This window comes from Thermofilum sp., assembly GCA_038741495.1.
Taxonomy (GTDB): domain Archaea; phylum Thermoproteota; class Thermoprotei; order Thermofilales; family Thermofilaceae; genus Thermofilum.
In genome coordinates, this window is the sequence record JAVYKX010000002.1 from 110,085 (window position 1) to 165,096 (window position 55,012).

Annotated in this window: 62 protein-coding genes, 4 tRNA genes, 1 rRNA gene and 1 pseudogene (2 of these 68 only partly in view); 20 read left to right on the forward strand and 48 right to left on the reverse strand. The window is 54.4% G+C overall.

Translation table 11 applies throughout. The features are described 5' to 3' along the window. The 8 genes and pseudogenes from QXU72_05260 to QXU72_05295 form a co-directional block, all read right to left on the reverse strand. Nucleotides 1-75 carry the 5' portion of a Gfo/Idh/MocA family oxidoreductase gene (locus QXU72_05260; GenBank protein ID MEM0494663.1) on the reverse strand. Its footprint begins 957 nt before the window's first position, so only the first 75 of its 1,032 coding nucleotides appear in the window; it begins with the start codon at nt 73-75; the stop codon falls past the left edge of the window. Nucleotides 76-111: 36 nt separating this feature from the next. Further along, a 5S ribosomal RNA gene (gene rrf, locus QXU72_05265) occupies nt 112-228 on the reverse strand. 211 nt (nt 229-439) lie between these two features. Continuing rightward, nucleotides 440-1,432: pseudogene (locus tag QXU72_05270) on the reverse strand (NAD(P)/FAD-dependent oxidoreductase). A gap of 71 nt (nt 1,433-1,503) precedes the next feature. Then, a complete protein-coding gene (locus QXU72_05275; GenBank protein ID MEM0494664.1) occupies nt 1,504-2,559 on the reverse strand; it encodes a DUF87 domain-containing protein in 1,056 nt (351 codons plus the stop codon). Then, nucleotides 2,559-3,632, reverse strand: coding sequence for a hypothetical protein (locus QXU72_05280; GenBank protein ID MEM0494665.1), 1,074 nt, complete (start codon nt 3,630-3,632; stop codon nt 2,559-2,561). Before QXU72_05280 ends, QXU72_05275 begins: the two co-directional genes overlap by 1 nt. Beyond that, the gene (locus QXU72_05285; protein ID MEM0494666.1) at nt 3,599-6,097 is read right to left on the reverse strand and encodes a hypothetical protein; all 2,499 of its coding nucleotides are present in this window, start codon (nt 6,095-6,097) and stop codon (nt 3,599-3,601) included. Before QXU72_05285 ends, QXU72_05280 begins: the two co-directional genes overlap by 34 nt. Then, a complete protein-coding gene (locus QXU72_05290; GenBank protein ID MEM0494667.1) occupies nt 6,094-6,879 on the reverse strand; it encodes a hypothetical protein in 786 nt (261 codons plus the stop codon). Before QXU72_05290 ends, QXU72_05285 begins: the two co-directional genes overlap by 4 nt. Continuing rightward, nucleotides 6,879-7,400 carry a hypothetical protein gene (locus QXU72_05295; protein ID MEM0494668.1) on the reverse strand — a complete coding sequence of 174 codons (522 nt, stop codon included), beginning with the start codon at nt 7,398-7,400 and terminating at the stop codon, nt 6,879-6,881. The genes QXU72_05290 and QXU72_05295 overlap by 1 nt, the downstream gene beginning before the upstream one ends. Nucleotides 7,401-7,509: 109 nt before the next feature. On the opposite strand from QXU72_05295, the gene QXU72_05300 reads away from it, so the two are divergent. Beyond that, nucleotides 7,510-8,196, forward strand: a complete 687-nt coding sequence (locus tag QXU72_05300) for an AAA family ATPase (GenBank protein ID MEM0494669.1) — start codon at nt 7,510-7,512, stop codon at nt 8,194-8,196. Nucleotide 8,197: 1 nt separating this feature from the next. Then, nucleotides 8,198-9,547, forward strand: coding sequence for a helicase C-terminal domain-containing protein (locus QXU72_05305; protein ID MEM0494670.1), 1,350 nt, complete (start codon nt 8,198-8,200; stop codon nt 9,545-9,547). A 96-nt stretch (nt 9,548-9,643) separates the two neighbouring features. Here the strand turns inward: QXU72_05305 and map are convergent, their stop codons facing one another. After that, complete coding sequence (map, locus tag QXU72_05310) at nt 9,644-10,561, reverse strand: type II methionyl aminopeptidase (GenBank protein MEM0494671.1); 918 nt, start codon at nt 10,559-10,561, stop codon at nt 9,644-9,646. A 41-nt stretch (nt 10,562-10,602) separates the two neighbouring features. Between map and QXU72_05315 the strand changes: the two genes are divergently transcribed. Beyond that, nucleotides 10,603-11,262: an endonuclease V gene (locus QXU72_05315; GenBank protein ID MEM0494672.1), complete on the forward strand. Its 660-nt coding sequence runs from the start codon at nt 10,603-10,605 to the stop codon at nt 11,260-11,262. Here QXU72_05315 and QXU72_05320 read toward each other — a convergent pair. The 4 genes from QXU72_05320 to QXU72_05335 form a co-directional block, all read right to left on the reverse strand. Continuing rightward, nucleotides 11,259-11,939: a DUF357 domain-containing protein gene (locus QXU72_05320; protein ID MEM0494673.1), complete on the reverse strand. Its 681-nt coding sequence runs from the start codon at nt 11,937-11,939 to the stop codon at nt 11,259-11,261. The genes QXU72_05315 and QXU72_05320 overlap by 4 nt on opposite strands. Beyond that, nucleotides 11,891-12,733, reverse strand: coding sequence for a diphthine synthase (gene dph5, locus QXU72_05325; GenBank protein MEM0494674.1), 843 nt, complete (start codon nt 12,731-12,733; stop codon nt 11,891-11,893). Before dph5 ends, QXU72_05320 begins: the two co-directional genes overlap by 49 nt. A gap of 31 nt (nt 12,734-12,764) precedes the next feature. After that, on the reverse strand, nt 12,765-13,727 hold the full coding sequence (locus QXU72_05330; GenBank protein ID MEM0494675.1) for a transcription initiation factor IIB: 963 nt from the start codon (nt 13,725-13,727) through the stop codon (nt 12,765-12,767). A gap of 80 nt (nt 13,728-13,807) precedes the next feature. Then, nucleotides 13,808-14,221 carry a PIN domain-containing protein gene (locus QXU72_05335; GenBank protein ID MEM0494676.1) on the reverse strand — a complete coding sequence of 138 codons (414 nt, stop codon included), beginning with the start codon at nt 14,219-14,221 and terminating at the stop codon, nt 13,808-13,810. A 165-nt stretch (nt 14,222-14,386) separates the two neighbouring features. Between QXU72_05335 and QXU72_05340 the strand changes: the two genes are divergently transcribed. From QXU72_05340 to QXU72_05355, 4 genes are all read left to right on the forward strand, one after another. After that, nucleotides 14,387-15,745 carry a cyclic 2,3-diphosphoglycerate synthase gene (locus QXU72_05340; GenBank protein MEM0494677.1) on the forward strand — a complete coding sequence of 453 codons (1,359 nt, stop codon included), beginning with the start codon at nt 14,387-14,389 and terminating at the stop codon, nt 15,743-15,745. A 62-nt stretch (nt 15,746-15,807) separates the two neighbouring features. Next, complete coding sequence (locus QXU72_05345; GenBank protein MEM0494678.1) at nt 15,808-16,878, forward strand: DUF373 family protein; 1,071 nt, start codon at nt 15,808-15,810, stop codon at nt 16,876-16,878. Nucleotides 16,879-17,036: 158 nt separating this feature from the next. Continuing rightward, a complete protein-coding gene (locus QXU72_05350; GenBank protein ID MEM0494679.1) occupies nt 17,037-17,969 on the forward strand; it encodes a hypothetical protein in 933 nt (310 codons plus the stop codon). Continuing rightward, nucleotides 17,966-18,958 (forward strand): MBL fold metallo-hydrolase, encoded by a 993-nt coding sequence (locus tag QXU72_05355; GenBank protein ID MEM0494680.1) that lies wholly within the window; start codon nt 17,966-17,968, stop codon nt 18,956-18,958. Before QXU72_05350 ends, QXU72_05355 begins: the two co-directional genes overlap by 4 nt. On the opposite strand, the gene QXU72_05360 is transcribed toward QXU72_05355, so the two are convergent. The 4 genes from QXU72_05360 to QXU72_05375 form a co-directional block, all read right to left on the reverse strand. Next, nucleotides 18,919-19,371, reverse strand: coding sequence for an RNA-binding domain-containing protein (locus tag QXU72_05360; protein MEM0494681.1), 453 nt, complete (start codon nt 19,369-19,371; stop codon nt 18,919-18,921). The genes QXU72_05355 and QXU72_05360 overlap by 40 nt on opposite strands. Further along, nucleotides 19,358-19,969, reverse strand: a complete 612-nt coding sequence (locus QXU72_05365) for an AAA family ATPase (protein ID MEM0494682.1) — start codon at nt 19,967-19,969, stop codon at nt 19,358-19,360. Before QXU72_05365 ends, QXU72_05360 begins: the two co-directional genes overlap by 14 nt. Nucleotides 19,970-20,065: 96 nt before the next feature. Continuing rightward, a complete protein-coding gene (gene thsB / locus QXU72_05370) occupies nt 20,066-21,727 on the reverse strand; it encodes a thermosome subunit beta (GenBank protein ID MEM0494683.1) in 1,662 nt (553 codons plus the stop codon). 50 nt (nt 21,728-21,777) lie between these two features. Continuing rightward, on the reverse strand, nt 21,778-23,577 hold the full coding sequence (locus QXU72_05375) for an ATP-dependent DNA helicase (GenBank protein ID MEM0494684.1): 1,800 nt from the start codon (nt 23,575-23,577) through the stop codon (nt 21,778-21,780). 130 nt (nt 23,578-23,707) lie between these two features. On the opposite strand from QXU72_05375, the gene QXU72_05380 reads away from it, so the two are divergent. Beyond that, nucleotides 23,708-23,795: transfer RNA gene (locus QXU72_05380), tRNA-Leu, on the forward strand. 74 nt (nt 23,796-23,869) lie between these two features. On the opposite strand, the gene QXU72_05385 is transcribed toward QXU72_05380, so the two are convergent. The 3 genes from QXU72_05385 to QXU72_05395 form a co-directional block, all read right to left on the reverse strand. Next, nucleotides 23,870-23,995, reverse strand: a tRNA-Pro gene (locus QXU72_05385). 106 nt (nt 23,996-24,101) lie between these two features. Continuing rightward, nucleotides 24,102-24,722 carry a 6-phospho-3-hexuloisomerase gene (gene hxlB / locus QXU72_05390; GenBank protein MEM0494685.1) on the reverse strand — a complete coding sequence of 207 codons (621 nt, stop codon included), beginning with the start codon at nt 24,720-24,722 and terminating at the stop codon, nt 24,102-24,104. Between the two features lie 104 nt (nt 24,723-24,826). Further along, nucleotides 24,827-24,937, reverse strand: a tRNA-Arg gene (locus tag QXU72_05395). A gap of 61 nt (nt 24,938-24,998) precedes the next feature. On the opposite strand from QXU72_05395, the gene QXU72_05400 reads away from it, so the two are divergent. From QXU72_05400 to QXU72_05415, 4 genes are all read left to right on the forward strand, one after another. Further along, a complete protein-coding gene (locus QXU72_05400) occupies nt 24,999-25,562 on the forward strand; it encodes a hypothetical protein (GenBank protein ID MEM0494686.1) in 564 nt (187 codons plus the stop codon). Nucleotides 25,563-25,589: 27 nt separating this feature from the next. Beyond that, entirely contained in the window at nt 25,590-25,916 is a 327-nt protein-coding gene (locus QXU72_05405; GenBank protein ID MEM0494687.1) for a KEOPS complex subunit Pcc1, read from the forward strand. Nucleotides 25,917-26,341: 425 nt separating this feature from the next. Next, entirely contained in the window at nt 26,342-27,394 is a 1,053-nt protein-coding gene (locus QXU72_05410; GenBank protein ID MEM0494688.1) for an ATPase domain-containing protein, read from the forward strand. A 38-nt stretch (nt 27,395-27,432) separates the two neighbouring features. Continuing rightward, the gene (locus tag QXU72_05415) at nt 27,433-28,281 is read left to right on the forward strand and encodes an NAD(+)/NADH kinase (protein ID MEM0494689.1); all 849 of its coding nucleotides are present in this window, start codon (nt 27,433-27,435) and stop codon (nt 28,279-28,281) included. Between the two features lie 13 nt (nt 28,282-28,294). Here the strand turns inward: QXU72_05415 and QXU72_05420 are convergent, their stop codons facing one another. From QXU72_05420 to prf1, 4 genes are read right to left on the reverse strand one after another with little or no spacing between them, the layout of a single operon-like run. Then, nucleotides 28,295-28,891, reverse strand: coding sequence for a DUF2067 family protein (locus tag QXU72_05420; GenBank protein ID MEM0494690.1), 597 nt, complete (start codon nt 28,889-28,891; stop codon nt 28,295-28,297). Nucleotides 28,892-28,906: 15 nt separating this feature from the next. Continuing rightward, entirely contained in the window at nt 28,907-29,467 is a 561-nt protein-coding gene (locus tag QXU72_05425) for an exosome complex RNA-binding protein Csl4 (GenBank protein MEM0494691.1), read from the reverse strand. 42 nt (nt 29,468-29,509) lie between these two features. Then, complete coding sequence (locus tag QXU72_05430) at nt 29,510-30,151, reverse strand: METTL5 family protein (protein MEM0494692.1); 642 nt, start codon at nt 30,149-30,151, stop codon at nt 29,510-29,512. Next, complete coding sequence (gene prf1 / locus QXU72_05435; protein MEM0494693.1) at nt 30,152-31,393, reverse strand: peptide chain release factor aRF-1; 1,242 nt, start codon at nt 31,391-31,393, stop codon at nt 30,152-30,154. It lies immediately after the preceding gene. A 60-nt stretch (nt 31,394-31,453) separates the two neighbouring features. On the opposite strand from prf1, the gene pyrH reads away from it, so the two are divergent. Next, nucleotides 31,454-32,137 (forward strand): UMP kinase, encoded by a 684-nt coding sequence (gene pyrH, locus QXU72_05440; GenBank protein MEM0494694.1) that lies wholly within the window; start codon nt 31,454-31,456, stop codon nt 32,135-32,137. Between the two features lie 18 nt (nt 32,138-32,155). Here the strand turns inward: pyrH and infB are convergent, their stop codons facing one another. From infB to QXU72_05455, 3 genes are read right to left on the reverse strand one after another with little or no spacing between them, the layout of a single operon-like run. Then, nucleotides 32,156-33,955, reverse strand: a complete 1,800-nt coding sequence (gene infB / locus QXU72_05445; protein ID MEM0494695.1) for a translation initiation factor IF-2 — start codon at nt 33,953-33,955, stop codon at nt 32,156-32,158. A 53-nt stretch (nt 33,956-34,008) separates the two neighbouring features. Then, a complete protein-coding gene (locus tag QXU72_05450; GenBank protein ID MEM0494696.1) occupies nt 34,009-34,185 on the reverse strand; it encodes a 50S ribosomal protein L24e in 177 nt (58 codons plus the stop codon). A gap of 7 nt (nt 34,186-34,192) precedes the next feature. Next, nucleotides 34,193-34,858, reverse strand: a complete 666-nt coding sequence (locus tag QXU72_05455) for a hypothetical protein (GenBank protein ID MEM0494697.1) — start codon at nt 34,856-34,858, stop codon at nt 34,193-34,195. Nucleotides 34,859-34,917: 59 nt separating this feature from the next. Between QXU72_05455 and QXU72_05460 the strand changes: the two genes are divergently transcribed. Next, nucleotides 34,918-35,244, forward strand: coding sequence for a hypothetical protein (locus QXU72_05460; GenBank protein ID MEM0494698.1), 327 nt, complete (start codon nt 34,918-34,920; stop codon nt 35,242-35,244). 5 nt (nt 35,245-35,249) lie between these two features. Here the strand turns inward: QXU72_05460 and QXU72_05465 are convergent, their stop codons facing one another. The 5 genes from QXU72_05465 to QXU72_05485 all read right to left on the reverse strand — a co-directional run bounded on the left by QXU72_05465 (nt 35,250) and on the right by QXU72_05485 (nt 38,210). After that, complete coding sequence (locus QXU72_05465) at nt 35,250-36,569, reverse strand: UbiD family decarboxylase (protein ID MEM0494699.1); 1,320 nt, start codon at nt 36,567-36,569, stop codon at nt 35,250-35,252. Further along, on the reverse strand, nt 36,566-37,033 hold the full coding sequence (locus QXU72_05470) for a transcription elongation factor Spt5 (GenBank protein ID MEM0494700.1): 468 nt from the start codon (nt 37,031-37,033) through the stop codon (nt 36,566-36,568). The genes QXU72_05465 and QXU72_05470 overlap by 4 nt, the downstream gene beginning before the upstream one ends. Nucleotides 37,034-37,046: 13 nt before the next feature. Continuing rightward, complete coding sequence (locus QXU72_05475; protein MEM0494701.1) at nt 37,047-37,325, reverse strand: preprotein translocase subunit SecE; 279 nt, start codon at nt 37,323-37,325, stop codon at nt 37,047-37,049. A 74-nt stretch (nt 37,326-37,399) separates the two neighbouring features. Beyond that, the gene (locus QXU72_05480; protein ID MEM0494702.1) at nt 37,400-37,612 is read right to left on the reverse strand and encodes a hypothetical protein; all 213 of its coding nucleotides are present in this window, start codon (nt 37,610-37,612) and stop codon (nt 37,400-37,402) included. 196 nt (nt 37,613-37,808) lie between these two features. Beyond that, complete coding sequence (locus tag QXU72_05485) at nt 37,809-38,210, reverse strand: hypothetical protein (GenBank protein MEM0494703.1); 402 nt, start codon at nt 38,208-38,210, stop codon at nt 37,809-37,811. Between the two features lie 75 nt (nt 38,211-38,285). Here QXU72_05485 and QXU72_05490 point away from each other — a divergent pair, with 75 nt between their 5' ends. Beyond that, nucleotides 38,286-39,743 (forward strand): zinc ribbon domain-containing protein, encoded by a 1,458-nt coding sequence (locus QXU72_05490; protein ID MEM0494704.1) that lies wholly within the window; start codon nt 38,286-38,288, stop codon nt 39,741-39,743. A gap of 290 nt (nt 39,744-40,033) precedes the next feature. On the opposite strand, the gene argF is transcribed toward QXU72_05490, so the two are convergent. Genes argF through QXU72_05515 form a run of 5 tightly spaced genes read right to left on the reverse strand, consistent with a single transcriptional unit; the run spans nt 40,034 to nt 42,815 of the window. Beyond that, nucleotides 40,034-40,996 carry an ornithine carbamoyltransferase gene (argF, locus tag QXU72_05495; protein ID MEM0494705.1) on the reverse strand — a complete coding sequence of 321 codons (963 nt, stop codon included), beginning with the start codon at nt 40,994-40,996 and terminating at the stop codon, nt 40,034-40,036. Between the two features lie 47 nt (nt 40,997-41,043). Continuing rightward, complete coding sequence (gene ftsY / locus QXU72_05500; protein ID MEM0494706.1) at nt 41,044-41,961, reverse strand: signal recognition particle-docking protein FtsY; 918 nt, start codon at nt 41,959-41,961, stop codon at nt 41,044-41,046. A gap of 2 nt (nt 41,962-41,963) precedes the next feature. Beyond that, nucleotides 41,964-42,368, reverse strand: coding sequence for a prefoldin subunit alpha (gene pfdA / locus QXU72_05505; GenBank protein MEM0494707.1), 405 nt, complete (start codon nt 42,366-42,368; stop codon nt 41,964-41,966). A gap of 10 nt (nt 42,369-42,378) precedes the next feature. Next, complete coding sequence (gene rpl18a, locus QXU72_05510; GenBank protein MEM0494708.1) at nt 42,379-42,639, reverse strand: 50S ribosomal protein L18Ae; 261 nt, start codon at nt 42,637-42,639, stop codon at nt 42,379-42,381. Nucleotides 42,640-42,677: 38 nt separating this feature from the next. After that, the gene (locus tag QXU72_05515; protein ID MEM0494709.1) at nt 42,678-42,815 is read right to left on the reverse strand and encodes a hypothetical protein; all 138 of its coding nucleotides are present in this window, start codon (nt 42,813-42,815) and stop codon (nt 42,678-42,680) included. Nucleotides 42,816-43,021: 206 nt separating this feature from the next. Here QXU72_05515 and QXU72_05520 point away from each other — a divergent pair. The 3 genes from QXU72_05520 to QXU72_05530 all read left to right on the forward strand — a co-directional run bounded on the left by QXU72_05520 (nt 43,022) and on the right by QXU72_05530 (nt 44,101). Next, nucleotides 43,022-43,113: transfer RNA gene (locus QXU72_05520), tRNA-Ala, on the forward strand. 213 nt (nt 43,114-43,326) lie between these two features. Continuing rightward, entirely contained in the window at nt 43,327-43,584 is a 258-nt protein-coding gene (locus QXU72_05525) for a hypothetical protein (GenBank protein MEM0494710.1), read from the forward strand. Continuing rightward, nucleotides 43,574-44,101, forward strand: coding sequence for a CDP-2,3-bis-(O-geranylgeranyl)-sn-glycerol synthase (locus QXU72_05530; GenBank protein ID MEM0494711.1), 528 nt, complete (start codon nt 43,574-43,576; stop codon nt 44,099-44,101). The genes QXU72_05525 and QXU72_05530 overlap by 11 nt, the downstream gene beginning before the upstream one ends. A 62-nt stretch (nt 44,102-44,163) precedes the next feature. Here the strand turns inward: QXU72_05530 and QXU72_05535 are convergent, their stop codons facing one another. From QXU72_05535 to QXU72_05550, 4 genes are read right to left on the reverse strand one after another with little or no spacing between them, the layout of a single operon-like run. Next, nucleotides 44,164-45,165: an MBL fold metallo-hydrolase gene (locus QXU72_05535; protein MEM0494712.1), complete on the reverse strand. Its 1,002-nt coding sequence runs from the start codon at nt 45,163-45,165 to the stop codon at nt 44,164-44,166. Between the two features lie 26 nt (nt 45,166-45,191). Beyond that, nucleotides 45,192-46,223, reverse strand: coding sequence for a flap endonuclease-1 (fen, locus tag QXU72_05540; GenBank protein ID MEM0494713.1), 1,032 nt, complete (start codon nt 46,221-46,223; stop codon nt 45,192-45,194). A gap of 9 nt (nt 46,224-46,232) precedes the next feature. After that, entirely contained in the window at nt 46,233-46,553 is a 321-nt protein-coding gene (locus tag QXU72_05545) for a translation initiation factor aIF-1A (GenBank protein ID MEM0494714.1), read from the reverse strand. A 42-nt stretch (nt 46,554-46,595) separates the two neighbouring features. Beyond that, nucleotides 46,596-46,964, reverse strand: coding sequence for a 30S ribosomal protein S6e (locus QXU72_05550; protein MEM0494715.1), 369 nt, complete (start codon nt 46,962-46,964; stop codon nt 46,596-46,598). Between the two features lie 112 nt (nt 46,965-47,076). On the opposite strand from QXU72_05550, the gene QXU72_05555 reads away from it, so the two are divergent. Further along, entirely contained in the window at nt 47,077-47,277 is a 201-nt protein-coding gene (locus tag QXU72_05555) for a ribbon-helix-helix domain-containing protein (GenBank protein ID MEM0494716.1), read from the forward strand. On the opposite strand, the gene QXU72_05560 is transcribed toward QXU72_05555, so the two are convergent. The 3 genes from QXU72_05560 to QXU72_05570 form a co-directional block, all read right to left on the reverse strand. Beyond that, nucleotides 47,264-48,355, reverse strand: coding sequence for an NMD3-related protein (locus tag QXU72_05560; GenBank protein ID MEM0494717.1), 1,092 nt, complete (start codon nt 48,353-48,355; stop codon nt 47,264-47,266). The two genes, QXU72_05555 and QXU72_05560, sit on opposite strands and share 14 nt — an antisense overlap. Before the next feature lie 13 nt (nt 48,356-48,368). Continuing rightward, nucleotides 48,369-48,683, reverse strand: coding sequence for a DUF424 family protein (locus tag QXU72_05565; protein ID MEM0494718.1), 315 nt, complete (start codon nt 48,681-48,683; stop codon nt 48,369-48,371). A gap of 122 nt (nt 48,684-48,805) precedes the next feature. Continuing rightward, entirely contained in the window at nt 48,806-49,633 is an 828-nt protein-coding gene (locus QXU72_05570) for an ATPase domain-containing protein (protein ID MEM0494719.1), read from the reverse strand. A 59-nt stretch (nt 49,634-49,692) separates the two neighbouring features. Here QXU72_05570 and QXU72_05575 point away from each other — a divergent pair, with 59 nt between their 5' ends. Further along, nucleotides 49,693-51,234 (forward strand): radical SAM protein, encoded by a 1,542-nt coding sequence (locus QXU72_05575; protein MEM0494720.1) that lies wholly within the window; start codon nt 49,693-49,695, stop codon nt 51,232-51,234. A gap of 158 nt (nt 51,235-51,392) precedes the next feature. Here the strand turns inward: QXU72_05575 and QXU72_05580 are convergent, their stop codons facing one another. The 4 genes in view from QXU72_05580 to QXU72_05595 are tightly spaced (at most 15 nt apart) and all read right to left on the reverse strand, a layout consistent with a single transcriptional unit that may run on beyond the window. Beyond that, nucleotides 51,393-52,469, reverse strand: a complete 1,077-nt coding sequence (locus tag QXU72_05580; protein MEM0494721.1) for a bifunctional phosphoglucose/phosphomannose isomerase — start codon at nt 52,467-52,469, stop codon at nt 51,393-51,395. 2 nt (nt 52,470-52,471) lie between these two features. After that, entirely contained in the window at nt 52,472-53,758 is a 1,287-nt protein-coding gene (gene hisS / locus QXU72_05585) for a histidine--tRNA ligase (protein MEM0494722.1), read from the reverse strand. Nucleotides 53,759-53,768: 10 nt separating this feature from the next. Next, on the reverse strand, nt 53,769-54,773 hold the full coding sequence (locus tag QXU72_05590; protein ID MEM0494723.1) for a radical SAM protein: 1,005 nt from the start codon (nt 54,771-54,773) through the stop codon (nt 53,769-53,771). 15 nt (nt 54,774-54,788) lie between these two features. Continuing rightward, on the reverse strand, nt 54,789-55,012 hold the 3' end of the coding sequence (locus QXU72_05595) for a carboxypeptidase-like regulatory domain-containing protein (protein ID MEM0494724.1). 1,891 nt of this gene lie beyond the right edge of the window; 224 of the gene's 2,115 nt are visible here — the last part of the coding sequence; its start codon lies beyond the right edge, outside the window — the gene reads right to left on this strand; its stop codon occupies nt 54,789-54,791.

Here is a 55,012-nt window from a genome sequence, read left to right on the forward strand (position 1 = left end):
TCGAAGCTCCGAGAGCACTCGAACGTGGTTAACGCCCCACCGTCCCGCACCTACGACTGCTACGCTTACACTCATCTGGGATCAGTACGCTACCAAACACCTGATAGAAAATGGTTCCGGCACCGTCCTTTCCCGGGGCCGCAGACCCCAGTACTCGGAGCGGCGCGCTCCCCTTAGCTTCCGCGATCTGACGAGTGCGGGCGTGGCAGGAGCGCTATGGCCGGAACCGGAAAATGTGAAAAGCATCTCTTTTAAAAACTTTACTTGCGGGTCAGCTAGATAGCAGCGCCTGCGCGAGCTTGATGCTGAAGATCGGGTGCTTCAAGAACTTCACAGCTATTCTTGCCACATCCTCTCCGTTCGCCAGCTTCACAACGTCCTCGGGGGTGAGCAGCTCGGCCAGCTGGTTTAACTCATCATCGCTGAGTCTCTCTATTACGTGGAGCACTTTCAGGCTGTCCCGTATTCTTCTCCCCCAGTGCTCGTCGTAGCGTCTTCTGTACTCTTGCAAGCTCCTCTCCGAGAGATCCCCCTCTTCGAGAGCCTTAGCCGCCACTTCTGCAGCGGTTCTACCACCCGCAATGGAGGCGTGAATGCCGCCCCCAGTAACAGGTATGACCTGCCCTGCTGCTTCACCGATGAGCATCACATGGTCGGCAACTACTCGCCTGAGCATGCCGCCGATAGTGACTGCTGCACCCCGAAACTCAAGTATCTTGGACTTGCTGAAAAACTCTGGGTGATTTTTCACGAATTTGTCGAGGTAAGCTTTAGGTGATACGCCTTGCGCGCCGATCCCCACATTAGCTAGGGTGCCGTCCTTTGGGAATACCCACACGTAACCCTTAGGAGCGACTTCGTTTCCGAGATAGAAGTAGGCTAAGTCGGGGTCCGGCATCGCGACGTGAGTCATGACGTACTGCACGGTGGGTATAATCCTCCTCTCACCGGGATTCTCGAGGCCAAATCTCTTCGATATGAACGACATGTAGCCGTCTGCTCCCACCAAGAGGCGTGCCTCGGCCTCTAGCGTTCTCGCGTGAACCTTCACAACTCCTTCAGTGACTTTCGCGTCGCGCACCTGCTCCTTCATGTAGATCTCTGCACCAGCATCTGCCGCGTACTCGCCTAGAACCTTGAGGAAATTCTTCTTATCGATAATGTAGCCCATACCCAGGGCCTGCGAGATCTCTACACCCTTACCATTAGGTGCAACAACTAGAGCACCGCGAATCTTTCTGGAAATGAACCTGCTGGCGTCGCCCTGACGTATGTCGGCCGTCTCCAGGACCCTGGCGCTAATGCCCTCGCCGCAAGGTTTCACGGCAAGCTGCTCGTTCTTCTCAAGAACTGCCACTCTATAACCCTTCGCGGCGAGAAACCTCGCGAACGTGAGCCCAGCTGGACCCGCGCCGACTACTACAGCGTCATATCTCATTGGGGATCGCGGCTAGAGCGGAAAACTGGAATAATTAAGATTTTGCTGAAGCCCGCGCTTTTCCGCTATTCTTGTGCGAGTGCCTCCCTTCTGGGTTTGAGCATAACCTTCCTTGGGCGAGGATCGCCTTGTCTAACAAGCAGCGCGGCACCGTGAACCTTGTAGAGTATGTGGTCCCGCTCGTCTGGAGTTAGCGAGAACAGCAGGGAGATGTCATTCACGTAGCTCTCAGTCCCGCTTAGTGCGATGACGAAGCCTGCGAGCTGGTAGAGGAGGGGGTCCAGCTCCCGCGGTAGCTGGGTGACGGCTATAACACCGTACCCGAACTTCCGAACCTCTTTGTAAAGATCGAGAAGATAGGGTGCAAGGAAATGGGCTTCCTCAAGAATTACCATCAGTTCGAGGCGGTGCCTCTCTCCCAGAGTTCTGCGGTAACCCTGAAGGAGAAGAAGGAGGATGAGGCTCGCCAGCTCTTTAAACTCCCGGCTGAAGAGCTTTGGGAATGTGAAGTACATGCTTTTCTCCGCTAGGCTATCTATAGTCGCTCCCCCCTCGCCGTGAAGCTTCTCCAGATCTTCCCGAAGCCTCTTCACCTCCGGTAAGTGGTCATACCTCGCGAGCTCGTCCAGGGAGAGGTTCTCGAAGCAGCGGCGCAGCAGCTCCCTGAAGTGGAAGCGTGCGCCCCGCAAGCCGTAGACGTGCTCTAAGTAGCTCGCCAGCTCACCGGCAAGCTCACTCACCTGCCACCCCGGTGCGTGGAAAACGTTCACCTTGTCTTCGCCTAGGTCGATCCCGATGGTGAAAAGCCTTCTGTAGCTCCGCTCGCCGTGAGGGTCGATAACCCAGGCCGGTATGCCCTGCTCTATTGCCTCGAGAACTAGGTGTCGTGCAAGCGTGCTCTTACCGCTGCCGGTCGTGCCTACTATTATTCCGTGCATGCTGGGCAGCGCCGCCGGGTTGATGTAGACTTCCCTGCCTATGTCGTCCAGCCCGAGGAAGAAGCCCCGCACTTCTTCCCGGGGTGGGAGGATTGAGAGAGGGGAGGCAAAGACGGCGAGGTCCCCGCTCAGGGCCAGGGGTCTCGGAGTTAGCGCGCGGTGAAGGAGCCGGAAGAGGCTCATCACTGAAGCACCTCGAGCCCGACTGGGAGATTCGAAAGCTTGATCCCTATCCTCGCCAAAAGCCTCTTGAAGCGCTCGTCCGCTATGACGATGCCTGAGACTCTGTAGAGGGCTTCACGCCTCTCCCAGCGTCTTCGAGTGGCCGCGAAAAATTTGCTGCTTTTGTGAATCAGCGATAGTTTTTCGAGAGCGGTACCTATCTCGTAGCTGCGGTATGCCTCAGCGTCGATCGCTTGTTCCTCCTCGATACTTGCGGGCTCCACTCGAATAGCGATGTACGAGTCGCGGGGGAGCAGTGAGTACAGGGTCCTACTCCTCGATAAGATGTCCCTCGTGGTGGGGAAGGTGTAAAAGCTGTTCACGCACTCGATGGTGGATATGCTTTGAGGTCTTACGGATGTGTACCCCTGCGCCGACCAGCCCTTGACGATCGCTAAGCACGCTGCGAGGGATAGCGGGACGAGGCTGTAGAGCTGGAGAGCCAAGGGTAGCGTAGCTGCTACTAGAACGAGAGCCCTCGAAGGTATTGATTTCCGAGAAGGCTTTAGGACGTCGGGTCTCAGGATCCTGAGAAGCTGAACCCCCTCCAGCGGGACCCAGGAACAACCTACGATCGAAAGAGCCTCCCCCAGGGACCTTAGAGCCTCGCAGAGGTTGGATCGCGCCTCATCGATGCTGGAGCGTGACCGCAGAACCACGTAGAACCTCCTCCTGTGCACCACCACGATGTAGTCTACGGAGGGGGCCGCGAAGCCGCCGTGAAAGAGGGTTGTTGAAAGGTTGAAAAACTCCTTTTCGGAAAGGTCATAGCAGCCGTGGCGGCAGTCAACCACTTCTACTCCAACGTAGGTACAGTTTCCGCCTCTATCGGCGCTGGTGCAGTAGCTTTTAAAGCAGTAGAGCTCCGTCAACGGCCATCCTCCGCAGTAGAGAGATAGGAAGAACGCGTACACCTCGGGAATCAAGGCTAAGAGAGCCAGAGATACCAGCAGTGGGGACAGGCTCGGCGCTGCCCCCCTCAGGAGCAGTGCTGCCACGATCAGTAGAAGGGCCGCAAGGCTTCGAGCCTGCACCGCAATCCCCTCCTCAATCTGTACATGTAGAGTTGAGACCGGCCCTGCCAGCTGCTGGCAAATCTGTAGTTAGACCAGAGGAATAGCCCGGCCACGTGCTGCGCCCACAGCTCTCCCTCTGCGGCGAGCTCTCTGAGCACCTTAAGGCGCAGCTCCAGTCCTAGGTCCAGGTGCATCCATGGTGACGGCGCGACTCCCGTGAGTTCTGCTGCAACCCGCCGGGCGGAAGGGTGCGCATCCAGGAGGAAGGCCAATGCTATGCTCAGGGTCCTAGGTTCCGCGGCGGTCCGGAAGGTTATTCGGTAGAGTTCCCAACCCTTGGTGCTCGTAATCTCCGGTATCCTCTCAGCTATCTTGCGGCTCAGCTCCTCTATCTCTCGAGCGTACCTCTTGGTCACGGCCTCAGCGTAGCCTCTGATGCCCAGCGCGTACTGCTCCACCTCCCAGACGGTCAGCGAGTAGGGCAGTAGGACCTTGTACCCTCTCAGCCTGTAGTAACTTTCCCTGGCCAGCTGTTTCGCCAAGAAGAGGCCCTCGGCGAGGGGGATCGTGGTGCGTTCCGAGATCTCGAGGTGATGTTTAAACGATGGGTATGTCGACAGCGAGTACAGCACGTCCACTAGCTTGCGCCTCGTTTGGCTCGCGAAGCTGGTCCCGGGGCCTGATCGAACGTATGAGAGAGCTGCAAGCGCTGCGGGGACAGGCTTCTGCTGCAGTGTTTTCACAACTCTGCGCGCCAGATGCGCAGCATCGGGGGCTTCTAACTGTAGTCCAGCTGCGCTGCTGAAGACGGGTGCAGCGAGGTGCTTGAAGAGCCTGAGGCTGCCTGCCGGAAACTTCCACGCGTGCGCGTAAAGCTCGCGCACCACTTCGGGAAGTATGCTTGCGGATAAGGCTAGAGCTGCGAGAAGACCACCGCCCCATGCGAGAACGAGGAGGAAGGTGTTCCACACGAGTGAACCGAGCCGGACGGCGTCGCCGACAAGCGCTGGCAACCGCTCCGCGAGAGTATAATGTTCCTGCCAGAATGGGTTGAAGGGGAGGGCGTGCGTCAAATTCCAGCAGCAGCGCCCCTCTATTTCTATACGTATTTCTCGCGGGGCCGCCCCGGTGCAGTTGACCTGCGCGAAGCTTATGAGGAGGCCGTAGTCGTGAAACTTAGGCACCGAGATCTTCGCCGGCGCTAGAAGCTCTCTCACACTGTCAGGTAGAGCGCGGAAAACTTTCTCCCACCACCACTCGTAATACTCGCTGTTTTTGCGGAGAACACCGAAGTCGATAACCGTCCCGGGGGGTAGAACCGCAGCGTTAGTGAGAGTCACTCGCCAGCACGTGCCGTTTCTCGCGATAATAGTACCGTTCGCTGCGCTTAAGCGGTAAGGACCAGCCCTGGCGGCGACAACGAGAGGCTTAGGAGGATCCACTGCTAGCAGTACGCTGCAGTTGCCCATGCTGCCGCGAAGGGGAGAGTCCTCTCTCCTAGCTTCGTAGATACCGCCGAGGCCGCCATTGCAGTAGATCAAGTTCACCGGCAAGTTGACGAGAAGAGCTGTCGAGTTCCCGGGCTTGACGCTGAGCTTGGCGGGCCACAGCGGACAGCTGCAGCTAGCGTAGGGCACAGGCTCGTAGCAGCAGCCGGGAACAGTAAAGTTCGTGAAGTAGGCGGCGACCCACAGCGCTGTGTAGTTCCCTTCCGGGAGGATCAGCTCGGTCAGATGGCTGACTCGAGCCATGTAGACTCTTCCATCGCTATCTCTGAGAGCGATCAGCACGGTGTCCGCAAGGGGCATCTGTCCTTGATCGTAGACTTCCACTACGACCTTGCCCCCTCTCTCAACGTTTGTGACCTCGGGGAGGGGCTTAAGCTGAGGAGTGAGAAGGGCGAGCGAGTAGGGTAGCACAGCTGTGAGAATGAAGAGGAAAACGACCAGAGGAGTTGTGAGCCGCCGCAGGCGGGGCACCAGTATTGAAGCAAGCAAGACGTCGAAGTAGGGGCGCAGCCACTCCGAGAGCTTGAGTAGAGCAGCAAGGTGACTTGCGCCCCGTCCCAGGATCCCGGCCGCCGTCGCCAACTGAGAGAGAGGTCCGAGGAGGCCATCGAGCTCGTAAGCGTACTGGGTGAGCGTTGAATCGAGGTCGAAAGCGCCCGAGTAACCTAGGTAAAGAGTTAGGACGAGGTACAGGAACGCGGCCCCTGCGGTTATCTGGAACAGTTTCTTGTGAAGAGCGAAGAAGAAATGCTCGACTTCGCTTATGTTTCTCAACGCGGCGCTAATCACCTCGAAGGGTGCTATCATGCTCGAGAAAGTCGCCATCAGGGAGAAGACTCCCGCGTGGAGCAGGAAGTCGGCAGCTTCTCTAGCGAAGTGCTCCCGCAGCCCTCTTCTCCTGATTACTACCAGCAGTGCAAGCTCGGCGGACAGAGCTACGAGAGCAGCGCCCAGGAGCTTGTAGCCCAGGCTCATAGCCGGGTCAGACTGATGTATATAGAGCCGAAGAAGCTGGCCAGACCCACACCTGCCACGCTCCCCATCGCCAGCGCCACTCCAGCCTTTGTAGCCGCGGAGCCCAGAGAGACCGCAGCATCGCCAGCTATCTCCGCGACTTTAACCCAGTCCATCGGGCTCGCAGCACTCGGCACCCTCACGTTCTGGAGCGCGTCGTGAGTAAGCAGCGCAGCGTACGAAAGCGATATCACCGCCGACAGGTAGGCAGCGAGCAGCGCGGCGCCAGCCTTTCTAAGCGCAGGCACAGGTGTTAGCGACGCCCCCAAGCTTAGGATAAGCGTCGCCACTCTCGAGAGGGCGTCGGCGGCGAAGCTGAGGTGCATGAAGAAAATGGCGGTTATGCTGAGCTCTGTAACCGACCAGCCCGTCGCCGCGCCGAGCACGCTGCTTAGAGGAGTCGTGAGGGGCGCCGCGGCTAAAATCGCCCGTTCAGTGCTCACGAAGAGCACCACGTCGACCGCAGCCCGACTCGCATTCCAGAAGGTCGAGGCGGCTTGCCGCAAGGTGCTCTCCGCGGAGAGAGGGTCGCTGAGCCTAACCTCCAGGCCGAGGCTCGAGGAGATTTCCTCAGCCGCGCGCAGCATCAGCAAGACCACAAGGAGGTATACGGCGACGTGCATACCCTTCTCGAACTCTAAAAGAGCCTCGCGCCTTTGCCCCAGAATCCAGCGGATCACCCCCAGGGCGAAGTAAGTGGTGAGAGCTGCCGCGAGGATCGCCCAGGAGAATATGCTTTCCATCAGCCGGACCCCCTCAGCACCTCTAGCATCAGCTGCCAGCCTCGCGTGAGCAGAGCGTTAGCGATATCCGCGATCGTCGCCACCTCTGGGACCCCCAGCTCCTTCAGCACGTTTAGCAGGAAGAACGTGAGAGGGAAAACGGCCAGTGTCTCCACCGCGCGCAGGAGCTTTGAAACTGCAAGCGATCTCCCGAAGCTACCCCCCGTTATCCAGCTGATAAGAGCGTCTACAAGCAGTATCACGAAGCCGAGGATACCTGCCCCGAAGACGAGCGCCACGAGCAGCGAGATGATTTCCTCGAAAGGCCGAAAAACCTTGTTGAGAACGTTTGTCGAGGGCTGGGCGAGCGCGGCCGCCGACGCTGCTAAGAAGAGGAGCGCGATCAGAGAGTACGCTTTAACTGCACAGCTGAAGTCTTCGCGCAGAGCAGCCCGCACCTTTTCCGCACACTCCTTGACTCTCTTCGCTCTCCGAAGCTTGAACCGGTACGCGAGTTTGCAGGCTAGTAGCCTCAGCATCATGCTTCTCAGCAGCGTATGTTGGGAAAAGATATGAAGCGGCTCAGCGGAAAAACATCTGCGCTGCCGCGTTATCAACTACTGTTCTCTCTAGTGAAGGGGCTTGAAAGTAGTGTGCTTGGTCAGCGGTAGCAAGGGGGGTACGGGTAAGAGTGTTCTATCGGCTGCGCTGTCTTATACGCTGGCGCAGCGCTTTGGCCCAACGCTTCTCGTAGACCTTGGCGGCGGCGACAGCAGCTTGATTGCGCTCGGAGCTGTCCCCGCTCAGCCTAGCTTGGACGACGTCCTTAAAGGGAAAGCTGATCCACAGAGCCTTTTCCGCGAAAGCAACCTTACCTCCGGGCTCCTCGTAGCGCCGAGCCGCAGCCCGCTGACCGACGGTTTTCACCCCGAGAAGCTCGAGGAGGTTCTGCGGGTGGCGAAGACGAAGGCGGATTACGTGGTCCTGGATTTCCCCGCTTACACGCACGGACCTCTCGACTACCTGCTGGAGCGAGCCGACGACATCCTCATGGTCGCGACACCTACCCGCTTGGCGCTTGAGCGCCTGAGAAGCTGGATGGAAACTAGAGCTGCAAGCCTCGACACCGCGAAGCTGACGGGGATCCTCAACATGTACGTCACCACGATGGGAAGCTGGAAGAGAGCCCTGCTGAGCATGGTTGAGAAAGCAGAAGTCGTTTACTTCGACGTGGCGCTATGGTTCACGCACACGCGCAACATCGCCGAAGCTATGATCTGCTGCGAGAAACCCACCCGGGAGAAAGTGACGGAACTCGCAGCGAAGCTGAGCAGCTAGTATGCGCAATATCGCCGAGCTCTTCCCCGTCAAGCCTCGACCAGGGCAGGTCGAGGCCGCGGAAACTCTCGCAGGTCTCCTAGAAAGCGGCGGCGCAGTGGTCTTCACAGCACCGCCAGGCTTCGGGAAGACGCTCACCGTGCTGGTAGCTCTGAAGGCAGGGTTTCTCCCCGCTGCGTGGCGAGTGAGAGCTTTAGCTCTCGCCCGCCATATCGCCGAGGAGGCGGCGCTGCTCGACTTGCGCTCAGAGGTCCTCCCAGGTAGGGAGAAAGTCTGCCCTTATGCTTTAGAGCTTGGAAGTGACGTACACGAGTGGTGCAGGGTGAGGAGGGATCAGTGCGGCTACTTTACAGCGCGTTCTTGCCCGTACTTCTTCCACCCATCCGCGGACGTCTACGTCTTCAACTACTTCCGGCGCGCTCCACCCCGCATCATCGACGTATGGGATGAGGCTCACAACCTTCTGGTTCCGCGCGAAGTTTGCGTAAACACAGAAGTTTTTATCGAAGCTGCTGGGGAGCTGAGGTCCTCGGGAAGCAACGAGCTCGCGAAGTGGTTGAGAAGTTTTCTCCCCTTCCTCGAGAGAGGAGAAGGAGAGGTACCTGTAGACGACAACCAAGTCTCGTCGCTCCACGTAGCTTACTTGAGGCTTCTCGAGAGAGGGGGGAGGAGGACGGCGCTGGGAAGGCTCTACCGGGTTCTGAGGGCTCAGAGCGTTTACGTGGAGGGAGGATACCTGTGCGGAGCCAGCGTCGCGATCCCGCGGAGGCGGCCCGCTCTCTTCATCTCGGCTACCCTACCCTACCCCGACCTCCTGGGAGGGAAGGTCGTCGAGGTACCTTGGTCGAGAAAGTACAGGGCAATCATAACAGAAGGGCTGACAACTCGTTTCGACGAGTTCGGCGAGAAGGAAGTGAAGGAATACGGGAAGCTGCTGTGGGATCTGAGGAAGAAGTACGAGAAGGTGCTGGTCTTCGCTACGGAGAGGGTTGCAAAGAGTCTTTCGAAGTTCACCGACCTCTATGAGCCTCCGGAAATCCCCGAGTGGAAGGGGGTTCTCCTGCTCCACACGAGGGGGAAGTTCGCCGAAGGCGTCGATATCAGGGCGGACGTTGTGGTCATGGCGGGGGCCCCCTTTCCCCCGCCGTGGGTTACTAGCAGGCTTCGGCGAACCCTCTCGAAAATGGGGTTTAGTGGAGCTGATAGAATCGCCGAGGCATCGATGCTCTCCACCACCCTTCAGTGCGTCGGCCGCGCTACCAGGAGGCCCGAGGACGACCCACTGGTGATCCTTGCTGATGAACGTTACAAGAGGTATGAAGAGGAGTTAAGTAAGTATTTTATTTTTTAGATTTTAGATTTTACAGAGCGATAGTAATTTATTTATCAAATTTATTCTTACTGTATTTTTATCTAGTTAAAACTGCTGGTAAAATTTGTTGTAAAGTTAATTTTTAGGGTTATTTTCTATCTCGAGTACTCCAGCGAGAGGTACACAGCTGTTTTCGAGGACTAGAGCTGTATCTTCGAACTGGGAGACGAAGCCGCCCGAGGCTTCGACTAAACGTGGGTAGTGGTGGATTCTACGAGCTTTTACCAGCTTTTCGAGGTCCTTGAGGGTGATGCCCAGCTTCGGGAGCCATCTCTCGGAGAAGGGTAAGCCTCTGAATTCTCTCCATAGTACTTCTAGGTATTCGCTAGCCGTGGCATCCTCTTTCATCTTCTTCACAGAGACTACGCGGTAGATGTGGCTGGCTCCTTGGTTCACCACGTAGCCTCTCCCCGTGGTGGCGAAAGGCTCTACCGCGTACACTTCACCAGCAAGGACTCTAGTTCTTAGGTACTCGGCGTCAGGAACGTTGGGTAGTGTTTTGCCAGCGTGGAGTACGTACCTATCTACCATGTGCCCAGTAAGGTTCTTCACGGGCTTGAAACCCCTTTCTTCAATTGTCTCTGCGACCGCTTTTGCAACACTGTTAACCGGGGTGTTGTGCTTCATTACTGTAAGAGCGGCCCTGAGTGCTTCCCGAGCAGCCTCTGCCAAGAGGGTCCACCGTTTGTCTAAAGGCACTGTTACTGCAGCGTCTACTATGTACCCGTTTACGTGCACACCGATATCCACCTTCACCAGTGCGCCCGGCGGTATTCGGGAAGAGTCATCGATACCCGGTGAGTAGTGCGCCGCAACGTTGTTAATCGATATGTTAACCGGGAAGGCTGGGCGAGCCCCCCTAGAGATTATGAGACCCTCCACCCTCTCGGCTAGATCGAGAAGTAGAGCATTTTCTTCAACGAGGTTTACTGCAAGCTCTAGCGCCTCTCGGGCTATCCTTCCCGCTACCGCGTACTCGTGAGCAGAGCTCACAGGCGCACTTGCGGGGGAGCAGTTATTTAACTCTGCACACTGTGCACGTTGTGCACTTACCGGAAGGTTTCTCGATTGAGAGGGCTCGGCGCGCTCAGCAGCTGATTGCTCAACGCGTAGTAGAGTCAGATCAAATCGACTACCCCATCAGGTACGCAGCGGGGGTTGATGTCTCCTTCAAGGGGCAAATCGCAGTTGGTGCTGCAGCAGTCGTAGAGTACCCGAGCTTAAGCCTAGTCGAGGAGAAAGCCGCGCTCATGCGCACCACGGTTCCATACGTGCCCACGCTGCTCGCTTTCAGAGAGATGGGGCCTGCGCTTATGGCTCTGAAGAAACTTTCGCATGATTACCAGGTACTCTTTGTCGATGGTAATGGGCGTTTGCACCCCTACAGGGCGGGCTTCGCTTGCCAGCTGGGTTTAGCCGTAGGTAAACCCACTATAGGTGTTGCGAAGAGCTTGCTAATCGGTGAGGCGCGGTGGCTAGACGACGTAGCAGAAGTCTCGGTGGGCGGAGAGGTTCTCGGCTACGCGGTTAAACTCGGGTCGCGGCCGATTTACGTGAGCGTAGGTCATAAAATATCTCTAGCGACCGCTTTAAGGCTGGCTCGAGCGTTTACGCGTCCCGGAGCAAGGCTACCCGAGCCTCTTCTACAGGCTCATAAGATAAGTGTTAAAATGAGAAAATCTATAATGTGTTAAGTGTTAGATAATATACCCTTAATGATCTTTTCCTTTAACAACGTTGAAGAGTAACCTTCAAGCTTGCTACCAATTTTTACCGAGGTCTTTAGGCCCAGCCTCGCAGCAGCGCTTTCGATAACCTCCTTCAACCAAGCCTGGTCGTACCCAAGGAGAATTATGTCCGGCTTGACTCGCAGAAGCACTTGATGGTAGTTAGGTGGGTACTCGCCGAGGAATGCTTCGTGGACGGGCTTTAAGCTTCTTACCAGCTTCAACCTTTCCTCCTCCGATAGGACTGGGTAGCGACCCTTACTCTGTTTAACAGTTTCATCTCTAGCTACGACGACGTAAACTTCGCCCAGGCTCGCTGCCTCAGCGAGAAACTCCACATGGCCTGGATGCAGAATATCGAACACCCCTCCTACCAGCACCTTCGTTCTCCTGACCTGACTCGGCCAGCTGAAGCTAACCTTTCCCTCAAGCCGCAGAGCGTCCAGAAGACCCTCTGCGTAGGAAATGCACGCCAGTGCAGTCAAGCAGTCGTTTCTTGAGAGATACCACTCGGCATCAGATGCATAACGCGATGCTAGATCGACGATTTCTGCAGCGTTGCCGGTAACCCCTACCAGCTCAGATAAGACCTGCTTCACGGCTCGAAGGTACTTTCTAACCTTTTCTTCACATGTTTGTTCCAATTGATCATCACCTCGACCGGAGCTCCGTGAACGCTGCTTAGGAACTCTATTTCTGAATCGTGTAATACTCCAGGAATAACAACGGAGTGTGGAGGAGGACCAAAATCTTCTCCAGCTAACTCCCGCAGCTCTCCAACCTTCACCACTTCATCGGGAGCCGTAGCCCTGGCGACACCTATTGCGAGTGTATCCTCTGAGATAACATGCTCGTGAAAAACTTCTTCAAGCTCGAGCAGTAGAGCGGCAGCTGTAGCAACATCCATGTACACACCCTCCTGCCTCCGGATCTCGAGGAGAAGGAGTGTGTGCAATCCTCTCCTGAGGTTATCCCTTATCACAGCATAGGTAGTGTAAGGGTAGATCTTCCTTCCTCTTTCAGGAAACACCAGCGTGACCGGTCTGCCGAACCTGTAAACGTGCAACCCTGTTGAGCAGATAACCCCGTCGAAAACCGAAGGGGCGGGTAGAATTTTCACAGGTATACCAGCCTTTCGAGCTTCAACTACGAGAGAGGTGTGCGTAGTTGCTATGAGGGGGTGCCCGAATGTTAAGAGTAGAACGGTGCTTTTCCGTGCTTGCTCGAGCAGTTCCCTGCCGGACTGCTCTTCCAAATCCTGGCGAGCGACCTCCTCTACATGCTTTCCGAAAAGCTCCTCTAGAGCCTCAAGACTGAACCCCGGCGCCAGGCTGGTGTACTGCTCGAGGTATATCCGGTCAGCTCCTCTAGCGATCTCGATGACTCCCAGAGGTAGGTCTCTCAAGCCGTAGAGCCCTATACCGGCTATTACGAGCATTACCGAATACCGTGTTTACTGTAGCTTGGTATCACTTCTTAACAGGGAGTTTGAGACCCAGCTTCTTAACAAGCTCCTTGTAGCGGTTTCTCACTGTTACTTCAGTCACCTTCGCCGCCCTAGCGACCTCTTTTTGAGTTCTCATCTCGCCATTCTGGAGAGCTGCTATGTAAATTGCTGCAGCCGCAAGGCCTGCCGGGTCCTTCCCCGCAGTTAAGCCGGCAGCGCGAGCTTTATCTAAGATCTCTATCGCTGCTTTTATCGTCTGGCCAGAGAGCCTGAGGTAAGAGCCGATTCTCGGAACGAAGTCGGCAGCATTGGGCAGCGGGACCTTTATGGATGCCTCGCGCAAGAGCAGTCTGTAGCACCTGGCTACGTCCTTCCTCCCAGCTCTAGTGTAAACAGCGATTTCGTCTAATGTTCTCGGCAGCTTAAGCTCCCGGCATGCTGCGTAAACCGCAGCGGCCATAACGGACTCTATCGAGCGTCCTCTAACAAGATTGCTCTCCAGAGCTCTCTTGTATATTTCGAGAGCCCGGTCAAGGACAGTCTTGGGAAGGCCTAGTTGCGCGCTCAACCTCTCCAGCTCGATAACCGCTTGAGCAAGGTTTCTCTCCATAGAGCTCTGGGCCCGAGCCCTGACCTGCCACTTCCTTAAACGCAGCATTTCAAGCTTCCTTCGAAGGCTGATCTCGCGGCCGGCAGCGTCCCGGCCACCCCAATCGATATCGGTGACTAGGCTCTCAACCCCAAAGCTAGAGATGGGTGCGCCTACGCGGCTCCGCCGTTCCCTCTCTTCTGGCGTGAAAGCGCGCCACTCCGCTCCTAGGTCTATTTCTCTTTCACTCATCACGTAGCCGCACTCCGCGCAGATTACCTCTCCCCGGCTCGGATCGTACACAAGCTTTGTGCTGCCGCAATGCGGGCACTTCAGCTCAGCAGCCGCCTCCTCGGGAGGCTCCTCTTGCTTATCCTCCCTTAAGTATCTAAACACTTCTACCACCCCGAAACCTATTTAAACGCTACCCTAAGGCTACGTGAAGTTACCTTATAAACATTTCGCTTTTAGGGAAGTTAACGCAGCCTTAAAGAAGCTTTCGCCACGAGGTAAACCTTCACTCCCAACTCTCTAGCTCTCTTGCGCATTTTGCGGTCAGCCGTTACGAGTATCTTTCCTTCCGCGCGCGCAGCTTCGATAACGATATCGTCGACCGGCCCCTCTGAAAAACCAGGGTCAACGATAGAGATCATCTTCCCCCACTTCTCAAGCATTTGATTAATTACCGCGAGCGCTACTGCAGCTTTTACAGCTCGGGAGCCTTTACCCTTTTCTGCCAAGAACTTTATCTCTTGGAGAACCGGTGCTGGGATTATGATCCTGCAGACAGGAACTTGGGCCTGAAGCGTTAGATCGACAATATCTACCTTCCTATCCACTGCGAATAGTATGCTGCTCGTGTCGAGAACAGCCTCGTAACACTTCGGCATTGTTCAATCAAACCGTGAAAATCACGTCGAGGAGTATCTTTCAAGTTTTTGCCGAAGCAGAAGCACGCGCACCTCACGATGTCCTAGCGATAAGATAGGAATGGTATACATGTTATCAATGGTGAAAGTTTATTTTCTAAACTAATATGCAGTGCATCGAGCCGGATGAGTGAGCCGGGAAGATCTCCCAAGAGGCGTGTCATCATACTGGGCGCTGGGGGGAGGGATTTTCACAATTTTAATGTTCTTTTTCGCAGCAACCCTGAGTACGAGGTTGTAGCTTTTGCGGCCACTCAGATCCCCAACATAGATAACCGGCTATATCCCCCGGAGCTTGCGGGCCCCCTGTACCCCAATGGTATACCGATTATCTCGCTGAGCAAAATGGAGGAGATTATCAAAAAGAATCTCGTAGATGAGGTTTTACTATCGTACAGCGATATAACGTGCGAGGAGCTTGCAGAGATTGTGAACAAAGTAGTCTCGATGGGGGCGGACTTCGTCGTGCCCTCGCCGAGGAGAACTATGCTCAAGTCCAGTAAGCCTGTGATCGCGATTACTGCTTCGCGGACGGGGGCCGGGAAGAGCACCGTCTCGCGTTACGTGGCACGGATCCTTAGAGAGCTAGGAGTGCGCTACGTGATCGTCAGGCATCCTATGCCTTACGGAGATCTCAGCAAGTCCGTGGTTCAAAGGTTTGCCAGCTACGAAGATGTGGATAAGTACAACTGTACGATTGAGGAGAGAGAAGAGTACGAGCCGCATATAGCTGAGGGTAGCGTAGTTTACGCTGGTGTTGATTACGAGAGAGTACTACGGGAAGCTGAGAGAGAAGGCGATGTGATCATTTGGGATGGAGGTAACAACGATGTACCGTTCTTCTGGCCTGACCTTCACATCACTGTCGTGGATCCTACTAGACCTAAGGACGTTTTAACCTCTTTCCCTGGTGCCGTGAACGTAACGTCAGCAGATGTCATAGTGATCAACAAGGTTAATCTTGCTCCTCGCGAGCATGTAAAGCACGTTCTCCAGACAGTCAGGTCCGTGAACCCCCGAGCAGAGGTGATAGAGGCTGAGTCAGTACTGCGAGTAGACAAGCCCGAACTGGTGCGTGGTAAGAGAGTCGTTGTCGTAGAGGATGCTCCCACCGTTACACACGGCTCGCTAAGCCATGCAGCAGGCTATCAGGCAGCAATCGAGTATGGCGCAAGCGAGATAGTTGATCCAAGAGCTTACGCTGTTGGTAGCTTGAAAGAGGTTTACGATAAGTACCCATGGCTTGGGCGCGTTGTTCCGGCACTCGGCTACGGGGAGACGCAAATGAGAGATCTCGAGGAAACGCTGAACCGTGTTGATGCCCACACGATAATTCTCGGTACTCCCGCGGACATATCCCGCGTACTGAAGCTCAACAAACCTGTAGTGAAGGTATTCTTCGAGCTGAGGGAGACGGAGGGCAAGAGGCTCCGCAAGATAATCGAAGAATTCGCTAAGCGCGCCCTAGCGGTTTACAGCAAGTGAGCCCGAACCCCAGTTAGGTATAAGTTACCGCTTTTTGGGAAAGATCGGCGGAGTGTCGGGGTGTGCCTCAAGAGGGTAAACTGCTAGTACTCTGCGTCGACAGGGATAACGATATAGGCACGACGCTAGGTGTGCAAACCCCCATACTAGGAGAGGAGGCTTTGACGAGAGTAGCTATAGAGTTCGCGCTCCGAAGGCCTGAAGACTCGGATGCGAATGCCATCTTCGCGGCTCTTCAAACGCTTCGCGACTTACGGAGAATGGGTTACGCTGACCGCTGCGAAGTTGCTCTACTTGCCGGCACAGAGGAGGAGGGTGTTCAGGCCGACATGAAAATCCTGCAAGAGCTAGACGAAGTTCTGCGTAATGGAGAGTTCACGGGCGCGATACTCGTGTCGGATGGCCCCACGGACGAGGTCGTGGCCCCTCTGATACAGTCGAGAATTCCTCTCATCTCGATACGTAGGGTGGTCGTCCAGCAGTCAAGGGGGGTAGAAGAGACTTTTGTTCTTCTGGTGAATTACGTGAAGAAACTCTTCCTAGAGGAGAAGTACAGGAAGTACTCAATGGGGCTTACAGGGGCATTTCTAGCAATCTACACGATTCTCTCGGCTGTGCTACCCCAGTTTGCTTGGACTCTCGTTCTCGCTTCTCTCGGAGGCTTTATGTTCGTAAAGGGGTACGGGATTGATAAGAGGGTTGCCCAGATCTACCAATCAGGGTCTGTGAGATTTATCGCATTCGTGCTCGCGCTGCTAATCTCTGTACTCGGCTTTCTCCAAGGTTTTGCGAGAGTTCTACAGCTTCAGAGAATGGACGCAGGAGCTATAGCAGCTTTTGCGCTAGCACCCGTAGGAGGTCAGCTGATAGCAGTGGATTTATTCGTAATCGGTGCGACGCTGTTCCTCGTCGGAGGGATGCTGGAAGAGCTGATTGCGGGGAGAGTTTTGAGAATCTCGCAAGCGCTGTTCGTAACCGCTGTGCTTCTGTCCAGGCAAATAGTTGTCGAGATGGCTAAGTATCTTGCTGGAGGGGGTAGCATTCAGGGTGTTCTCACCTGGTCATTCGTAGAGTTGGCAGTGGTCGTTATCGCGGTATCAGTAATGTACATGGAAGCTGAGCGCTCTAAGTAGAGAGCATCATGGAGCGGTACTATCTTCTGCTAAGCCAGTGTGCAGGAAATTGTGGGACGGCCGAGGCTCTACATGTTTTGGGTAAAGTTTGTGGATTTCGAGTGGAAGTCGCCGGGCAGGGCGTAATTAGCATCGTAAGCAAGAACTCTGAGAATATAGTGAGATGTTCATCCAAACTCGTGTGCGCACGATGCATCGTAAAGGAGGTTTATCGTGCTAGTCTGAGTGAGGGATGGGACATAGCTCTGGGGGCCGCCGCGGAGGTTCTGAGCAGAGAGTTAGCTATGCGCGCATCTAAGGAACGGGTCGGAGTGGACGTGGAGGTGAGCGATGTCGCGCTTAGGCTTAGTGCCGCTGAGAGAGCACTAGTGGCGGAGAAGCTGATCAGCATGCTGCGTGCTCGGGATAACCGACTAGTAACGCTGAGAAGCACACCCGACTTTCACATATGGGTTGGTATTCTAAGCGACTACCTGTCTTTTGGAGTAATCCTGCAAAAGTTCAGAGGAGATCGGTATAGAAGTAGAGAGCCTCACAGGAGAGTCTACAGAAGACCTTTTGCCCTGGTTCCTCAAGTAGCGCGCCTCATTCTTAATTTCTCGCTTAATCCCTTGCACGGCCCCTTCCTCGATGCATTCTGCGGAACGGGTGCAACGCTGATCGAAGCAGCGCTCGAGGGGTTCTACGGGGTTGGGGTCGACCTCGACTACGAGAACATTAGAGGCGCGCGCCGCAATTCTCTACAGCACGGTGTTTACCACCTTATCGATCTAATCATTAGTGATGCCGCGCACCTCCCCTTTAGGAGAGATGTGTTTGCGCTAGCAGCCTTTGACCCTCCTTACGGTCGGGCTGCATCGTGTAAGGGAAAGCAGCCCCACCTGCTGCTCACAGAAGCACTGGAGCGGGTACTGGCTTCTCTAAAGCCGGGGGCTCGCGCGGCTTTCCTCTCTCCCGGGAGCGAGGAGTACTCAGCCGTCGCCGAGTCCGCTGAAAGGGTATGCTCGATCTACGTTCACTCCTCTCTCGTGAGAGTCCTGTGGGTGATAGAGAAGAGCTTTGCGAAAAACCAGCAGGCTGAACTTCTATGAGCTGTGATAAAGTAACGATTTTCTTTTGGGGCACGGGATCTACGAGGCCCGCTAAGGACAGGGACCCCTCCTGCATACTTGTGAGAGCTTGCGCCGAGGTCTACATTCTGGACTGCGGTGAAGGCTGTCAGAGAGCTTTTGAGGAATTTGGAGTAGGGTACAACGAGCGGCTAACGATTATAGTTTCGCACCTCCACGGGGATCACGTTCTTGGTTTGCTACCTCTCCTGCAAACACTAAGCTTAGCTGGCAGAAGTAAGCCGGTTCGTGTGGTCGGGCCTCTCGGGCTTTGGAGAATTTTATCGAGGCGAGATTTCGCGGTTAATTTTCCTCTTCACGTTACCGAGCTGGCTACGGAAAGCGGCGAGTTGAGCCTTACAGGTAGTACTCAGAGTGCTAACCTGGTTTACACGAGAGCACTCCACGTGCCCTTATCGTACTCTTTCGTGATCCGTTTCCCTCAAAGGATACACCTCTCTGCCGAAAGGCTTGAGAGGGAAGGCGTCCCCCCAAAATTACGAAGTATTTTAATTAAGAAAGGGATTGTCCATTATGGAGATAAAATTTTTAAACTTGATAATTTTATAGAAAGCATTGATCCCGGTCTCGTTATCGCGTATAGTGGAGACACTTTGCCTAACGCGCTTTTCGCGGCAAAGTGCAGGAAAGCAGACGTGCTTATCCACGAAGCAACGCTAGCTGGCGAGGCTTCGGGTTTGGGCGAAGCACTCCACTCGACAGCTAGCGAGGCAGCGGAAATAGCCCTCAAGGCGCGCGTGAAGCTGTTGGTTATAACTCACTTTAGCCCCCGCTACAGAGATTTGGAGGAACTCGCGCGTGAAGCTAAGAGAATCTTTCCGCGTGTGATTGTGGCGAGAAAGGGGTTATCGTTGACCGTGTGGTTTCATACACCAAGGGTAATTCAAGTCTCGAGCCAGCTTTCTTTCCATCAACAGGGATCAGTCTCTTCGGCTACGGGCACGCCTTGAGCCGTTCGCGGCGCTAGCCAGTTCATGAATTTCTCAGGGTTGCACCCCTCGAGATGTACTGTCACGGTGATCGCTCCGAGAGGGCTTTCGCCGAACTCATATGCACAGAAGCTGACCTTTCCTGTGTATGCTGCCTGCTTGTTAAGATAGAACCTTACCACCCCACCGCTGTATCCTTTCTCCAAGTATGTTCTGGCAGCGTCCAGCGTGCGTTGTGTTCTCAGTAAGGAGCGCAGCTTTTCGAGCGGTTTAAAAGAGTCGCTTGTGCACTCGAGGATGAAGCTATCTTCTTCAGGAGCTTTAACTTCACGGCATTTCATGAGATCCATATGAAGGACATTCGCTATCGCCTTGAGAACGCGTTCTTTGTCCTCTGTCAGGAAGACTGGGACGCGGATTTCAACCACGGGCATCGGAGCTGTACACACCGATTACCTTTTCAAGTATACTTTTCGCTTCCACGAATAGATCCTCAGGCCGCTTCTCGTGGTTAACTAGAATGATGTCGGCGAGCGCTATTACCGAGCCAAGCCCGAGAGCTAGCTCTCTTTCATCACGAGTTTTAAACTCCTCCCACGATTTGGGATCGTCTTTCCTTCCCCGCGCGAGTAAGCGCTGATACCTGACGTTGGGAGGCGAGTGCACCGCGATGGTAAGACACCTTCTCGAGTGTCTTCTGAAGTATTCAACCTCCTCTGGCGACCTTACTCCTTCGACCAGAACGGGGCCTCCGTGCTCCTCGCTGCATGCTATGTGAAGCGCAGCTCTAGCTACGATGTCGCGACCGTGAAGCTCTCTGATCTTCTGTGAAATATAACCTAGAACTTCATCAGAGGGAGGTTTCGAGTTTTCTGCTGCGATCTCGCGTATAATATCTCCCATTCTCACGATCCTTAACCCGAGAGTCCTTGCGGCCTCGGAGACTATACTTTTTCCTGCACCGGGCATTCCAGCTACGAGAATGACTGTATCCAGCTCACACTCTTCGAACTTCTCAGGGAACCAGTTCATCGGAAGGGAATCAATAATAGGAGGGAAATAAAGGTCATCATTCTATTCTTAATAGTTTTGGAAAGAAAAAGCTTGTGTAGGGGCCGCTAAGCCGCTTTAGTCGAACTCAGATGATTTTTCTTCCTCCTCTTTCTTTTCCTCTTTCTTTTCCTCTTTCTTCTCCTCTAGTCGCGAAGCTGCTACTATGTCGTCTATGCGGAGTATCATCGTTGCGGCTTCGGTAGCGATCTTTAGTGCGTGCTCTTTAACGATGGCTGGCTCGAACACTCCAAGGGACAGCATGTCGGCTACGCCGCCCTCGAACACGTCGACGCCGTAGGTCCACTTCGCTGGATCCTCGTGAGCAGCCCTGAGGTCAGCCATGATATCTATGGGGTCGAGGCCCGCGTTCTCGGCCAGGGTTCTTGGTATCCCTTCTACTGCGTTGGCGAACGCCTCTACAGCGAGCTGCTCTCTGCCACCGATTTCGGTTGCGAATTTCCTCAGTTCCTTGGCAACTTCAGCCTCGATTGCACCACCACCTGGCACTATGTACGGTCTTCTCAGAACATCCGCCACGGCATAGAGTGCATCCTTGAGGGAGCGCTCAGCCTCGTCCACAGCTCGCTCGAAACCGCCTCTGACGAGGATGGTGACGCTCTTGGGGTTGGGGCACCCTTCTACGAAGACCATTTTCTCGTCTGCAACCTTCCTCTCCTCTACTAGCTTCGCGAAGCCAAGCGCCTCCGGCGAAATATCCTCCACTCTCGTCAAAATCTTCGCACCAGTCGCCCTCGCCAACTTCTCCATATCACTCTTCTTCACCCTCCTCACAGCCAAAATCCCAGCCTTCGCCAAGTAGTACTGAGCCACATCATCAATACCCTTCTGGCAGAACACCACAGTAGCACCAGCCTCCTTAATCCTCTCAACCATATCTCTCAGTATCTTCTCTTCCTCCTCCAGGAACTTCTGCATCTGCTCAGGTGTAGAGATCCTGATCTCGGCGTCGATCTCCGTTTTCTCGATCTCCAGCGGGGCGTCAAGCAGAGCAATCTTCGCGTTCTCAACACGCTTAGGCATCGCGGGGTGCACAACCTCTTTATCGACGATAATACCGTAGATGAGCTGCGTGTCGAGGAACGAGCCACCTTTCTTCTTAATTATCTGGATGTTATCAATGTCGACCTTAATCTCTCCGTCGACCTTTTCAGCCACCTGCTTAACCGCCTTCACGGCGATGTCTGCAAAGTAGTCTCTCAGAGCAGCTACGGTCTTGCTGCGCATTGCAGTCATCGCGACCTTCTTCAATGCCTCGTAGTCGTCGAGGTCAACCTTTACGGCCTTGGCCTTGATGCTTTCTAGTGCCTTTTCTAGTGCCTTCTTATAACCGCTGGCGATCACCGTTGGGTGGATGTTCTTGTCGAGGAGCTTCTCCGCCTCCTTCAGAAGCTCTCCGGTGAGCACTACAGCGGTAGTGGTTCCATCTCCTACCTCTTTATCCTGGGCCTTTGCGACCTCTACCATGAGCTTTGCGATGGGGTGCTGGACATCCATCTCGTCCAGGATCGTCGCACCGTCGTTGGAGATAGTGATGTCGCCGAGCGTATCGATGAGCATTTTATCCATTCCTTTGGGGCCGAGCGTGGTCTTGATGGTTTCAGCTATAGCTCTAGCAACCATCAAGTTCAGCTGCAAAGCCTCCCGTCCCGTTTGCCGAGATGTTCCTTCCTTCAAAATCAGTACCGGGACTCCACCTATCTGTCCAACAGCTGCCATATTGCCTCCCTTCGCAGAAGCAAAAATATCGCTTCTATATAAACTTTTTTCTAGCGGCTCCCGTAGACCTGGAGAATGTCCTTTATGTCAACGCGATGGATGGTGATCCCCAGGCGTTTCAAGTACTCTTCACCTTCACCCTGCAGCCTTTCATCTAAAACGAAAACTTGCGGGTAATCGCTCTCGGAGCGTAGACCTCTACCTATGGCTTGAACTACTCGAGCGACTGCTGGGAAATAGAACGTGTAGCTCCACGCTCTGTATTCGTCTCTAAGCCTGTCGCGCATTCTCTCCATTATCTTCTTATTCTCAATGGAGGGGTCAGGGAGTGGAAGCCCTGCTATTATTACCGTGTCCACTAGGTTTCTTCCCAGAACTTTCAACTCGACACCTTCACTGAACTTACCCCAAGCCACCACCATGAGGAGGAACTTTCCGAGGCCGGCCACCTTACCTATAAGGTCGTCGAGACTGGTCTCAGGGCGCTCACGGATTTTAGGTGCTGCTTTTACGAACGGGTAAACATTAGTTAGGAAGGTATAAGATGGGAAGACCACCAGGGCTCTCGCAGCTCTCTCCGAGAAGTATATTCTATCGATAAGCTCTCCGTATGTTCTATAAGTTTCTTGGCTACGCTCAGCGTACCTGGAGGAGATGCCACTAACCACCACGGCCCTAACCCTAGCCCCCCAAGGGGCTGTATACTCAAATCTCTCGAGGCGGTTTTCCTCTAATCCAAGCGCAGCCACCAGGTAATCGTTGGGCGGCAACGTTGCAGACATGAGAACTGCTGCGCGAACTTTAGAGAAGACTCGCCGTGCAACTTTGCTCGCGTTAATATTAACCAATACTAGCTGTCTCTCTCCAGTCTTGGAAGAAGCATAGACCAAGCTATCTCTATCAGCCTTCTCTACTGCATGGAGGAATTCGGCCACGCGCCACAGGCTCGATGGGGCTCCGCTCAATGTCTCGTAAGCTCGAGCGAGTTTCATGACAGTTGTTGAAAAGCTCTCTCCTCCACCAAGCTCCTCAACGGCGACCTCAACTTCATCGCCGCGCTGGCTATATTTTCTGAGAATTCTGAGCAGGCTGTCGAGAACCCGCGCGGTTGAAAGTATATCAGGCGAAGCCTGTTTCATCGACGAGAGCTCTTTTCGAGCGAGGCGGATCGCAGTTTCACTAAGAATCTTTCTGGAAAAGTCCACAATCTGTCTCGGAAGATTATGCGCCTCATCAACAACTAAAAGGGAATCCCCCAACTCTATTCCGCTTCTCTTAAGAAAAATATCGAAGAGTTTTTCATCAAACAGGTAGGAGTAGGATGCGACAATAATGCGAGCGTGGTCTAGAGCTCTCCACGCTAAAGTGAAAGGGCATACCCCTTTCGCCAACCCTATACTTTTGAGAGCCTCGGTGTCCACGATTCCCGGAAATCTGATGGTTTCCACCACCTTACGGGCGAAAGGACAGATTCCGCTTTTCACTTTAATCTGGCAGTACCTAAGAAACTCTCTGTAATCCAGAGAGTAGTTCTTCGTGAAGATGCACAGATCTTTCTTGTTCACAAGCGTGGCCGTCGGCACGGGTATTCCTAGCTCTTCGAAGCGCCTAACTTCTCGTAGAGGAGCCTGAAACTGGGTCCGCGTCCTCGCTAAGTAGATTACCTTCGGTACTCCGGCCTCAAGCACACCCATTAAGACGGCGAGAGTCTTCCCAGAACCCGGAGGATACTGGAGTGCCAGTATCCTGGAGCTCAGATAAGCTTCTCCTACTTTCGAGGCTATGGCAGACTGGCCGCGCTTAGGCTTCCCGTAAGGGTTGATCAGCCTCAACACTAGACTTTGCTCCACAGCTCTGCAGATGTAACCGCGGCGAGAGTTTTAGGCTTTGCTATAAAACCGCGAGGGCACCCCGAGCAGGTAGCTTACGCGTAGAAGGAGCGAAGAAGGTTTTAATGGGGATAGCATATAATTCTCCAGAGCGGGGGTGCCCGAGCCAGGTTAAAGGGGGCGGACTCAAGATCCGCTGGCGCTGGCCTTCCCGGGTTCGAATCCCGGCCCCCGCACCAACATCTCTCTTCACCAAAAAGCTTCCCTAAGATTTAGGCTTAGGTTGGAGTGGGTATAGTTGCTGCCTTGCAGGTGGTGGGGCCGCCGGGATTTGAACCCGGGATTCGGCGGACGCGTTAGCGACGCGCCCTCCACCTGGGCCCAAGCCAGGCTTTAGGAACCGCTACAGGGCCATCCTACCAGGCTGGACAACGGCCCCTGAGCGTTCCTGGGGGGATCGGCTTTAACCCTTTCTGTCAAGAACTTTGCCGAGTCCCTAATAATCGCTCTATTCTTTCGGGGCTGGGGCGTGATTATAGAAAATCTTAGACAAATTCTATGTTCGCATGTCTGTTTTTTAGATCCTCCTCCTCTAATCCGAGAATATTCATCAAGGCGAGTATGACGCCGTCGAAGAACAGCATTGCTGTGTCCTCGAAGAGTGTGCCTAGAGGTGCTAGCGGCTCGTATATTCCGAGTACTTGCCGAGCGAAATAGTCGCTCTCAGCGGCAATTTTCGTCCGTCCCGGTATCTTTACCACGTGGTCGCTTATCTTGGCTAGCGGTGATTCCTCAAAAGAGGTTATAGCTACAACAGTAGCTTTGACGGTTTTCGCCGCTGAAGCCACCGAGAGAACAACCTGTGTACTTCCTGACCCTGATACGGCTATCAGCACATCACCCTCGCCTATGGAAGGTGTTATTGTTTCACCAACCACGTAAACGTTAAACCCGAGGTGCATGAGGCGCATCGCGAAAGCTTTCGCGACAAGGCCGCTCCTCCCAGCCCCCACAACCAGTATCTTCCTCTTATTAGCCAGCGCGGCTGTGAGAACCTTAAGGAACCTGTTTACAGGCTCAGGGTCTATCTCCTCAGCGGCACGGTGGATATAATTCGCTATACTCATCATAGACTTCTTGACGTCCTCTGCCATCCAAGCTTTCACCACTATCTTCCTTGTTGTGGCGAAAAAAACTTACTGTCGAGATCCCTGCGAGTCTTCTGCAGAGCTTCGCTCGAGGTTTCCTACTTTATTTTCGCAAAGCTAACTGGCGGGCCCGCCGGGATTCGAACCCGGGACCTGCGGCTTCCCTCCTCATCCTTAGAACTGCGGCGCCTGAAAGGCGTGGCCGCCGCGCTTCCTGACTGCGCTACGGGCCCCTCCACTCCCCTAATACCCAAAGTATAAAGCTTTACTCTCAACCGCGAGGTGAGGAGCGAATTGTACGAAATCGTAATCTCGACTACGAGGCATGTGACCCCGCCTGTTAGAAGGCTAGCCAGAGAGCTGAGCTACGCCTTGTGGTCAGCTAAACGGGTGAACCGCGGTGGTAGTAGTTTCAGCGAACTTATCTTGCGGGCTCGCTCGCTGGGAGCCAGAAGGCTCATCATAGTGGGAAGGGGATTGCACGGGAACCCGGGGAGGATAGTTTTCTTCGATATTGGAGGCACGCAGACTAGGCCTCTGCTCCTTCTAAGGCTCCGAGGCGTAGCTTTCCCTGAGAAGCTTAGGAGCATTAGGAGGCCTTCAGCCCGAATTCTGGTAGTCTCCGTAGGCCGATGCTCCGAAGAGTCGGAGGGCATCGCGGAGGATATAGCCTACGCCGTTAACTCTTCGTACCTTGGCTGCCTAGACGAAAAGGATCTAAAAACGTTCAGGGAAGCGAGGGTCTTAGTGGTGGAGCACGTACTCGAGGAACATCTCGCCTACGTTTTGAAGTTTATTGATAATTCTCAAGAAATAGGATTAAAAATTCTGGTTAAATCGACAAAAGTTTATTATTGAGTGTTCGTGAAGATCGTGGTGCGGGTAATGGACACTGCGCATAAAGGATGTAAAGTTCGCGTAGAGGTAATTATCTCGAGCAGCGATTCTTCCTTTCTGGATTCTCTCTACGCTGCTTTTCTCCCGGAGTCGGGCGCTACTCCTAGGTACAGAGCAGAGATCTCTATCGCCAGAGCTCCCGAAGCTTTTCTCGTGAATCTGCTCAGCGAGGATATCTCATCGTTGAGGGCATCTCTTAACACAATCTTAAGGGCGCTGGGCGCCATTTTTTCGGTCTCGGAGAGGTATTTGCCAGCTCAGCAGGCCGCGGCGCAGGCTGAAGAAAACCGCGCCCCTCACCGCGCTGCGCAGTAGCCTCCGCGCGCCAACATCCAAACCCCACTCGCCGATAAACTACGCGCCTGGCTCCGCGAGCATCCGAGTGTCTTAGCGCCGAGTTTCGAGCGCCAGAGCCCCCCCTTCCCGGGACTCTGCCGGCGACGGCGCTGTGCCCGGGGGCTCCGCGCGCGGGATCGAGGGTCCACCCCCGCTACCAACCGGGAGGCCCCCCTCCGGGGATGCGCCCCGGCGACGGGGCGCTGAAAAGAGAGGGTTAGGCCACCGCCGGAGAGGCGGACAGCCGACCCCATGACCCGCCCCGGCCATCCCAAGCGGAAGCCGCGGGGCGGGCCCCAGAGGCCCGCAACGGCCGAAGGGGGAGATGAACACCGGCGCGGGACAGCACTGAGGGCACCTTTTTATACGACAAGTTTCTAAGTTATAGAAACAGAGGTCAGTGTATGATTCGGCGTACATCGTGCAGAGAATGCCCACTCTACATACCCTCAAGGGCTTACTGTTTGAAGCTTAAAACCACGGTCGAGGATCCCTTAAGTCCTCCGTGTAGAATCGCGCTGCCCGAGCCGTCTGCGACCCAGGGAGCGGCTGCGCCCGTCGCCGAGAGAGTGGCGGAGGGAGCTACAGAGATGCAGGTTAAGGCTTATCCAGAGGCCGGTCTCCCAGAGGTGGCGCTCACAGGTATCGTTGACCAGGTGAGCGCCCAGCCCACGCGAGGTCAGCAGTTTCTGCTTACTCAGAGGCTAGACCACTACGCGCCAACAGGTATTCCGGGGCTTGACGAGATACTTGGAGGTGGTTTCCTACGCGGAAAAACCTACCTCGTAGCGGGTGAGGCGGGATGCGGCAAAACTATTTTCTCCATACAGTTTCTGATTCACGGAGCGCTTATTGGCGAGCCTGGCCTGTACATTGCGATAGATGAGCCTACTAGCCAGCTGCTAAAGGGGTTAAGGCTGTTTGGCTGGGACATTGGCGACTTGATATCCTCTAGGCGCCTCATGTTCTTAGATATGAGAACCCATTTTAGCAAAATTTACCTAAGAGACGAGAGGAAGCACATCGAGCCTAGGTATATCATAGAGCAGGTTCTCAACGCTGCGAAGAAGATAGGTGCGAGGAGGCTCGTCATCGACCCTATAGCACCGCTCGTTTATGGCGGCAAGGAAGAGGACATCCTCTATGCTAGAGAGTTTCTCCGCGAGATGGTGTTCGCGATCGAGAAGACTGGTGAGCTGACGACGGTGATGACCAGTGAGATACCTACTGGTAGCTCTAAGCTGAGTAGGTTCGGCGTAGAAGAGTTTCTAGCTTCAGGAATAATAGTTCTGGGTATAGAGGAGATATATGGAAGCGTCGAGAGGATAATGTACATAAGGAAAGCTAGGTGGGCGCCCGTCAAGCCAAGCAAGTACATTTTCGACATTGTCAGCGGTAGGGGCATCGTTATCAGAGAGCCTCTGAGCGAGTACATAAGGAGAATAGCGAGGCGCTGAGGGAAAAAGCAGCGCGTACTAGCTCTCACGGTGACTTTATGAACCTTAGAAAAGTTGTAATAAGGTTTCGTGAAAAAGGAGGATCCGCAGCTGAGTGGGGCTATAAAGCTGCGAAGAAACTGGAATCCAAGGGAATAGCCGCTGTTGTGGAGTCGTCAGCAGTAGGTAGGGGGCAGAGCGCCGCCTGCGACGCCGATCTAGTGGTAGTCGTGGGGGGTGACGGAACGCTCTTAAGGCTGATCGACCTCTGCGGAGGATCACCCCCACCAGTGCTGGGATTCGCTGCCGAGAGCCTTGGATACCTGCTCCCGCATAGCGTTGAAACCCTAGAGGTAGTCCTGGAGAAAGCGATGGCTGGTGAATGTGAGGTACGGAGGGTAAGGCTCGGCGAGTACTCTTCCCAAGCGATCACCGGGTATTTTCTCAATGAGGTAGGTCTATGGGCACCTAGAGGTAAGTTGATAGAGTTTACTATGCGTGTAGGAGGATTCTTCTACAAAGCACGTAGTGATGGCGTGATTGTCTCAACCTCGGCAGGAAGCACTGCTCACGCATTATCCTACGGAGCTTCAATCATAGTTAACTTCGATGAGCCTATTCTGGAAGCTGTGTTTCCGGGAGCTCTATCTCCTCTCGTAAAGCCCTTGATTGCATATAATAAGAGCATGGAGATTCTTCTCTCTCAAAACTCTGAGACAGCTCACCTCATCGTAGATGGACGCTACGTTGCTGACCTACCCCCTGGCTCTGAGGTTAAAGTCAGCCCCTCTCAGAAGAACCTAGAGCTAGTGACTGTTGAAAGCTACGCCGTTGATCTAGCTCGTAAGCTGTACTTGAGGTTGATCGATATGGGTCGTTGGCAGGGAAGCTTGAACGTGTCCAGGTGACATAATTCATGTTTTAGTAAAAATCCCTTAGTTTATTCATAATATCTTCAGGACTGAATCTTAAGACAAGTTCACCGTTTTTACTCTCAATGAAACCAAGCTTCTGTAATAGATCGATTGCATCACTGATGGATGTGTTCATGTAGGTGGCGACCACCGCTACGAGCCTTCTCAAAGGTGCCGCTAACCTCTGTCTTGCAGCTTCTTCATACCGCTCAGAAATTTTTTCTGCAAGTTCAGCTAAGTGTTGAAATTTAGCGTTCGTCACTAGGTGGTTCCCCTCTAGCCTGGCCTCATACCCCTCGAGCCTTAAAGCATCTACTAGTGTTTGAATAGGAATCGCGACTTTAAGGTTAGATGCCGAGAGCACGGTACTTATTTCAAAGCGCTTAGGTCTGTAATCTGCACCGCTATGCAGTTCAAAGTAGATAAGCTTTATTTCCCTAACAGTTTTTCGATAATTTTCCGAAAAAGGTACAAACACTTTAACTTTATTTCCTTTAATCTCCCCCAGTATAGCACCTCTTCCCACTTTTTTGCTTAAAACTTCTATAAACTTCAAAGCTTCGGCAGAACTACCGAAGTTGAACGTCAAGACAACGCCTTTCACTGAAGTTTTCACCTTTCAAGTGACAATGTACTTGGAGCTCACCTTCCGCTTTGCTCTTGTTTTACAGTTAGGGCAGATCAAAGCTGGCCCTCTCTTAACTAAAGTTGAGGAACACTTGGGGCATTTCGCTAAAATAACGCCAAACTCACGTCCTTTAGTGGAAAGAGAGTAGGGAGGGCCTCCTCTCTCCACAACTACTGCTCTGACAATATCTCCGTACCCGAAAACCTCCTTGTAGAGCTTAACTCGCCACCCGCTGATTCTCGATGCTAAGATAATCCCCGTGGATTGTGCTGGCACAAACACATTTTTAGATTCATTGAAGAAAATATTTACGATCACTACTGTATCCTTAAAACCTACTACTGAAGCGTGAACTATGTCACCTTTATCCATTAAATACTTTATCTTCTTTACGGGTTTAACTTTTAGTACTCGAGCATTCCAATCCCTTAAAAGGTAACCTAAGATCTTGGACCGCACTAAACCGCTCTCACTATGGACATAAGTGTTCTCTCCTGCTGAGAATTCTTCCTCGTAGCCCAGGTTCTCACCAGGTGTAACTACCTCAGCCATTTCCGCGCGCAAAGCACTACCGCATACTCATCATTATAAATCCTAAGCTTCTGCCCTCGGCCTCGCCCACACTCTAATCGCGCTGACTTCGAAACAATGCCTCCTTTTCTTGTGGAAAAAGAACATCGGAGGTATGCATATGACTTCCTGAAAGAGCACCTCGCATGAAGACCCCATTTCAGTCACTTTCTTTCGCACAAAATTCTCTGTAGATCGCTTGTGGAGAGAGTAAACGACGCTAGCTAGCGTGCAAGCGGTTCTCAAGAAGAGTATGTCGAAGCCCCTCCGGTGAACCCCAAAAGGTGGGTTCTGAACCGCAGTATCGAAGGGGCGCCCCTTCCGGAAAGGTGGGCTGGAAACATCTGCTGCCAAGAAGTCGATAACCGAGTCTACTTGAAGGTCCACCGCAGCCTTTTTCGCTAGCTGAATCGGTAGCTCATCGATATCGACCATTACCACGTAGCCAGCACCCAAGAGGGCTGCACCGATACCTAGTCTGCCCGTCCCGCAGCCGAGGTCAATGACCTTCTTCCCGGAGAGGTCCCCGTAGTGGAACTCCGCGATCCAGAGAAGAGTGGAAGCAGTAGTTGTAGGGGTTGTATACTGCTCCAGCTCTACTCTCGGCTTCGGGTGGGGAGGAATAGCGTTCAAGCAGCGCTCTAGCTGTTTCCGCTTAATGTTCATCTACGCGCTCCGTTGAAGCCGATACCTAAGAATCGCACCTATACCTCCAAAAGTTCTGAGAAGCTCTTTACCCTCGCTCGAGTTGGTTGATACGAGGATTATTTCCGTACCGTGCTTCTCCGCAAGTTCAGCGAGATCCTCTACTAGGAGTTTTTCTTCTACTACCTGCACCTGACCACCGCATCTAGGGCATTGGAGATTGTAGCGCCCGTTCGCCGCAGGGTCCACTGTGGCCTCAAACTCGTAGCCGCACTGGGCGCAAGCAGCCTTGACCCTCACTTTCGAAACCCCCTCTGAGACAAGGAGTTTCTGAACAGCACCAGCACTTAGAGCGCCGCGCACTTCCTCCTCCCCGTACACCGCCAGCCCGGTATCTCTGGAAAGATGATAGAGAAACTCGTTGACCGCCTGCTTTTCTCGCAGGAGCTGCGAGTCCTTGAGTATTTCTCGTGCTCTCTCCAATAGCTCGTATATGCCAGCTTCCCCTCCGTAGCCGGTATCCAGGACGGCTAAAACCTTAGACTTAAGCTCGTAGTGTAGATAATCTCCCTCAGCGAACTCTTGCTTGGAGGGCCCGGGACCCCCTATGATAATTCCTCTTAACTCGTCCTTGATGGGGAGGAAGATCTTGTTCGCGTGCTCACCTATCCTTTTGTAGAACTCATGAACCATCTGCTCTATTATGCGTTCAAACCTCCGCGCCGACTGCCCTCCAGCTCTGTGTTTTCCCGGTATTCCAGAAGTTAGCTCATCTACGACCTCCAGGAATTTCCCGCGGAGGATTCCGATAGCCGCCTCCCCTCGCTCTACTACGATCAACCCGTAGGCGTCTCTGACTCTTATCATCTCCTCTAGTATTTCCGTGTGGAACCTTGAATCGCATCTGTAAAGCCAGACTTTCAGCTTCTGAGGTGGTTCGATCAAGTGGATCTCTAGCTTCTCCCTACCAGGCACGTCACCAGCCACGTAGCCTGCAAAAATCATTAAACCGTTAGGCGGAGTTTCACGAAAAAGTTTCAATCTATTGATTATAGCCGTCAAAGCATCGAGAACGTGATGCCGCGTAGTTCTGTCTTTGATGTTTGACGCGGTAGCATATTCCTGGTTGAGCGTGTCAAGAACCTCGGCTATAGGCCGCCCCGCTGGGATACAGACTGTTACGAGCTCCGTACCCCTACCCTCTTTTCTTTTTAGTTCTTCGACGAGTTTCTCCAGCTTTAACCGCTCGAGCTCCTCTTTCACGCGATATCCCGAGCCCCAAGCCGGAACATCACATTTATTTTTTGACCCTATAAGGGGCACGTGCCTCAGGCGGTTGTAAAGGTGGGAGGCAGCTTACTCTTCGATGAGAAAGGAGAGCTGCGCGCCGAGTATCTGCGTTCCCTAATTGTCACCCTTAAACTTGCGTCTCAGAATAGTAGGCTAGTTGTAGTCGTCGGCGGGGGTCAGGTTGCCCGCAAGTACATAGAGGCAGGAAGAGGTCTGGGCGCCAGTGAGGGAGCGCTCGACGAGGTAGGAATCTTTGCTTCACGGCTTAATGCCTCACTACTTTTTGCAGCTTTTTACAAAACATTCCCCATAATTCCTACATCTCTGAGGGAGATCCGGGCACTAACACTTTCGGACTTACCGGTGGTTTTCACGGGAGGTCTTCAGCCGGGGCAGTCCACAACGACCACTGCAGCCCTGATCGCGGAGGCTCTCTCCTGGGATCTCGTAATTGCGACAGATGTGAGTGGTATTTTCGATAAAGACCCTAAGAAGTACCCCGACGCAAAGCTCCTGAAACAGGTTATGGCCAGCGACCTATTGAGTAAATTCTCCAGCAACCAGGTTGCCGGCGGCTATAAGCTTCTGGACCCGCTCACGCTCCACATAATTATCAGGAGCAAGCGGACTGTTCGGGTCATCGCTGGTGAACCATCTGAAAACATTGCTCGCGCGCTGAGTGGGGAGAATATAGGAAGCGTGATCCTACCAGGGTAGAGGTTCCGGCGGGCAGAGCTAAGGAAACTCTATTTCTCTACTGAGCCCCATTTTAAACTTCAGAAGCTTCTTTAGAAAATTAACCTCATTAGAGGTTAGCAGGCTTGAGTATTTATCAAGAAGAGTATTGATCTCATTTACTGAGAGATCAGAGTACAGGTACTCGCCCTCTTCGACCTGTCTACCTACGATAGCTTTACTCCTTATGGATACCGCAACTTCGGAGCCTTCTTCAGCGTACTCCAAGACTTTATCATGTTGCCTAATCTGCATAACTTCACCTATCTCGCGCCCGTCTCTCGTGACTAGCCTGGTTCCGCCCTTGAGCCTTCCTGCAATGACTCTAACCCCAACGATTATAGGATCTCTTCTACGGAAGACGTAGCCGGGTAGAATCTGGATCACAGCGGGTTGCGTCATCTTCTTCAACAGCTCCCGTTTCTCAGCTTCCTTAAGCTCCTCACACCACTTCAGATAATCCTCGACCAGCCGGTATATAATTCTCTCCTGGAATATCGGAATACCTAGCTTGCCGGCTTCCTCCTTAGCCTCGGGAAGCACTTTGACGTTAAAAGCTAGCACTGCAGCTCTAGCCGGGTCCTTGTCCTTTACCATGCTTGCCTCGATTATATCCCTCTTTGCAACGGCGCCTATATCTGCTAACCGTACCGGTACGTTCATCTTCTTAATGTATCCGACAAGAGCTTCAAGCGTGCCCAAAGTGTCCGCCTTTACGACGACTCCTACAGCATCGTACCTGAACCTTACGGATAGAATCTCCTCCTGAACTTCTCTGGCCACGCTTTCGATAGACGCTGCGTCAGTCACTGCGTATAAAGGAGCACCAGGGATGCAGTTCTCCAGCCCCTCGGCCACGACTTTTACTCCCGCGGCTGCCTGAACCTGCTCCACGTCGATAAAACGATCTTCAGGAGAGCGCATCTCGTCGAGAGGTTTAGGCATGAGAAGTAGCTTCACTCTAGTCACAACCGGTTTTTCAAGGCCGCCTGCAACGATGAGATCTCCTTTCCTCAGCACACCGTCGTAGATAACAACAGCTGCTGTCGTGCCAAGTCCCACCTCTTCCTTGAGCTCTAGAATAACGCCTTTTGCAGGGGATACTGTTGATACTAGACGTTTTAGCAGGAAACGCTGGGAAAGGCCAGCCATTACCAGGAGGAGGTCCGGCAACCCCTCGCCGGTGAGCGCGCTCGTAGGAACTAGAGCAAGTGTTCGCGTGAAGTCCCGGACTCTGTCGTATCTGTCGGCTTGAAACCCAATCTCTCGAAACTGCTTGATAACGTAAGCTATCAACTCCTCGAGCCTGTATACGACGTCTTCCGGCTGATGCTTGAGTGTCTCGCCAAGAGCGGCGCTAGGCACAGGCTTCCAGCCTTGAATCCTGTCAATCTTGTTGACAGCAACTACGAACGGGACCTTCCTCTGCTTCAGTATCTCTATCGACTCATAAGTCTGCGGCTCTAACCCCTTAAACACATCTACGACTAGGATGGCGAGATCCGCTATGCTTCCTCCTCGGAATCTCAGGTTACTAAAAGCTTCGTGACCAGGAGTATCTATCACCAGGAAACCTGGGATCTTTATCTCAACCTTTATCTGTGAAAGAAGCGGTCCGCAGATACTTTCCAGAGCGCTCCACGGGAGAAAAGAAGCACCGATATGCTGAGTCATCGTTCCAGGCTCACGCCGCGCAACCGCTGTCCCGCGGATTTTATCCAAAAGCGTGGTCTTACCGGCATCAACGTGCCCCAAGACAACTATGATGGGGGCTCGAACGTAGGTCTTAGCAGTAGACATGCACCACACCTCCACGCACTTTTGAGGTAGAAGCTTCGAGGCACTGTAGCCAGTTACTTGGATGCTTTAGCCCACTTCAACTTTCTCGGATCTCTATGCATTTTAATGGAGCTTTTAAAGCACTTTGAAGAACAGAAGTGCAGGATAGCGCCATCATTTCTGACGTAAGCTATGCCGCTTCCAGGCTTAACAGGCCTTTTGCAGAACGTGCAGTATAGCACTTTTGGCATTACCAGCTCACCTACCCCAGCCGCTGCCGTGCAGGAATATATCTTTTTTATTCTGGGAAGCGCTGCGTTCCCGCGATAGCATCTGCCTAGTGAAGTGAACGTAGAGCCTGCTTGCAGCTGGGGGGTCTGCTCTTCCCTTTAAGGCCTCTAAGAGCTGCACAGCGGGGCCCTCGAGGAGGAGATTAGGATTCTCGCTGTCTTCAACTCCCACGAGAAGGAGTACTTCCCTCAACGTTGTCGTAGATAGCGGGTAAGCCGTCCTGTACTCACGCTCCAGTTGGAGCCCGGCGGGGTTGCCCATCAACAGCTCGTTCAGCAGATAAGCAACAACCTCTTCAGCTGTCAAGGGAAGTACGCAGAGCGGGGATCCGTACCTAGCTGCAAAGCTAGCAGTCTGCAGCTTAAGTTCAGTAATGCTCTTGGGGCTTTCGGGCACTTGCACTCTCTGCTTGCACATCTGGGAAAGCTCCGCGAGCCGCGGCGAGATGCTGTCCCCCACGTGAAGATGCAGGATCGTCGACTCAAACTCATCTTCGATATGGATAAGCATCTTTAACGCAAGGTACGATTGAGGATTGTTCACCGTTACAGCGATTATACTGTCGCGACGCCGGGGAGAAGCTTGCCTGAGAAGCTCGAGAAATCTTTTTCTCAGAGCAGCGCCCGGTACCATTTACGGTTCACTTGAAGCTCGCTGCCTACGTAATTAAAGGTGCTTCCTGCAGCGACATCATGAGCCGGCTAAGAGGCACCCTGACCGTCGGCAAGAGCTTTTTGCTGGCCACGATCGACGAGTACGCTGTCATCTTCCTTAGGGTAGAGTTCCGGGACTTGAATAACCACTGCAAGCTGGTATACGTTAACGTCTCTCCGGCTGGTGCGCGCATGTGGAGAGAGGTGTTTACCGTGTGCTGCGAGGAGTCAGAAAAAGTGATGCTGGTTCTTAGGAGAGTCAGAGGCGTTGGGAGAGTCGGGGCGGATGTTATCGGACATCGACTCTTGGAGTTCCTGAAGAGTAGTAACGTCGATATCGAAGTTTTGGAGAGCAACTTCTTCTAAGCGTGCTAATCCACTTCGACATCCAACGGGATCCTAGCTCTCTCGAAGAGAGCTGCCCCCTTGCTGAGAGGTTTCGTAGCATCAATTCCTAGTTTTGATGTTAAAAGTGTTAACTGATCTGCCGAGGGATCTAGGCTGCTACCTCTCACCCCGCTAAGAATCAGTAGATCCTCGGATGGTTGCATGCGCGTTGCGAGCGCCCATTCGACTTCCTGAAAGTTGTCGGGATCGATGTCTTCGTCGACCACGATCGCTATCTTAAGCGAGGGGTGTGCCGCGAAAGCTGCTAGCAGCACGTTTTTCGGATCGCCCTCGGTTTCCTTAGACATGCTTATGACAGCAACCAGCCAGCAGCCCCCACCTGGAGTGAGTCTAACTTTCTTCACTGAGGGAGCTACTTTGCTCGTGGCTTCCCAGATGGCAGCTTCTCGGGGGAATCCCATCAGAAGCAAGTGCTCCAGGCCTGAAGGAAGTATGGAATAGAATAAAGGATGTTGCCTTGAAAGGATCTCGTGGACCTCGAAAACCGGCTCCTGCCTCACCTCGTCGTACGTTCCAAGTATGTCTACGAAGGGACCCTCGGGAGCGCGCCTATGGGGCATAAACTCTCCTAGAATTATGTACTCGGAGGGTATAGGGACCGGTATCCCATCAGCGAGCTCGTAAGAAGCTTTTAGCTCCCCACCCGCAAGGCGATTCGCCACCTCCACCTCGTAAACACCGTAACGCGGACTTGCAGCCGCTGCCACGTACACTATCGGCGGTGCCCCAATAACGATTACAGCGGGGAGAGGCTTGTTCATTTTCTCAGCTTTGGTAAACATGTGGTAGAGGTGGCGCGGAACAAGACGCACAGCGAGATGTTTCTCATCTATGATCATCGCTCTGTGAACACTGGCGTTGAACACGGGCTTCTCGGGATCCCTGCTGAGAAACACTCCTGCAGTGATGTAGTGGCCGCCATCCTTCTCGAAAAGCTTAGGTATAGGCATCTTGAAGAGGTCATCTCCGAGGCTAAGGAGCCCCATGGGCTCGGCGGGAGCCAGCTTGAGGGGGGAACTCATTGCTGAGAGTAGAAGCTGGTACGCCTCTCTATCGTCAGCCGCCCCCATTACTTCGTAGAGGGTGGATCTTCTAGCGAGCAAGTTAGAAAGTACTAAGCCTTTCTCCGTTTTCATCAGTATGGCAGTTGGCTGAACTTTTTTTACCGCAGCGGCAACCTCGAACTCGAGCCTATAGGTCCTAGCTGGCCGCTTAAGCATGTTAAGCCTTTCGAGATGCTCTACCAGGGATCTTACGTCGAGAGAGATGCTAGGGTTTCTCAAGAGCCGCTCGCCCGCTGCACTATCCTGACATCATCAGCGCTTATAGTTACGGGTAGAACGTAGGCCGCCTCCGAAAGCTCTACTTTCACTTCATTCTTCACCTTATCGATGCTGATTATCTTACCCCTCATCCCTGCGAAAGGTCCTCGGATTATCTCAACGATGTCGCCTGTATTCAGCTGCTCGGCAAGCGGTCTCGGCTTAAGAAGGGTTTCCATCTCCTCTATCGAAACAGCACCCCTGACAACCCCACGCACATGCTTAATGCCGTAAGCCAGTCTGCGTGCCTCGTACATGCCTTCACTCTCCACGAATATCATCCCCTTGAGGCCTGGGATTACGAGAAGCGAATTTACCTTATAGTCTCCTCCTGCAGCTCTATTATTCAGAAGCACTGCTACGTTGTACTCCTGTCCGGCGGTAACCTTCAAAGCATAGAACTTGATTCTCTTCTCCGTCTCCATCTCTGCGCACCGCTCATATTTCGCTCTTTGACCGCAAGTACAAGCCCAGCGCTAGAATCGCCACAAGCGCAACCACACCGATGATCAGCGAGAGCTCCGAAGGTACCGAATGCACGCTCTCGATCTCCAGCATAGAGCCCACAAGCTGGAAAAAGAATCCTAGCGCGCCAAGGAGGCTGAAACCTGCTAAGATTACCTTTAGAGAGAGTTTGTACTCCTCGGCCGTTGGCTTCGTAGCCAGCTTCACAACTCTTATTATATCCTCGAGCAGTCTCGGCATGTCCAGCCCCATGTATCAGCTACCTCATTCTTCACCTTGATGTTGATTATCTTACCCCTCACCGCAGAGAATAAATGCAGTCCCATTTAATGCTTTCCGTGGGCTGGAGCTACGCTTGGTACCTGCTGGACGTGGGCACTGGGGGAGAAGAGCTGGAAGAGCCCGCAGCAGCTGGCGGCGCCAACCTTTAAGTCGTGCTCGCCGAAAAGCTCCTGGAGCTCTGCGCCCCCGACCCGCTCCCCCTCCCCCAGCCTCGCCCTGAGCTCGCGCCTGCCTTCGCCGCTCGCCAGCCGCTCCACACCACTCACCCCGTGGCGAAAGCCGTGTACACGGTGAGCCAGTCACCCCTCAGCCTCATGAGAACCGTGCGCCCCGAGGCGCTGAACGCCACGCTCACCCGCTCCAAGCCGCAGTTTTAAATCTTCACCTCGCGCGGAGGCGCCTCGCTAGCCCCGGAGCACGAGAGAGAAAAAAGGAGGAAAAGCTTGAGGGTTTTCAGCGGGGTAGGGCTTCCTCTAGTACCTGCTTAACCTTTTTCTCGAGAAGCTTCCCCGCGTGAAGGAAGGTCGCGCCCTCCTCTGTGACAACCCTCACGTCTTCCGGCGGGATAATGTTCCCAGCCCTCAGCGCCACCACCGCCTCCTCGGCGCTCACGCTCCTCCTGAACCTGGCGGTGAAGAGCCTCGAGGGAGCGTACCCGACCCTCACCCACGCTACATCACCCCTCAGCACCACCGACAGGCTGTAGAACATCAGAGTATCCCAAACCTTGCTGCCCGCACCCTCCAAGCCCTCCCTCACTACAGCGATTAGCGAGCTGAAGTGCTCCAGCAGGCAGAGAAGCACGCTGCAAAGGCTGTGTAGAGGGTGAGCCAGCCTCCCCTCAAGCGCCGGCACCACTCTCCCGGGGGCGACGCCCCCGCGTCCCTTGCGGCCATAAATAGGGTTTGGGCAAGTGAAGCTGGGGAGCGGATGGGGGCCAGCACGGCGAGGGGAGCCCCCGAGAAGAGCGAGGCCCCTGGGGAGGGCTTCAGGGTCTTCAGGGTGGAGTTGAACAGGAGAGTGAGGGGAGAGCTCGCGAAGCTCCACCAGCGCCTCGTACAGAGGGATCCTTCGCTGCCGAAGAACGCGTTCCGCTACCACGAGAGCTGGGAAAACGAGGATGCGAACATGCGGGAGATGCGGGAGCAGGCGGGGAAGCGATCCCCGCCGAAGCGTAGAGCGGCGTACTACCTGCTGGCTAAGGTCGTCAAGGATGGAAAGAGGATCCACGGCAGCAAAGGTGCTTCAGTAATCGTCGACCTCGGCAGGAGCGAGCTGCGGATCCCCTGCGCTGGGATCCGGATCCCCCTGAAGCCAGGGCTGGTCAAGGCGCTGGAGGGGGAGCTCCGGCTCGCTCCTAAGCCGGAGTTCGCCGTCCAGCTGACGTGCCGGGGCAGGCTGCGCATCGTCGCTTTCAGGAGCCCGCCGAAGTGGTGGCTCTACAGGGAGGAGTGCGCGGACTTCGACGCGGTCCGGCTCGGGCCGCCCGTCAGGGTGGTGGGGGTGGACGTGAACAGCGTGTACGGCATTGCCGCCGTGGTCTTCGACCTCACCGAGGGCGGCGTGAGGGTGCCGAAGTCTCCCTTCCGCCTGCAGCCGCCCAACGACGCCCTCTACCTGGCGGAGGCGAGCGTGCTCCGGAAGATCGCCCAGGGCCTGCCGCCGGAACCGCCGGACAACGCCACGGAGGAGGAGCTCCAGCTCTGGCAGTGGGCCCTGGAGAGGGTGAAGCGGCTATCCTCCAGGGTTGGGGCGCTGACCACTGAGAGGGCTGACAGGCTCCGCTGCCAGCTGGAGCGGGCGGCGAGGCTGGCGAGGAGGCGGTGGGCCCGGAAGCTGCTGGGGGAGCTGAGGCAGCTCATCCGCGGGGCGAACGGCAGGGCAGTAATCGCTATCGACGCCCCCGACCCTGAGAGCCTCAGGAACAGCAAGCTGCAGAAGACCTACCTGCACGTGACGAAACACATCAAGAACCTTTGCCGGTACGAGGGGGCGCTCTACCGGAGGGTGAGGGCTTCCGGCAGGGCGTGCCCCCTCTGCGGCAGGTGGTGCGAGGAGGTCGCTCACCGCTACTACAAGTGCAGCCACTGTAGCATTGTCTTCGACAGGGATTACGGTGGAGCTTTCAACGCAGCCCTCGAAGCCCTACCACCGACGCTCGCCGACACGCTGAAGGGGTGGCTCAAAGCCCACCCCAAAGCGCTCGCAAGGAACTACAACAACCCTGCAGGCCCCGCTTCCCGGGACCCCCGCCCGGACGTCGAGCCCGTTCGGGGGGCGCTCCCGGGGGGCCGCGTGCGCGACGAGGGGGAGAGCAGCCGGGAGGCGCTCCGGCGACGGGGCGCTGAAAGGCGCGAGCAGGCCGCCCTTAAGCGGCCGCCCCCATGACCCGCCCCGGTCGTCCACGGCCTCGGCTCTGCTCGGGGCTGGGGAGGCCGAGGGGCGGGCCTGGAGGCTTAAGCCCGTGAAGGGGGATGAGCACCGGCGCGGAACGTATCAGCTGGTTGGCAAGATATTATTAGCTATTTCCCGAAGCGTAGCGCCGGCCCGCTGCGAGAGGTCCTTCGCAGGTTACGGAGCGGAAAAACGCCGCAGGCGAGGCCATCCCTACGCGTAATGAATTGCACAGTACTTGAGATAGCGCATCAAGAACTTTTTACTTGGGCTCTCAAAGAAGCTTAAGGTCCAAGTTCTTGCGGGCGTCTAAGAACTGGTGTTCTCCAGTTCGGTGAAAGAAGGTTTAAAAGAACTGCCTTACTTGTGTGAAGCCTATTCTCAGCCTGGTCAAAAACCACACTGTTCTTCCCTTCTATCACCTCGTCCGTTATCTCCTCACCTCTGTGAGCTGGTAGGCAGTGCATGACAATGAAGTTGCTCTTACCTACCTTCTTAAGCAGCTCAGAGTTAACCTGGTACTTCGGCAGGAACGCTCTTATCCGCTCCTCTCCTTGCGCCTCCTGCCCCATGCTCACAAAAACATCTGTGTAAATGACATCTGCGTCGCTAACAGCCTCACCCGGATCCTCGAACACCTCAATGTTTTTCAGAACATCCTCTCCTAGCAGCTCGGGCCTGGGCATGTAGCCAGGTGGCGCTGCTACCCGAATTCTGGCGCCCAGCTTCACCCCGACTATAGCCAGAGAGTTGAATACATTATCTGTTCCATCTCCGACAAAAACTACCTTCACGCCTGCGATGCGGCCCAGCTTCTCGTAAATAGTCATGAAGTCGGCAAGTGCTTGCAGAGGGTGGTGGCTATCGCTGAGAAGGTTGATCACCGGTACCGTAGAGTACCTCGCCAGCTCCTCCAGGTCTTCGTGACGGTACACTCTGGCAGCTATCGCATCGTGGTACCGCGAGAGCACTCTCGCTACATCCTTGATGGGCTCGCCTCGCGAAAGCTGGAGTTCCTGAGCGGAGTAGGACACGGGCCAAGCTCCCAGCTCGAGTGCTGCGACGGTGAAGGAAGCTCGCGTCCTGGTCGAAGGCTTTTCAAAGATTAAAGCTATGCTATACCCACTCAGTAGTGTGAGCTTTTTGACGCCAGCAGCGCGGAGTTTCTTGAGAGTTACTGAGTCTTCGATCAGCGAAAGTATCTCGTCCCTGGAGAACTCCTTCAAAGTAAGTAGATCTCGCTTCATCGAGGAAAGGTGGAGGTAATTAGGGTTTAAAACGTTAAGGCTGCTCTCTACGCGGAAGGTAGAAGTTCCTCAACGTAGCGCTTGTAGTCGAAAGGTATGAGGTCTTGCAGGCGCTGCCCCACTCCGACGTAGAGTAGCGGCTTAGATGTTATGTAAGTTATCGAGAGAGCGGCACCGCCTTTGGTATCTGCGTCGAACTTCGTCAGGATGGAGCCATCGAAACCTACCTCTGTGAGAAAGACCCTCGCCTGCTCGACGGCATCGTTTCCTATCAGCGCATCACCTACGAAGACTCTATAGTCTGGGTTCAAAACGCGTATAATTTTTTTCATCTCGTCTAAGAGGCTCTTCCTGGTGTGCATCCTCCCAGCGGTGTCTACGAGCAGCACGTCGGCCCCGTGCTTCGCAGCGCGCAGAAAGCCCTCGTAGGCCACGGCAGCAGGGTCGGCCCCGTAGCCCAAGGACACTAGCTCCGCGTGAACCTTCTCGGAAAGCTCTCTAAGCTGCTCGATTGCTCCCGCGCGAAAAGTGTCAGCGGCTGCAATAACCACCTTGTAGCCTAGGTTAGAGAGCCTGTACGCCAGCTTGGCAACAGTAGTTGTCTTCCCATGCCCATTAGGTCCTAGGAAAACCACGGAGAAAGGCTTCTCGTAAGCTTCTCTTACAGCTTCGATCCTTTTCTCGAGGGTCTCTCCGGAAACCTTCTCGAAGGGCTCGAGAATTACTTCCCTCAGCACCTCTAGTGCGACTCGACCCTTATCCGCAAACCTTGAGACTTTCACCGAGCTTAACTTAGAAGTGAGCTCTCGCAGAAGCGCTTCAGCTACATCTAAAGCGACATCGTTTTCAACGAGGTGGAGCAAGAACTCTTCTTCAAGTTCTCTCAGCTCACGCTCGGAGAAGCCCGTGTACTTCACTTTCTCGACGATAGAGGAAAATACCTTGGTGAGTCCTTTGCTAGACATTTCTACCGCTGTGATAGTACTTGCCTGAGCTGCTGTGCTCTGGCGATTATGCTGTTAAGCTCCTCTACCCTTCTGTTTATCAGCTGCGTGAGCTCTTCTCTACGCTTGTTTAAAGTCTCAATAGTCTCTTCAAGGTTCTTCTCCACCAAGATGTTCGAGCCTATATTAACTAGGAATTTCTCCTGCTTGTTCACAAGAGCTTTCATGTAAACCCCGGCGGAGAGCGGGATGAGTACCTCCTTTGCACTCTCGAGAGCGCTAACGTTTCTCAGCGTAGCAATTGTAGACTCGATTTCAGCGGCTAGGCTCTGTGCTAAACTTATCTCTCGCTGGATTTCCTCCGCTAACTGCGAGAGAGCCATGTACTCTTCGGCGGCTCTCTCCCTAGTGCTGCTTTGCAGGCTCATCTACCGGCACCTACCTCACAACTAGAACCTCAGCCTCAGCTAGCTCTCTAATGTAGCTGTCTTCAACTTCCTCAACGTTAACAGGTTCTACTCTGCTAACCTTGATATGCCTCCTCGTCAACTTGTGCCTCCCACCTAAGACGCTGTAGAGCCTGTCCAGAACCTCCCTTTCGCTAAGACCCCGAAGGTATAAGGTGAACTTCCTCGTTTCTCCGTTTCGCAACACCATCAGCCCCTCCACCTTATACGTGGCAGGCACTCTGGTGCTCATATCTCTCTAGCAGCCACACCCATTACTGGTTAAATCTATTACTGGTGATAGGGGGTGAGCGCCCCCTCGAGGGCCTTGTTGAGCTCCTCGTCGAAGCTCAGCCCCTCCCGCCTCGCCAGCTCCCCCAGCCTCACCCTCAGCTCCCTCATACCCCCGCTGCTCGCGAGCCCCTCCATGCCTTCACCCCGTGGCGAAAGCCGCGTACACGGTGAGCCACCCGCCCCGGTCGTCCACGGCCAAGAGCCGGGGAGGCCGCGGGGCGGGCCCCGAGGCCCAAGCCGGTGAAGGGAGATGAGCACCGGCGCGGAACATTACTGGTGCTGCTTCTGCCGGAACACAGGCTGCATCAAATTCAAAAACCCCTCCCCCCAAAGCACTTGAGGGGCCGGTCGTCTAGTGGGAGGATGCCGCCTTCGCAAGGTTCGCTCCCGAGAGCGGCGGTGGTCCCGGGTTCGAATCCCGGCCGGTCCACCAGTTTTAGCCCTGGCAAGAGGGGTGGCACTCAGCATCGTGCACTCTCGACCCATTGCGTGTGCTCCAGGACACCTTCAAGGCTGTCCAGAAGCTCACTGGAACTTTCAGGTAACTCTACGAAACGTTTACGCATATCCTAGCCGTAAGACGATTGGAGGACGGAGCATCATGAGCCGTAACCCTATTTCACAAGAGGAGAAGTTTTCTCATCCGATGAGCGGGTATAAAGGCGAGGTGGTGCTCTTCGTAGATAATAGCGAGGAGTGCGTCAAGCTGCTAGAGCACCTTAAAGGCAACGGTGTTCTTCAGAAGGTTAAAGTCGTCGAAGTCAACGGGATTCGCGGGTGGCTAGTGCTAGAGTACGGAACTCCACGTGTCCCTCTTCTCGTGACAGAGAGTCGAGTGGTGGCTGGCGCCGAGGAGATACTTTCATACCTTTTAGGCGGTGAAGCTGAGACTGATGAGCGCTGATTTCGCTGCGAAGCTACTAGTAAGGGCGCTGATCTGGGTCCTTCCAGCCTACGTTGCAAACGCTACACCAGTTGTAACAGTGCGCCTGTACAGGCACAGGGGGAAGCTCCACCCCATCGATGGAGGCTTAACGCTGCAGGATGGCCGCAGGCTGCTGGGGGAGAACAAAACGTGGGAAGGTTTCCTGGGAGGTCTACTAGGGGGAACTGCGGCTTCGATGGCTCTAGACTACCTCGGACTGCACAGTTTCCCGGAGGGCGTAACGTTGTCTTTTGGCGCGCTTCTAGGAGATCTCCTGGGCGCATTCATCAAGCGTAGGCTAGGTCTAGCACCAGGTGCTCCAGCACCGCTGCTGGACCAGCTTGATTTCTTATTCGGAGGACTCCTGCTCCACTCTCTACTCTTTGGCCCAGTGGACCTACAGACTCTCGCGGTGCTCATACTGGTCACGCCGTTGATACACTGGGCTACTAACGCAGCAGCGTTCCTGCTGGGCTTGAAGCAGCACCCTTGGTGACATTGTGCCCCCGCATTTTTCTCTTGCTGCTTACCCTGCTTTCTTCCTTCACCGCCTGCCGCTCATCCTATCTCTTCTAACAGCTTAGAGCAAGAGCGGCCCTTATTCTCCTGGAGAAGCTGCCTGTAGTCTGGAGGAGGCGGGTCTGACTCGTAGAGAACTTTCCGGTTAGCCTCCAAGAGAGTCGGCGTCATTCCAAGCAGAGAGCTATAGGTGCGTACATCCCTCTCCTCAATGCCGAAGCTCTCCAGCGTTTCCATCCACTCCGCGGAGCGCAGCATGTGATGCGCTACCACAACACGACCCGGGTTTCTACGGATTATTCTCACCAAGTTGTCGAGGCCTTTAGCGACCTTCTCCTCGATCCCTTTTCTAGAGGAAATAGTATTCAGGTAAAGAGGTGGACCGCCTACAAATGCAAGCTCGAATCGCTCAGCTAGAATACGGTTAGCGGTTTCATCATCGACAGGCCCTTGCACGTCGGGAGCATAGATGAGGCTGCAGTCACTAGAACTCTTTATCTCTACCACTAGAACGCTCCCAAGTCGCGCGTCACCGTGCACGCAGGGGAAAAATCTCAGGGTTAAGCCACCTAGCCTCACTTCCTCCTCTCCGATCTGGGTGGCTGGTGTGGAGATTTTCTCCAGATCTCTGAAGAGCCTCCAGGCTCTCTTCTTCTGGTTGAAAGGCGTCTTGCTGTCAACACGCTTCACGAACACTTTCTTTGACTTGTAAACTGTCTCGAACTCGCTCGGGTCGCAGCACTCGAAGAGAGACTCGTAGGAAGGCGTGAAGTGATCCCTATGGTAATGGGTGACGACCACCGTGTCAGCCTCCTCTGCACTATCGAGCACCCTCCTCCTCGCGTTAAGCAGCGCCCTGAACTCCTCCGGGTGGGGCGGGAGGCCGAAGCGGCGGGGAGCTAAGCTGACACCGGGGTCGAGAAGGATCGCTGCGTGCGGTGTCGCAACGAAGATGCTCATAGAGCGCACGCCCAGGCTCTCCTCGGCAAGCGGCTTTACCTCGAAATCGCAGAGTCTCAGCTTGCTCACACTCGCAGCCACCAAGAGGGGGTGTCCCAGAAAGGTAGTTAATTATACTCGTCTATCGTTCTCTGATGCGCGCGCAGAGTCTCCCGGCTCCTCTGAAGCCGTGAGATTATAGTCCTTGCGCGCTCTGGTGAAAAGTCGTTCTCATCTACGAGAAACCTGTAAAGTTCCTCGACTCGAGGTTCTCTGAAATCGATCTCGTAGTCCTCTTTAACTCTCGGGTGGAGGAAGAGGTTCACAATATCCTCGTAGTTCTCTGGCAGCCGCTTTCGAAGGTTGCTGGGCAGCTTCTCCAAGCTTCCATACAGCTTTATCAGCTTGTAAGCCTTAAGGGGCCCTATACCGCGTACCGGCCTGTTGTAGTCCGTGCCCGAGAGCACCGCTACCTCGACGAGCTGTTTTCGCGTTAAACCGAGCGTGTTGAGCAGCTTCCCGAGCTCCACGAGCTCCGGCTCCAGCTTTCTAGCTACCTGCTTGCTCGGAAGCCACTCGAAGCCTGTGAGCGTAAGGTACCTAACAAGCCGGTCCGCGCCGTAAAGCAGCGAGTCCCAATCCTGGCTGCTGACAGCCCATGCATCTCCTCTAGCGACGATGAAAGCGGCTTGCGCTTCGGCGTCTGAGGGAGCATCGACCACGGGGAAACCCATTAGCGTGACAAGCTTCTTGCTGCTCTCGATTATCCACTGGTCTACCCTAATCGCCACAACGGCTTTGGAGAGCGCTTTCTCCAGGTTACCGCTTAAGAGGGCCAGCTTGTACTCCTCGAGCGCCCGCTCCCTTACCCTCTCTCTTCTTTCCAGCTCCGCGCGCTTTAGGGGGTGTGGCGGGCCGTCGAAGACGAAGATGAATCTGCACGCGTTATCAGCTGCCAGCTTAGAGTAGCGAGAAGCCATACCTACCAGGTGGGATGTCACATAACCCTTACGGTTTCTCAGGAAGTCACCACTGCCTGTTCGCACGAGGGCGAGGAACTGGTAAATAGCATTCAAAGCATCTACCGCGAGTGTCCTGCCCGTTACTCCGGCGAGGCCTATTCGCAGAGGCGTTACGAGAGGTGTTAAGCGGCACCCCATTACGTTTGTTCACTCTAGAAGCTTCTTCAAATCTTCCAGTAGCCCCTTCCTTTCAAGCCTCTGAACTTCGCCAGGCATGTACCTGTAGATGATGTCACCTCTTTCCGGGTTGAAATCCCACGGCGCTACCAGAACCACGTCCCCGATCCTCACCCAGACCCTTTTCTTCATTTTTCCCGGGATTCGGCAGAGTCTGATTTTACCGTCGCTGCACAGTACTCTTACTCTATCGTAGCCTAAAAGTTGCTGCACAATTCCTAGCATGGTGGTTTGGCCGTCCGGTAGGGGTAGTTCTTCAGGGGCTTCGCTTTCCCCGCTAGGCTTACTCACAGCTGAGCTAGCTACTTGTAGCTATATAAACGTTCATGTCAGCTACTGCTGCTCGCCTGCAGGGCTCCTCTCGACGATGACCATGTTTATCTGGACTATCTCGTCAGTTATGGTGTTTCCTCTGACGAACTTCCTCTTGCGAACTCCTTTATCGGTCGGGTGGTAGCCCGGGGGTCCTGAAAGAAGAAAGTAGCCTTTGCGTGGGCCAGGTATATCGGGCCGCATAGGTTCACCCGCACGGCCCGACCCGCCCGTGATTTTGAGCTTGAAGCCGGGCTTCCCGACGAGGCTGCCGTCTATGATGTCTCCTATCTTCAAGCCGATTAGCCTAATAGCCTGCTCCCCTTTTACTTCTATCTGCTCGGCTTTTCCCGTGCTCGGGTCCGAAACCACTACTTTGAACTCCGGCATGGAACTACCCCGGCTCCTCTCGCTGCTGAGTTTTTAAGTGTGATGGTGCCCGGCAGATGAAGCCCTTTGCTCGGTGAGGCTTTTATAAGGCGCGCTGCAATGGCACCTGTCTATGCCCGTGAGGAGGAACAGGAAGATTTCAGCTCAACACCACAAAGACCTAGTGAAGGTCAGCTTCCGCATATCTAGGAAGGATCACGAAGCCATTCTCGCTTTGGTGCGGAGCGGAACCTACTCCTCCGTCTCGGAGTTCGTTAGGCATGCTCTGGAGAGGTTAGTATACGAGTACAGCGACAGAGCTAGCCGACGCTAGACCTAGAGCTGCTGGGCTCGCCTTCGAAAGTGACAAGGTAAACTATACCTTCCCGTCTGAGGAGAGAGACTCGGGAGCCCGGGACAAGGCGCGCGGCTCTCGGCCCCCTCGCCTCGACCTCCAAGAGGCTATTATCTCTCATGCTCATTACGTAGATCAAGTTCTCCGACCTGGAGATCACGACACCATGCTCGAGTTCCTCGCCGGCTGTGTGAACGCTGATGGCGTTTAAGGTGGATCGGGTCAGTGGAATCGTCGTTTTTTCAGCCCTTTCAAGGTCCAGTAGGATAAGCTTAGACGCGCGAATATCCTCTACGAGGTAGAGATTCCCCTTGAGTTCTATAACGTCACCTTTCTTAAACTTGGGTAAAAGTAGCCGCAGTGTCTGCTTGTGCTTCTCCCGGCCGCTGCGGGTAATGCCCACCAGCTTGCTTGTCTCGAGCACATCGAAGAACACTTTCTCTGAAAGGATTCTAACGAACTCTCGAGCTGCCGCGTGGGTCGCGAAGTGCACGTCAACGCCGTGAGGAACCTCTTCAACTTCTATAGGGACCTGGCTGGTCCGCAGACCCTTACTTTTCGCAAGAGCTGCTAGCGCTTCCTGAACAGCTCTTCTCTCCTCTCCGGTAAGCTCCCGCCCCTCTGCTCTGACCTGCACTGTTGCAGCAGCCCTCTTAGCGAGATGCCTCATGCACCCGTCGCATAGTGTTTCGCGAAGCTTCAGAGGAGCTGTGAGGTTCTCCCAGTAAGGCTCGTCTTCCAGGCCATGCGCAACACCCTTAACTTTCACCTCGAGAATTCTATCCTCGGGCCTAACCCGTAGAACGACTTCGGTTACTCGCCCACCGAATACTAGGAAGCGGTTCGCCTTACGCCTTATCTCCTCCTCCAAAACCTCGACCTCCTGCGTCCATCCGGAGTCACCGTACTTGTAAGCACCGCAGATACGGCACCGCTGTATCACGATCTCTTTCTTCAGCTGGATTAGCGGATGGTTCGCCCGATAGCACTGAGGGCATAAGCCGCCTACAAGGCTTTCGACGAAGCGCCCGCAGAGCGGGCATACCGCGTGAACCATTCCGGTTCACCAGTTACTCTATGAGTGTCCTGAAAACCTGCACGTGGGGGACTCCTCCAACGGTGACTACAGCCTCTGAAACAGATGGGTAGATCCTCTGTAGAGCTTTGCAAGCCTTCTCGCCGAACGCGACAACGCTATCAGCAGTACTGATTCTTTCCGCAATTTCCCGCACATCGTGAGCGTCGACCTCGTCGCCTGCAAAGAACTCCTCAGAGATGTGTAGCTGTAGGTCACCCTGAACGATCGTTCTTCCGAGCAGTTCCTTATCGCAGATAGCCACGATAGTGTAACCCTGCTCTCTATGCACGCGCAGGATCAGGGACACTTCGCCTTCAGTAACTAAGAAGTTCGAGGCCGGCAAAAATCTTTAGTGCTTCATCATTCGAGTAAACCGGGAATGATGAAGGTTGGTATTGACGACTAGTGAGTGAAGACACCAGAGCTGACCTACCTTGCTGGCGCGCTTGTGGGACTGCGTGAAAGTTTTCCAACCACCGTGATGCCTTTACCTTTCACTATGTTGAAAGTGTAGATCTCGGGGGGAACAGGGCGCCAGCGCATTTTCCTGATGAAGAGGGTTCTTGCAAACTCGTTGCCTACGCGCTCGAGTCCTAGCACGAACACTCCGGCAGCCAAGAACTCTTCAACACCAAACCTGCTCAGCGACTGGCTGCCTGTAGGAATTTCGGAGACGATGATGCTCGTTGTACCTATCTTCTTCTCGATGTTGATTATCAGGCTTTTGATGTACTCTCTTGTCCACGCAACGTCCTGCTCCTTCACGATCAGTGGGGCCACAGGGTCTATGACGAGCCGCTTAGCGCCCAGCCTTCTAGCATGCTCTTGAATACCCTGGACGATGGACATCACTACAGTTTCCGCCGACTTGTCGCGCATCCTATCGATGAAGTCGGGCATAAGGCTTAGAATTTGGAGTTGGCCGCTCTGAATGTACTTCTCCAGATCCCACCCGAAATCGTACGCTCCTTTCACGAAGTCATCGTACTCCTCGTCGACGAGCAGGTAGATCCCCGGGTCACCCATTTCTATGCCCCTGATCAGGAAGGTTAAGCTGAAGAGCGTTTTCCCCGTACCTGTCTCGCCGGTAACTAGGTAAGTTCTCCCCTTCAGTAGTCCTCCTATGCGCTCGTCAAGCCCCTCGATACCCGTCTTAACGATCTCGTAGCCTCTTCTCTCCTCAATTGAGATCGTCTCAACTTCTGGCAGGTCGGCGGCAGGCGGAGGGCTACCGGTGGAGCCCTTCTTACTAATCATCGTGTCAAGGATCTGGGTGAGGTTAAAAAGGTCAGTGCCTGAAGGTGTTTTCGGGAAGCTTGAGAGGCGTCCTCGCTCTTGAAGAGATAAACGTGGTCAGAAAGGTTCCGAGGCAAGGGCACATAAGAGTAGGGGTAGCTTACCCGTCACTGTACCAAGTAGCTATAGATTCGCTTTCGTTCCAGATGCTCTACCACTACCTGAATAGCTATGACGAGGTGTATGCCGAGAGAGTATTTTTCAGCAGAATGTCGAGCGCTCCTATTTCTACAGCAGAGACTGCTACACCGTTGAAGCGCTTGGATGCTCTCGTGTTCACGGTCCACTACGAGCTGGACTTCGTAAACATCGTCCGGATGCTTCTCGAGGCTGGGATAGAGGTTTTTGCAGACAAGCGGGAAAAACCGCTGATCATTATCGGAGGACCCCCTGTCATAGCGAACCCTCTACCCCTATCGATTTTCGCGGATGTTTTGGTAGCAGGTGAGATAGAAGCGGTTATGCCGGAGCTCGTAGAGAGGTTGATCGAAGAAGGTGCCTCAAAGAGGGTGGTCTTGGATTCCTTATCACCCGAGAAGGGTTTCTTCGTCCCTGCAAGAGGCGTAGCAGATGTGAAGCTGAGCATCGCGCAGAAGCTGGAGCCCAGTTTCCACCCGGTAGCCCAGGTGCAGCCCCTCCGCGCTCCCTTTAAGTGGAGGTTGAGAACAGCTATCGAGGCTTTACGCGGATGTATTCACGGTTGCCGTTTCTGCCTCGAAGGTAGGATTTTCAGCGTTCTGCGAGAGAGACCCTTGAAGGATGTTCTGGAAATAGCGAGAGAAGGGTCTACCGCGAACAGGAGTAGGCTTGTAAAGCTAGTCGGCTTATCATTCTTCGATCACTCTCAGGCTGACGCGATCCTCGAAAAGCTGCTTGAAGAAGGGTATCAGTTCTCGGTCCCCTCTTTGAGGGCGGACACTCTGAACGCTCGCCGCTTAGAGCTTCTCAGGAAGGGGGGCCAGAAAACGCTCGTATTTGCTCCTGAGACTGGGTCTCCGAATCTAGGCTTAAAGATAGGAAAGTTCGTCAAGCTGGAGAGAGCGATAGAGCTTGCTTCCGAAGCGCGCAAACTAGGGTTTACGGGAGTAAAGCTGTACTTCATGGTAGGTCTACCGAGTGAGAGTGATGAAGATTTGGAGAAAACTGCCGAGTACGTCGAGAAACTATCGGGGGAAAGCGGTTTCCGGGGTGTCCGGCAGCTTAAGGTCACGGTAAGCCCTTTTGTGCCGAAGCCTCACACGGCGTACGAGCGGTACCCATTTATCGGGGTAAAAGAGGCGAAGCGGCGCATTAACTACCTGAAGAAGAAGCTAGCCGGTTTGGCTGACGTCCGGGAATATGATCCTAAACTCGCTTGGATTCAGACCATAATCTCAAGAGGAGGGCCAGAAATAGGGCACGTGTTGCTGGGCTGGGCGATGCGAGGAGGTGGTCTCGGAGCTTGGCGAGCAGCCGTCAGAGATGCCGGCTTGAACCCCGAGAAGTACACAGGATTCCTAGAGGAGGCTCCCTGGAGTTTCATCAAGCTCGCTCCGAAGACTAGGCGCTTTGCCGGAACCTGAGCAGCGCGTCGCTGGAAGAGGCTCAGCAGGGTTCGACTCGTCACCCCCTCAGACCTCGCAAGGGTCTTCATCGCCCAGGGGATTCTCCCTAAGGCTTCAAAAATAGTTTTGCTCACGTCTAACATCTACGAGAGTAAGCGGCTCAGCGGCAGAAAAAGCTAAATCTCTCTCGAGATGTCGATCCTCTCTTCAAGATACTTTTTTAGGCTGTCTATGGTTGCCGTGGGCGCCGGGTCAGTTCCTCTCAGAAGAGCCAGCAGTATGCTTGCTATGTCGAATGCGTAGAACAGAGAAAGAAGCTTCTGCAGCTGGTTCTCCCCGATCGCGTGAACCTCCACATGCTTTACGCCGCGGCCGCGAAGCAGCTCTCGAAGGAACTCCATGCGGTGGTGAACGTAGGGTGGCTCGCCGGGAGCCCTCACGATTACCGCGGAGAACCTGAAGGGGCCTTCCCACCCCATAATCTCGTTGTGATTGGCTTCGGGTATCTCTGAAAAGAAAGCATGCAGCTTAGCGTTCTCGTTGATTTGAGTTTTTAGGCGGTAGCCGGCACTCAAGAAAGGTCTGTAGCTGTACACCACTGGAAAGTTACCGGCCTCGTACTGCTCGAACAACCACCTCGCGAGAGAATTACCCGCGTCGAGAACCTCCTGCTTAACGTTCTCGAGAAAGCCTGCCGCCTCCTTCAACTTTAACATTAAGCCGTCGACTAGGCCTGCCGCCTCTACCACTGCAGCGAGCGCTGTGCACATGTAAGGAAACGCCGCCCTAGGCTTAAGGCCCGAGGGTACCTCTACGAGCGGAATCTTCCACTCTGTAGCGAGCTTAGCTAGAAGCCCCCCAGAGGTGACCGCGACCGTGGGGATCCGCCTCCGGCGCGCCTCTAGCACGACGCGTAAAGTCTCCTCGGTGTTTCCGGAGTAGCTCACGGCTACCAAGAGGTGGCGCTCGTTAACGCTTCCCGGTAGGCCGGTTTCCCGCAGCGGGATGATCATCTTGCTGGATTCTTCGTAGAGCGCATCTTGCAGGAAAAGCCCCCCAATGAAGGATCCACCCATACCTGCAACGATAACGCTCTCGGGGTCTCTCGGGAGGGGTAGCTTATCGACTAGGGTAGAGTACCTCTCAGAGCCGTCTCTAATGTCGGCAGGGAGTGAGAGAGCGCGAGCCAGCATCTCCTGTGAGTCTACAGCGGCGTGAGAGGCATAGAGTGCAAGAAGTTCCTCTATTCTCACGCTTACACGCTCTCCATACGTGACTTAATAAAGCTTGCTGCTCGATCGATGGGGAGCTTAAATTCTTCCCGAGCTTCGAGGTCGCGGATCGTGACTACACTGCTGCTAATCTCGGAGGGGCCGACTATTACCGCGAACCTAGCGCCGGCTTTGAGCGCTTTCTCCAGCATCTTGGATAAAGACCTTTGGGAGTACTCCACTATCGTCCTGATTCCTAGTCTTCGAAGCTCGCCTGCGGCTTGAAGTGCGTACGCGAGAACATTCTTGTCTCCCGCTATTGGCAGTACGTGCACCTCCGTAGTTTTCCTGGTCTGTACCGAACCGGAAGCTTTTAGGACTTCCAGAACGCGCTCAATACCTATGGCCATCCCAGTGGCTGGGAGGCGTGGGCCGCCAAGGCTGCTTATAAGGTCGTCGTACCGGCCGCCGCCCGCCACACTGCCTACCTCGACTAAAGGAGTCTTTACTTCGAAAACGGTGCTGGTGTAGTAGCCGAGACCTCTGACAATAGCTAGGTCGATCTGCGCGTCGACGTGGTATGCGCTTTTGAGAAGATCAAGGATCTCTTGGAGCCTCTTCAACCCCCTCTCGCCTTTTTCGCTCTTCGGCTCAAAGTCCTCGAGGCCGTCTTTCAGCCTTTCAACGAGCTTCTGGGCGGCTTCAGTGCTCGCGCCCAGCTTCTCCAGCTCTTTCACTACATACTCTTCTCCGAAGCGCTCAAGCTTATCGAGTACTCTCAAGGCCTCGGGAACTCTGTTCTCGTGGATACCGGCCGAGGCCACCAGGTCTTCGACAACCTCCCTATCGTTCAACCTCACTTCAAAGTTTGCGAGCCCAGCGCTACGGAGAGCTTCGTAGGCCACGGCGATAACCTCCGCATCGCCCTCCGGACCCTCAACTCCGATAAGCTCGATACCAGCCTGCCAGAATTCTCTCAGTCTTCCTCGCTGAGGTTCCTCGTACCTCCACACGGGAGAGATGTAGTAGAAGCGGATTGGCTTCGGGAGATCCGGGCGCGAAGCAACTATTCTCGCTATCGGCGTAGTCAACTCGAAGCGAAGTCCGAGCTCGCGCCCACCCTTGTCTTTAAAATTATATATCTGCTTCACGACTTCTTCTCCAGCTTTCGCCACGAGCAGTTCCAGGTGCTCGAAGGCTGGTGTGCAGACCTCCCCGTAACCGTAGAGCTCGAAAACCGCCCTTATGCGCTCTTCAACCATTCTCTTTACTGCCGCCTCTTCCGGAAGCCAATCTCGAGTGCCGCGAGGTGTCCTAAGCAGGTCCCTCATCAGCTTGACCCTACACCAGCCGCGCAACGTAAATGTTATCCTTTACTCTAACGAGTCGAATGGCAACTTTCGCGTTTATGGGTGGAGGTCCTTGCACACCTGCAATGGTCACTACCCTCCCCCGAGCTACGGCAAGCCACTGCCCCTTAAGCCACCCCCAGTATGCGACTTTGGCTGTAGTCTTCTCACCAACCTCGAACGCTACGGGTACTCGCCTAGCTGGTTTTATGCCGAAGTCTTGGGGCTTGAGAATAAGTTTCACCCCGAATTCGCTCTCCCACTTTTTTAAAGCGGTGTAGAACTTATGCCAAGAGAGGGGCTTCACGCCCGGCACCTTACGCCCGTACTTGTGCGCCTCATACTTCTGTATACCGAGGGGCGGCCACCTCTTCCCCGCACCTATGCTGAGCGCCCACTCTATGATCCGGGCTATCTCAGAATCGTTAACACCGGGAACCCACACGGGAGCGATGAGGACGTCCATACGCAGGTTCTGAGCGATGTATTCGACAACATGCTTCACTCTCTCCACGTTGAACCATGGAGTGCCGGCTAAGACGCGAGCAACTTCAGGGTTTAAGGCGTCTACCGAAACGTTTACCCGGTCTAGTCCCGCGTCGTCGAGAGCCTGGGCGAGCTTCTCCGTGAGAAGAGCTCCGTGAGTTTCTAAAGCTATACTTTCAGCTGCGCCGCTGGCCTTGAAGTCTCGTACAAGCTCGACGATGCGCGGGTAGGTGAGTGGGTCTCCCACAGCGTCTATGTGTATATGTGCTCTCTCGAGACCTTTCTCACGGATAACGTGAAGCGTGTACTGGACCAGGTAATCTTTGTCTACCTCGAACTCTACCTGCCTCAAGCGAGAGTTAGGGCCCGAGTCGACACTACAAAATATGCAAGAGAGAGGGCAAAAGCTCGTGGGCCTGACCTGGAGCAGGTTTGTCCCACGGTCGATTACCCCAAAGGCTACGTGCCCGAGGAGAGGGATCTCTTTCTCGATTCGGAGGAAACGGCGCATAGTCGATCCTTCGGCTCATCCGAATAAGGAAATTTCCTCCTCTTCCTTTTCCTCCCTTTTCCTCTCTAAAATCCTTTTAAGTCGCCCAATTAAGCTTTCTCTCTCCCCCTCAAAGGGGCTCGCGAACATTTCCCGGAGAGTTTTTAGGTGGAGGTACTTCCGGAGGACGACTATAAGGGTTCCGGCGAGCACGCTAGCACCCAGAATCGCTAGAAGAGCCTGGGTCGCTGAAAGCGTCA

What these genes read in the sequence shown, in the direction of transcription:
- QXU72_05590 (MEM0494723.1), bottom strand. Translation starts at nt 54,773, where the DNA reads ATGCGCCGTTTCCTCCGAATCGAGAAAGAGATCCCTCTCCTCGGGCAC.
- QXU72_05430 (MEM0494692.1), bottom strand. Translation starts at nt 30,151, where the DNA reads ATGAACATTAAGCGGAAACAGCTAGAGCGCTGCTTGAACGCTATTCCT.
- QXU72_05285 (MEM0494666.1), bottom strand. Translation starts at nt 6,097, where the DNA reads ATGAGCCTGGGCTACAAGCTCCTGGGCGCTGCTCTCGTAGCTCTGTCC.
- QXU72_05295 (MEM0494668.1), bottom strand. Translation starts at nt 7,400, where the DNA reads ATGATGCTGAGGCTACTAGCCTGCAAACTCGCGTACCGGTTCAAGCTT.
- QXU72_05560 (MEM0494717.1), bottom strand. Translation starts at nt 48,355, where the DNA reads ATGGTTCACGCGGTATGCCCGCTCTGCGGGCGCTTCGTCGAAAGCCTT.
- QXU72_05555 (MEM0494716.1), top strand. Translation starts at nt 47,077, where the DNA reads ATGCCCGTGAGGAGGAACAGGAAGATTTCAGCTCAACACCACAAAGAC.
- dph5 (MEM0494674.1), bottom strand. Translation starts at nt 12,733, where the DNA reads ATGCTCGTAATAGCCGGTATAGGGCTCTACGGCTTGAGAGACCTACCT.
- QXU72_05410 (MEM0494688.1), top strand. Translation starts at nt 26,342, where the DNA reads ATGATTCGGCGTACATCGTGCAGAGAATGCCCACTCTACATACCCTCA.
- QXU72_05335 (MEM0494676.1), bottom strand. Translation starts at nt 14,221, where the DNA reads ATGCCGAAGTGTTACGAGGCTGTTCTCGACACGAGCAGCATACTATTC.
- hisS (MEM0494722.1), bottom strand. Translation starts at nt 53,758, where the DNA reads ATGAGGGACCTGCTTAGGACACCTCGCGGCACTCGAGATTGGCTTCCG.
- ftsY (MEM0494706.1), bottom strand. Translation starts at nt 41,961, where the DNA reads ATGTCTAGCAAAGGACTCACCAAGGTATTTTCCTCTATCGTCGAGAAA.
- fen (MEM0494713.1), bottom strand. Translation starts at nt 46,223, where the DNA reads ATGGGGTGCCGCTTAACACCTCTCGTAACGCCTCTGCGAATAGGCCTC.
- QXU72_05405 (MEM0494687.1), top strand. Translation starts at nt 25,590, where the DNA reads ATGGACACTGCGCATAAAGGATGTAAAGTTCGCGTAGAGGTAATTATC.
- argF (MEM0494705.1), bottom strand. Translation starts at nt 40,996, where the DNA reads ATGAAGCGAGATCTACTTACTTTGAAGGAGTTCTCCAGGGACGAGATA.
- QXU72_05365 (MEM0494682.1), bottom strand. Translation starts at nt 19,969, where the DNA reads ATGAACTGGTTCCCTGAGAAGTTCGAAGAGTGTGAGCTGGATACAGTC.
- QXU72_05455 (MEM0494697.1), bottom strand. Translation starts at nt 34,858, where the DNA reads ATGGTACCGGGCGCTGCTCTGAGAAAAAGATTTCTCGAGCTTCTCAGG.
- QXU72_05470 (MEM0494700.1), bottom strand. Translation starts at nt 37,033, where the DNA reads ATGGAGACGGAGAAGAGAATCAAGTTCTATGCTTTGAAGGTTACCGCC.
- QXU72_05515 (MEM0494709.1), bottom strand. Translation starts at nt 42,815, where the DNA reads ATGGAGGGGCTCGCGAGCAGCGGGGGTATGAGGGAGCTGAGGGTGAGG.
- QXU72_05490 (MEM0494704.1), top strand. Translation starts at nt 38,286, where the DNA reads ATGGGGGCCAGCACGGCGAGGGGAGCCCCCGAGAAGAGCGAGGCCCCT.
- QXU72_05475 (MEM0494701.1), bottom strand. Translation starts at nt 37,325, where the DNA reads ATGGGGCTGGACATGCCGAGACTGCTCGAGGATATAATAAGAGTTGTG.
- QXU72_05360 (MEM0494681.1), bottom strand. Translation starts at nt 19,371, where the DNA reads ATGCCCGTGGTTGAAATCCGCGTCCCAGTCTTCCTGACAGAGGACAAA.
- QXU72_05570 (MEM0494719.1), bottom strand. Translation starts at nt 49,633, where the DNA reads ATGATTAGTAAGAAGGGCTCCACCGGTAGCCCTCCGCCTGCCGCCGAC.
- QXU72_05460 (MEM0494698.1), top strand. Translation starts at nt 34,918, where the DNA reads ATGAGCCGGCTAAGAGGCACCCTGACCGTCGGCAAGAGCTTTTTGCTG.
- QXU72_05290 (MEM0494667.1), bottom strand. Translation starts at nt 6,879, where the DNA reads ATGGAAAGCATATTCTCCTGGGCGATCCTCGCGGCAGCTCTCACCACT.
- QXU72_05305 (MEM0494670.1), top strand. Translation starts at nt 8,198, where the DNA reads ATGCGCAATATCGCCGAGCTCTTCCCCGTCAAGCCTCGACCAGGGCAG.
- QXU72_05415 (MEM0494689.1), top strand. Translation starts at nt 27,433, where the DNA reads ATGAACCTTAGAAAAGTTGTAATAAGGTTTCGTGAAAAAGGAGGATCC.
- QXU72_05530 (MEM0494711.1), top strand. Translation starts at nt 43,574, where the DNA reads ATGAGCGCTGATTTCGCTGCGAAGCTACTAGTAAGGGCGCTGATCTGG.
- QXU72_05425 (MEM0494691.1), bottom strand. Translation starts at nt 29,467, where the DNA reads ATGGCTGAGGTAGTTACACCTGGTGAGAACCTGGGCTACGAGGAAGAA.
- QXU72_05550 (MEM0494715.1), bottom strand. Translation starts at nt 46,964, where the DNA reads ATGCCGGAGTTCAAAGTAGTGGTTTCGGACCCGAGCACGGGAAAAGCC.
- pfdA (MEM0494707.1), bottom strand. Translation starts at nt 42,368, where the DNA reads ATGAGCCTGCAAAGCAGCACTAGGGAGAGAGCCGCCGAAGAGTACATG.
- thsB (MEM0494683.1), bottom strand. Translation starts at nt 21,727, where the DNA reads ATGGCAGCTGTTGGACAGATAGGTGGAGTCCCGGTACTGATTTTGAAG.
- QXU72_05340 (MEM0494677.1), top strand. Translation starts at nt 14,387, where the DNA reads ATGAGTGAGCCGGGAAGATCTCCCAAGAGGCGTGTCATCATACTGGGC.
- QXU72_05355 (MEM0494680.1), top strand. Translation starts at nt 17,966, where the DNA reads ATGAGCTGTGATAAAGTAACGATTTTCTTTTGGGGCACGGGATCTACG.
- infB (MEM0494695.1), bottom strand. Translation starts at nt 33,955, where the DNA reads ATGTCTACTGCTAAGACCTACGTTCGAGCCCCCATCATAGTTGTCTTG.
- QXU72_05450 (MEM0494696.1), bottom strand. Translation starts at nt 34,185, where the DNA reads ATGCCAAAAGTGCTATACTGCACGTTCTGCAAAAGGCCTGTTAAGCCT.
- rpl18a (MEM0494708.1), bottom strand. Translation starts at nt 42,639, where the DNA reads ATGAGCACCAGAGTGCCTGCCACGTATAAGGTGGAGGGGCTGATGGTG.
- QXU72_05275 (MEM0494664.1), bottom strand. Translation starts at nt 2,559, where the DNA reads ATGAGCCTCTTCCGGCTCCTTCACCGCGCGCTAACTCCGAGACCCCTG.
- QXU72_05525 (MEM0494710.1), top strand. Translation starts at nt 43,327, where the DNA reads ATGAGCGGGTATAAAGGCGAGGTGGTGCTCTTCGTAGATAATAGCGAG.